Consider the following 57,537-nt stretch of genomic DNA (forward strand, 5'->3'; position numbering starts at 1 on the left):
GTGCATTAAGATTGCCGTTGAAATGACCCAACCGGCCGTTTAGCCGGAATCAGCCTAGGGGCCTTTGCACGTAGCAGGGCCCGCGTCATCAGCCTGCACTTAGGCATGTAGGGATTCTTGGCAGCGAGCATAAGCGGTTTTGCACCTGAAAATAAGGAAAGGAACGAACGCTTACGCCTCATCAATCTCGACCCACCGGTACGACCATTCCTCGATTTCGCGTAGGGCCGGTTCCAGCGCGAGCCCTTTCTCGGTCAACGAATATTCGATGCGGACCGGCGTTTCCGGGAACACTTCGCGGTTGACGATGCCTTCGCTCTCCAAATCTTTGAGCCTCTCGGACAGCAGCCTTCCGCTGATCGGCAGAGCGGTTTCGATCGTGCAGAAACGTTGGGGACCGGATAGAAGCTGGTACACGATTAGACCGGTCCAACGCTTATTCAAGATGCTCATTCCTTTCTCAAACCGGGGACATAATAATGACGGAGGCTTGTTCACACGGTATCACCCCTTCGCGATTAATTAACTTGACATAAGATAATTACTATTATACACTAACTTACGAAAAGTAACACAATTTTAAAAATCTCAATTTTAAGATTGACAAACAACGAGCAATCCCATACAATAAGATTATTGTTACTAAACGTAAGTTAATAACTAAACGTAAGTTATTTTAAGGAGGAATATGACAATGGCAAAAACAGTTTGGGCAATCGATTCTACGCACAGCAGCATCGACTTCTCGGTGAAACACATGATGATCGCGAACGTGAAAGGCACTTTCCATACTTTCGAAGCGAAGGTCGAAGCCGATCCGGCCGATTTGACTACAGCGAGCATCGAGTTCAATATCGACGTGAACAGCATCGATACCCGCAATTCGGACCGCGACAATCATTTGCGCTCGGCCGATTTCTTCGAAACCGAGAAATACCCGCAAATCCAGTTCAAGTCGACGAGCATCGCTTCCAAAGGCGACGACGAATACGACGTTACCGGAGATGTAACGATTCGCGGCGTAACTCGTTCCGAGACGTTCTCGGTCACGTTCGAAGGCGCCGGCAAAGATCCATGGGGCAATGAGAAAGCAGGCTTCAGCGGCAAAGGCAAAATCAAGCGCAGCGACTACGGTTTGACGTATAACGCCGTATTGGAAGCGGGCGGTGTCCTGATCGGAGACGAAATCAAAATTTCGCTCGAAATCGAAGGCGCCAAACAAGCGTAACAAAACAAGGAAAGACGGCGATTCGGGTCTTGGGCCCGGTTGCCGTCTTTTTGCTTAGTAAAGGAAGGGGATGGACGAATGTTCTATGCCGTCGCGCTGGCCGTAGCCGTCGTCGATCAGTTATTGAAGATCGCGGTCAGAGCTTATATGGAGGTAGGCGAATCCGCCGCACTGTGGAACGGGCGCATCCTGTTGACTTTTTACGAGAATAGCGGAGCGGCCAGAAGCTCCTTTCAAGGATACGGACGGCTGTTCATCATCGTCGGAATCGCGGTGATAGCCGGTTTGCTGATCGCGCGCCGGAAAGGCCATTTGAAAGGGTTTATGCCGGAAGCCGGCGCCGCGCTGCTGATCGGCGGAGCCGCGGGCAACACGCTGGACCGGATCTTGTTCGGGAAAGTGACCGATTACCTCGTGATGGGCGAAGGGATTTTGAACGCTGCAGATTTGGCCTTATCCGCCGGCTCGTTGCTGCTGCTGCTCCACGTCATCGTTCAGGAATGGAAAGAAAGGACCGTCTACAGCCGGTTCGATTCGCGGTAGTGCGAAGGCGGCATGCCCATCTTGGCCGAGAAAGCCCGGCTGAAATAGAAGCCGTTGTCGTACCCGCAGCGGCGGGCGATATCGTCGAGCGTCCAGTCCGTTTCCACCAGCAGTGCCCGGGCTTTGTTCAGACGCAGGGCGGCTCCGTACGCTCCGGGCGTCTTGCCGTACGCCGAGGTAAACCTTCTCGTCAGCTGGACCGGGCTTAGTCCGAGCTCTCCGGCCAGCTCCTTCATGCTGAACGGTACGTGAGCCCGCTCCCGGATCAGCAGCTCCGCCCGTTCCATCAGAGGATCTTCGCGCACGCTCGCAAAGCGGCGGTTCGCATCCGTCTCCCAGCCATACAGCCGCCATATGTCTAGCAGCAAATATTGCTTACGACTCGCATATGGCTCTTCGTCAAGCTCCCACACCGATCGCAAATAATCGAAGTCGGAGGCGAGCCGCTGCACGTCGCGGATCGTCACTTTGCCGGAAGGCAGGCCGCTTCGCCCCTTATCTCCCGCCCATACATCCGGACTTTGCCCCGCAGAGTCGTCCCGTTCTCCGGCATGCAGCGAGAAGTTGAAGACGAAGAACGTCAGAGGCTTGACGATGACGCGCCGGAACGTCGTGAACGGCGGACAGAATACAAGGTCTCCCCGCTCGGCCGTCCCTTCCTCTCCATCGATTTCGTAACGAAACGAGCCCGATTCGACGGCAAACATCATCCAGGCGTGATGCGAATCGGTTTCCATTAGAAACTGTTCCTTATGCCGCCAGTAACGAACATTATGGATGAATGGAACGAGCTGTTCGGGAGATAGCGCGTCCATCGCTCATCCTCCTTGTCGGGATGAAATAAAGTATAAATCCATGATAACTTATTGAATGTCAAAAGCAAATCGTTTCCACTATCATGAAATTAGATACAAGTTCATGATAAAGGGTGAGAGAAGTGAAGCTGGAGACAATCGTAACGGATATCACTGTCGTCGGCGGCGGATTGGCGGGGGTGTGCGCGGCCATAGCTGCGGCCCGGCAAGGCCGGACGGTGGCCCTTGTGCAGAACCGGCCGGTTCTGGGAGGCAATGCGAGCAGCGAAGTACGCGTATGGGTGAGCGGAGCTTCGGCTACGGGCACTCACCGCTTTGCGAGAGAAACCGGAATTATGGGCGAACTGTTCGTCGAGAACCAATACCGCAATCCGGACGGGAATCCGTATTACTGGGATACCGTCGTGCTGGAGACGGTGCTCGCCGAGCCGAACATCGGGCTGTTTCTGAACACCGATGTGCATGAGGTCGAGGCCGAAGGATCCGACGATAACCGGCGCATCGTATCCGTTACCGGATGGATGATGGGCTCGGAACGCAAAATCCGCTTCGAAAGCCCGGTCTTCATCGACTGCACGGGGGATGGACTCGTCGGCTTCCTGGCGGGGGCGAGCTGCCGGATCGGCCGGGAAGCGCGGGCGGAATTCGGGGAATCGTGGGCTCCCGAAGTCGCGGACGACATTACGCTCGGCAGCACGCTGCTGTTCTATACGAAGGATGTCGGCCATCCGGTCAAATATGTGCCGCCTTCGTTCGCCAAAGACATTACGAAGACGACGATTCCGGAGCGTCGCATTATCCGAACGGGCGATTCCGGGTGTCACTACTGGTGGATCGAATGGGGCGGCGAGCTCGATACGGTCCACGAGAACGAGCGGATTCGCGACGAGCTGTGGGCAGCCATATACGGGATATGGGACTATATTAAAAATTCAGGCAAGTTCGATGCCGGCAACTTGACGCTCGAGTGGGTCGGAGCGGTGCCGGGCAAAAGGGAGTTTCGCCGCTTCGTCGGAGATTACATGCTGACCCAGAACGACATCCTGCGCCAGGAGCCGTTCGCCGATCGGGTCGCCTTCGGCGGCTGGTCGATCGATCTGCATCCGCCGCAAGGGATGTATGCCGAGGCGAGCGGATCGAAGCATATGTACTCGGACGGCATCTACCATATCCCTTATCGCTCGCTGTATTCGGTCAACGTATCCAATATGCTGATGGCGGGCCGCAATATTAGCGCTTCGCACGTTGCGTTCGGCACAACGCGGGTGATGGCGACGTGCGCGATCATGGGCGAAGCGGCTGGAACGGCTGCCGCCCTATGTGCCGGGAAAGGCGTTACGCCTCGCGACGTATATATGCATCATCTGGAAGAGCTGCAGCAGACGCTGCTGCGTCAGGACGCCTCCTTGATCGGGCTCGCGAATAACGATCCGCTGGACAGGGCGCGGAATACAACGGTGTCCGCATCCAGCACATTATCCGCGCTATCGGTTGAAGAGGCGGACGAGGCTTTCCCGCTAACATCCGACGTTGCTATGTTGTTTCCCGTCGACCCAGGCATCGGGCGGCTGGAGCTGCTCGTCGACGCCCAAGCGGGGACTGTGCTTGAAGTCGAGCTGTGGGACACGGACCGGGCGGAAAACTATGTACCGCATAAGCTGATCGTGCGCGATACCGTCGCCGTCGAGCCGGGGGAGCGGCAATGGATCCCGGTTAACCTCCCATGGCGTCCGGCGGCTCCATGCAATGCATTCGTTATCGTCAGGGCGAACGAGTCCGTTTCGCTATGGTTGTCGCACCGGCCGTTGACAGGAGTGCTCTCGTTCTTCCGTGGGCGGCAGCCGATCGTCGATCCGAAGCTGGAGGAGAAGCAGCCGTCGCAGCCGGTAGTCGAATGGAGCATGCGGAAGACGGTGCGGAAGCCGTTCTGCTTCCGGGCGGTCGACAAGACGGAGGCCTATACGGCGGAGCGCGTGATTGACGGGTATACCCGTCCTTACGGCGGCCCGCGCATGTGGGTGTCCGAACCGATGGCCGAAGGCGGGGAAGAGTGGCTGGAGCTTCAATGGCCGCAAGAGGTTCCGCTTTCCGAGGTACAGTTGATCTGGAACGACGACGTCAACGAATATTTGATCAATCTGCATTATATCCGCACATCGTTCGACGTCATGCCCGAGCTCGCCGCCGATTACCGGCTGGAAGCTTGGGTCGGGGGCGAATGGAGGATGCTTCACCGGGAGACGGACAATCGCAAGCGCAAAAAAACTCACCGGTTCGATTCGGTGAGCACCGCACGGCTGCGCATCGTCGTCGAGCGGACGAACGGCTGTCCCCGCGCGGAGCTGGTGGAAATTCGCGCTTATTCTTAATCGTAACCGTATGGATCGAGGGGCCGGGCAAACGCGATTCGCGTTCGCCCGGCCCCTGTTTGGATTGACGGCGGATCAGCCGTCCGACCTATTTGGGCTGGTGGCGGACATGGTCGCAAGTGCGGACAAAGCAGCGGCAAAAGGACCGTATACAGCGTTCGTCAAGTATAGTACTATAAAGTTAGTTTCATTTATCGGGATTGGGTTTCATTAGATGGAACATCAATTGAAGGAGGATGGCGCGGTGAACGATTCGATTAAAGAACAGGTCCAGCGGCAATTTTCCAGGAACGCGCAGCATTATGTTGCGAGCCCATTGCACGCGAAAGGCGGAGATTTGTCTTATCTGGTTTCCGTATCGGAAGCGGACGGCAATATGGAGGTTCTGGATATCGCGACCGGAGGCGGCCATGTGGCGAATGCGCTTGCCCCGCTCGTCCGTCGGGTGACCGCTTGCGATTTGACCAAAGAAATGCTGGAGGCAGCGGCCGCCTTTATACGCGGCAACGGCCATTCGAACGTCGACTTTGTCGAAGGCGATGCGGAACGGCTTCCTTTTCCCGACGGCGCTTTCGATCTGGTCACTTGCCGGATAGCGGCTCATCATTTTCCCGACGTTCCGGCATTCGCGGCGGAATCGTTCCGCGTGTTGAAGCCGGGTGGCAGACTGCTGCTTATCGACAATGTCGCTCCGGAGAACGGGATGTTCGACCGGTTCTATAACGAAGTAGAGAAGCAAAGAGATCCGAGCCATGTCCGGGCCTGGACAAAGACCGAATGGATCCGCCTGCTCGAAGTATCGGGCTTCCGGGTCGATTCCATGGTGCGCTTTCCGAAAATGTTTCAGTTTCGCGACTGGTGCGGCAGAGCGGGGCTTCCGAAGGAACAGGCCGATCTGCTGGAGAGCAAGCTGCTGCAAGCCCCTGAGGAGATGCGGCGGTTTTTCTCGGTCCAAGCCGACGAATCCGGCAATCTGGTCAGCTTCGGCGGCGAATCGGCCTGCTTCCGGGCGATCCGGCCGTAAATCGCAAGCCGCGAGGCGCACACATCGGGACATTCGCTCATATGTTACGGATGTAGGTTCGATCCATAACGAAAAGGACTGAAAGTCGTGTATACTTTTTCACTAGCGCTACTTCCTTATGCAAGCCAACCGTACAATAGTTCGAGAAACCCCTATAACCTTGTTGCGGGGCAAATCATCGGTATCCCTTGCGCGCCGCCGCCAATACCGGTTGCGGACCCTTACACGTTTCCTTCTTACCGGTCATCTGGGCAGGGAGGAATCGGCCAAGCGCAATTGGATCTGATCAACGAAATGCGCACCCTGTGGGAACAGCACGTGGCGTGGACAAGGATGCTGATCATTAGCATAGCATCCGACCTGCCTGACGAGGCGCTTGTGACGAAACGGCTCCTCCGCAACCCTCCCGATATGGCTGCCGTATTCAGACGCTATTATGGGGATGAGATCGCTTCGCAGTTCAACAAGCTGTTTACGGACCATCTCGTCATTCCCGCGCGTCTTGTGAAAGCGGCCAAGGCCGGCGACCAGAAGGCCGCTGCGGAAGAGGAGAAGAAATGGTACGCCAACGCCGACGAACTGGCCGCGTTCCTCTCCGGAATCAATCCGAACTGGTCCGAGAAAGCGTTGAAAGCGATGCTGCACGAGCATCTCAAGCTGACCAAATCGGAAGCGGTGTACCGGCTTACGAAGGACTACGCCGCCGACATCGCCGTGTTCGATGAGATCGAGAAGCAAGCGTTGGCCATGGCGGACGAGTTCGCGAACGGAATCGTAAAGCAATTTCCGGATCGATTCCGGAAGTAAAAGGCTGGAGCGGTATGCTGATGCATGCCGCTCCTTTTCAAGTAGAACCGCTGTGCGGTCCTGTTTCATGGTGCCATGCCGGTCACGATGGAATAGTAGTTGGTTACTTCAGGCATTCCCGCCAAACGATTTCCCGTTTACCCTAAAAAGTAATTTTTTTTACCATTAAACGCAATACTTATTTTTCCAGTATACAGTCTGGCCTAGACTTCAGCTTAGGACGGATTTTGTCCATAATCCGAAATTGCAGCGAGCGGATGGCGTTCTCGCTTATGCCGATTCGGCGCGCGCTCTCTCTAACCGATAAACCGCGGAAAAACCGGTATTCGATCAACCGGCGGTTTACCGGAGGCAAAGCTTGTATGGCCGCGCGGGCTTCGGCGCGCATTTCCGTTTGCAGCACGATCGATTCGACCGTTTCTCCGGCCAAATAGGGCAGCACGTCCTCTAGCGCTACCGGTGCGGGGATTGTTTTATTTTTGCGGTACCGGTCGATCAGCAAGTTTCTGGAAATCGTCTTCATGAACGCCCGCATGTTGTCCGGAGGGGTATGCCGTCCACGTAACGAGGAGATCGCTCTCAGAAACGCTTCCTGGGTTAAATCTTCCGCATCGAAGCCGTTTCCAAGACTTCTATAAAAATAGGCGTAAAGCTCTTTCCGGTGCTCGTTCCATATGTTCTCCCAATCCATCGTCGTCTCCTCGGTTCCGGTTGTCGTTACGCCAATAATGGCATGCGTTCGTGACAACCGTATGAACAAGCTCAAGCGTCAAAAAAGGGCCGTCCCGGTGCGAACCGGGCGGCCCTGTATCGGCGTGCTAGGCAGAAAGCTTCCCTGTCAGGCGACAAGGAGATGGATCGCGGCCAGCACGAGACCGATGAAGAAGCCGCAAATCGCTCCGTTTACGCGGATCCATTGCAGGTCCGAGCCGATTTTGTCCTCGAGCATCGCAATGAGCGTCTCGTTGTCGTATTTGCGTATATTTTCTTCGATCAGCGTACCGATCTTGTGATGGTTGCTCTCGATCCATTCGGCCAGCTTGTCCTGTATAAACGTCTCGATGCGTTCGATCTGCGCTTCGTCCTCCCGCAGCCTCGCGATCGCTTGCTCGAGAACGGGGGCGGCCACTTCCTTCGGATAAGCTTCCGTATGGATGTAAGCCAGCAGCCGTTCGCGCGTCTGCACGAGAAAGGCATTCAAATTTTCGGACAGGTTCAGTCTTTCCACCAGATCCCGTTTCCACTGCTCCAGCGCTTGTTTCGTCTCGGGCTTGGCCAGAACCGTTTCGAGCTTTACCCGGATCGTATCGGACAGGCCGACGCGGGTCGGGTTGTTTTCCTTGCGCAGCTCCCATATTTGCGACTGCAGCAGCTGACGGATCGTCTCGCCGAGCCGTTCCTCGCTCATGAAGCCCGCGAACGCGTTCAAGGCGAACGACATCAGCCCGCTCGTCTGAATGCTGCTGATGCCTTCGGCAGCCATCGCGCCCAACTGCCGGACCGTCGACTCGCGGTTGATATACTCCTCGGCGAAGTCGAGCACGAAATCGAGCGCCTTGCCGTCCCAGTTTCTGGCGAAGCCGTATTCGACCAGACCTGTCGCGAGCGCGGCGGTATCGACCTCTTCCAGCCGGCGGCCGATTTCCCGCTCCAGTACGGGACCGAGCTGTTCCAATGGGAACGAACGGACGACAAAGCCGCTCACGCCCGTTATCGCTCTCGTCCCCTCCTCCGTGCGGATGCGGGCTTCCACGCCGTCCAGCAGCCGGGTCGCGATCGCAAACTGCTTCAGCTTGTCGCGGATGCTCTGCTTGCTGAGCAAGTCGTTCTGGACGGTAGATACGAGCGCCTTCGTTACTTTCTCGCGGTTGTTCGGCAAGATCGCGGTATGTGGAATCGGAATGCCGAGCGGGTGGCGGAACAGCGCGGTTACGGCGAACCAGTCGGCGAGTCCGCCTACGAGTCCGGCTTCGAAGCCGCTGCGGAGAAACCGGACCCAGGCAATCGAATCGAACGGAATCGTAATTAAAAATCCGGCCGCCATTACCGCGAGAGATACGGTGGCTATGTGTCTCGTATTTCGTTTCACTTCTCGTTCAACCCCTGTATGTACGAATTGGGCAGGCCGGATGAACCGGGCCGTACTACGTTTTCCTTATCATTGTACTCTATTTGCGGAAATTCCAAAAATATAAATTGGGCTGCAGAAATGAATTGACATTTCATGGGGCCGGTTATACCATATGTATTGAAAATGAGAATCGTTATCAATAATAACAGACAGGGTGATTCGATGTCTTCTCGATTGCAGCAAGCCGCCGAGCCTACGACTCCGATTCGCTCGCGGCCGTTTTTTGCAACGGTCATTTTGATCGTTGGCCTCGCGTTATTGGCGCTGGGCCTCGCTTTCTCGATATCCGTCGGCGCGGCGGATATTAAGCTGTCCACCGTATGGGAAGCGGTGTTCAAGTTTAATCCGGACTTGACCCAGCACCAAATCATCCAGGAGCTCCGCCTGCCGCGGGCGCTCGCCGGCGCTTTGGTGGGCGCGTGCTTTGCCGTGGCCGGCGCGATTATGCAAGGAATGACGCGCAATCCGCTGGCCGATTCCGGGCTGCTCGGGATCAATGCCGGAGCGGGCTTCGTGCTTGCGTTCATCTTTGCCTTTTTCCCCGGATTGCCGTTTCGCTACTTGATTTTGTATTCGTTTGCAGGAGCGGCGATCGGCATGCTTCTCGTCTATGGCATCGCGGCTCTATCGAAGGGCGGCTTGAGTCCGGTACGCCTCGCGCTGGCCGGGTCCGCGGTCGGCGCGCTGCTGGTGGCGATCAGCGAGGGCGTCTCGATCTATTTCCATATCGGACAAGATTTGGCGTTCTGGTATGCGGGCGGCGTCGCCGGAACGAAATGGCTGCAGCTGAAAATGATGTTCCCATGGGTGGCCGGCGGACTGCTCGGGGCGATCGCGCTGTCGCGCTCGATTACGCTGCTAAGCCTAGGTGACGAGGTGGCGAGCGGCCTCGGCCAACGGACGGGCTTGATCAAGCTGGCCGGATCGGTGCTCGTGCTTGTGCTGGCCGGAGCGGCTGTCGCGGCGGTCGGCTCGATCGGCTTTATCGGCCTCGTCATTCCCCACGTTGCCCGTTATCTGGTCGGCGTCAATTACCGTTGGATCATCCCTTGCTCTTCGGTGCTCGGCAGCTTGCTGACCGTTATGGCCGATACGGCCGCTCGCATGATCAATCCTCCTTATGAGACCCCGATCGGGGCGCTTATTGCACTGATCGGCGTGCCGTTCTTCCTGTATTTGGCGCGCAGAGAGGGGAGGAACCTGTAATGGACATCACCTATCTGGAGAACGAGCGGAGACGCAAGGCGATAAAATATACGACCGTTGGGACCGTCCTCGGCCTGCTTATTATAACCGCGTTTATAATCAGCATGAACACCGGCTATATGCGGCTTACGCCGTTCGAAGTGCTGAAAACGCTGTTCGGCGCGGGAACGTCCAAGCAGCATCTCGTCCTGTTCGAGTTCCGTCTGCCTCGCATCGTCATCTCCGTGCTGGTCGGCGCCGGCCTGGCCGTCTCGGGATGCATTTTGCAGGGCGTATCGCGGAATGCTCTGGCCGACCCGGGCATCCTCGGCATTAACGCGGGGGCGGGCTTGGCGGTCGTTCTGTTCATCACGTATATGAAGAAGGCCGGCATCACCTCGGTATTTTTGCTGCCGCTTCTTTCGCTGGTCGGTGCCGGATTGACGGCCGCGTTAATCTTCTCGCTCGCTTATAAGAAAAATCAAGGGCTTATGCCGATCCGCCTCATTCTGGTAGGGATCGCGGTTGCGGCCGGCATCTCGGCCGCGATGATCGTCCTGACGATCAAGCTCGACCCGCAGCAGTATCAATTCGTGCAAGTTTGGCTTGCGGGCAGCATTTGGGGAACGAATTGGAAGTACGTAACGGCACTGCTTCCCTGGATCGTCATCCTGCTGCCGTACGTGTTCTATAAATCGCGCATATTCAACGTGCTTCAGTTGGGCGACCATGCCGCGGTCGGACTCGGGACGCCCGTCGAGCGGGAGCGGCTGAAAATGCTGTCGGCGGCCGTAGCCTTGGCCGCTTCTTGCGTCGCGGTCGGCGGAGGCATCGGCTTTGTCGGCTTGATCGGACCGCACTTGGCCCGCCGTCTTGTCGGTCCAAGCTACCAGGTGCTGCTTCCGGCGTCGGCTCTTGCCGGCGGGCTGCTGCTGCTCGTTGCCGACACGCTCGGCCGCTCGGTAATGCAGCCGTCGGAAATTCCGACAGGGATCGTAGTAGCGATCATCGGCGCCCCCTATTTCCTGTACCTGCTCGCGAAATCGAAAGCTTGAGCAATACCTTATTCAGAGATCCGTATCCTGTCGGCCGGTCCGCAGGGGGCGGATCTCGTCTTTTTTGCCGGACAGCCGCATACACTGGTACGGTCAAGGATGCCAACGGATCGGGGGAACACGCTGCATGTTGAGACGCGGATGGCGGAGCCGGCCGACCAAGAAAGGGAGACGGAAAGCATTTTTCATCGCGATGCTCATTTTCTTCCTGTTCTCGCTCCAATCGTTCATCTTCATCGAGAAAAACTTGCGTCCCCCGCTCATGCACGTCGCCATGCTCCGGGTGAAGCAGGTCGCCACACAGGCGATCAATACGGCAATCACCGAGCAAATTTCGCGCGCGCAAAGCTTCGACAAGCTGATCGATTGGCGGACGGACAAGAACGGTAAAATAACCGGATTCATGCTCAACTACGGGGAGCATATGAAAATAACGTCGGAAACGGTAAGCACGGTGCAGAACGTGTTGAACGGACTGAAGGACATCCCGGAGCATATTCCGGTCGGGCAGGCGATGGACAGCGCCATTATCGCTTCGTTCGGTCCGAAAATTCCGATCAAATTCACGCCCATCGGCGCGGTCAAAGTCGACTTGAGCACGCGGCAGCAGGATGCGGGCATCAATATGATTTTGGTGGAAGTGTATATCCGGATTACGGCCGAGGTCGCGATCATCATCCCGTTCGACTCGGAACCGGAAGTGGTGGAGACGGAAATTCCGATCTCGTACGTGCTCGTAGTCGGCGACGTGCCGATGTATTATTACGACAGCAAAGGAAACCCGAGCGGGAAAACGTCGTCCGCTCCGCCCAGCATCGCGATTCCGCAGATCAATCCGGAAGGAGCCAAGACGGAGACGGAGGCGAAGACGGAAGCGGGGACAAAAGGAGGCGCCGCCAAATGAAGCGGCACCCGGATATAGAAGTTTGGCTCGCGGAGAACGTGCGGCCGGAGCGGCTAGCGGCCGGCCGCCGACGGGGCAGGGCTCCGGTTCCCTATCCAAAACAGAACCGTGCCGATCCAGGCGCAAATGGAAGCGGCTATCAGGATCAGCGGCAAAGGAACGCTGTCCGCCATAAGCGAGCTGAGAATCGGCCCCAATGTGCCGCGGATGCCGAACAGCATCAGGTGCAGTCCGAACAGCGAAGCTTCCCGTCCGGGGGATAGGCGGAAAATAAAGGCGAGGATGCCGATATCCCATATCGCTTCGCCGATGCCTTGAACGAAATTGCCGATGATGACGGCGGGATAGCTGCCCCACAGTCCATACAGCATAGGGACGACCGCATAGGCGCCGATCCCGCAGAGCAGCGTATATTTGATGGGAAACCGGTCGATCGTCCGGCCGCCGATCAAATAGGTCAGCAGCAGCCCGGCGAAATAGGCTGCCCGGGCGTAGCCGATCTCCACGTTGCGCAGCTGCAGCACCTCGACCTGAATAATTTGGTACAGCGGACCCGCCAGCATGTTGCCGAAGCCGGAAAACATCGTAGCGGCGAGGAAAATGGCGAGCGTCCGGTCGCTTGCGACCAGGCTCCATTGATCGCGCAGCGAAAATCGCGGCCGCCGGGCCGCCGGCGGCGGATCGATCTTCGGCAGCTTCACGCTGCTGAACAGCAGGATCGAAGCGGCCCCGGCGGCCGCGGCGGCGATGAGCGGACCGGACGGCCCCGACATGTCCGTCCAGCTCCCGACGACATAGGCGAGCGGGATCATGAGCAAGCCCATCGGGACCCGTACATACCCCATCAAACGGCCGCGCAGGTCGGACGGGTACAACCGGGAGATCAACATGGCGTAGGCGGGCGCGTGAATGGCCATCAGCATCTGGAAAACGATGGCGGTCGCGACATATACCGACGGGTGAGGGACGAAGGCGGGAAAAAACAGCAGCAGACGTCCGAATAAGCTCGGGAAGACGACGAACGGCTTCGGGTTGTTCGTTTTCTCGATCCAGCTCGTCCATAACGGCGAGAATAACAGCCCGATAGGGGCTGCGGCCGACAGCAGGCCGACCTGCAGGTTGGACGCCCCTTGCTGGAGCGCGAAGGCGATAAAAAACTGATTGAGCACGACATTGAACAGACTGACCAGACCGGCCGCTCCAAAGTCGATTTTGGCATTGCGCCATACGTCGGGAACCATCCGCATGCCGAATTTGTAAACGGGAGTGTCCGGTTTCATAAATTTGCGCGCACCACGATTCGTCGAATTTCTTCGATCTAATCGTTGCAAATAATCGCCGAAAGCGCAATAGCCTTTTTCCATGAATAAAGGAACTCCTTTCCGCTATTGGCCCGGCTTTCGCGCCGAGCTTGCCCATCTGGGACAGATAACGGATCTGAGTTCCTTTTCGTTAAATCCTGCGGCTCCCTGTCAGGAGCCGCTTTTCTTTGGCCCGCGCAGCCGTTCTTCGCGCTCCCACTTCTTCAAATAAGCGAACGGGTCGAACGACCATTCGGTTTTGCCATTGTCCCGATACAAGCCGAAGTGGAGATGGGGCGGGAATTTTCCTTGCGTACCCGGCTTCCCGTACCCGGAGCTGCCGACCCAGCCCAGCACTTGACCGGGCTTGACGATATCGCCTTCCTTCAATTTCTTCTCGAAGCCGGACAAGTGGGCATAGTAATGGTAGACGTTGTTCAGGTCGCGCAGCCCGACGCGCCATCCGCCATACGGGTTCCAGCCTTTGATCTCGACGATGCCGTAGCATGTGCTGCGCACGGGGACGCCGTGACCCGCAAAAATATCGGTGCCCTCGTGCATCCGGTGGCCGCCCCAGCCTCGGCTCGCCCCCCAAGTGCTGCGGTACGAATATTCGGCCCCGAGCGGCAGAGGAAAAGCGTGCTCATGCAGATCGATCCGTCCGAAGGCGGCGTATATGCGGTAAAACTGTTCGATCCGCTCCACGCTTCGCTGATTGCGGTAATAGTTCCACAGCGCGAGCTTCAATTGATCTTCGCCCTTGCCGTATGTCAACAAGTAGGAGGCCATCGCCGACAAAGCGTCCAGATCGTTCGCGCGATCGGCTACGCCGTCTCCGGAGCCGTCCTTTCCCCTGCCCCCGAACAAGGCTATCGTCGCCGGGTTGTGATCTTCCTGATTCGGATTGGCGAATCCGGCCCAGTCGTGCTCCGAATAATAAATACCGATAAGCCCCGCCTGACGCGGTCTTTTCTTCGGATTGGCAATCGTCAGCGTTCGTTCGTACTGATCGATCGCGGCCAAATAGTTCCACGGGATGCCGGTAATGTCGCTAACCTCGTCGAATAGCTGCTTGCGCTCGGCGAACACGGTTTTCATATCTTTCGTCTCGACCTTTGCGGCTTGCTCTGCCGACGCTCCCCGGGCGGAGATCACGAATGTCGCGAGCAGCAAGCTGCATAAGGCCAGGACGGACGTCCGCCATAATCGGCCTGCACGTTTCAAGTTCGCTTAAGCCTCCTTTCGCCATCATGTCCATCTTCTATGCGGTTAGGATACGCATTCCCGCTTTTTGCTATTCCGGCCGGCCGCGAATTGCCCGATCCATTCATTTACATCCGGGGGATCGGTTTGATACGATTAGAAACAAACGAAAAACGGAAAGGGAGACAATGATGTTCGATCACCGGAACGAGCATGTCGACGAGCACATGGTGCTGCTGCAGGCCAATTTGGACGATATGAACCCGGAATTCAGCTCGTATGTCATGGACCGGCTGTTCGAAGCGGGAGCCAATGACGTCTATTGGATACCGATTATTATGAAGAGAGGCCGGCCTGGAATGATGCTGAACGTCTTAGTATCGGAAGAGCGGCTCGAGCGGATGGAAGAGATCGTATTCGCCGAGACGACGACGCTCGGGCTCCGTTACTTGAAGGCCGACGTTCATCGCCTTGGCAGGCAATTTGTCCGTGTAGCGACGGAGTGGGGCCCGATCACGGTCAAGCTGGGATTCCATCGGGGCGAGCTCGTCCAGGTGGCGCCGGAATTCAAGGAATGCGAAGAGGCGGCCAAACGGCACGGAGTACCGCTCAAGCTTGTATACGAGCAAGTTCGGCGCAACTATGCGGAAGGCAAATAACGATCGGGGTGAACTGACGAACAATGGCTGTTAACGAACAACAGATCAGAGCTGCCTTGCAGCAAAACGGGATCGAAAACGCGGCCGTCTGCATCCATTCTTCATACCGGTCGCTCGGCAAAGTCGATGGAGGCCCGGATACGGTCATCGACGCTTTTCTGGCCGAAGGCAATACGGTTATGACGCCGACGTTCTCCAACTCGTTCCTCGTCGCGCCGCCGCGGAACGGGAGGCCGGAGCGCAACGGCATCGACTATGAGACGGCTGTCTATGAGGATCACGACAAGGTATTTCATCCGGACATGAATACGATCGACCGGGAGACGATGGGTGCGATCCCCGCTGCGCTTGTGAACCGTCCGGGGAGAAGAAGAGGGAACCACCCGACCCATTCCTTTACGGCTCTCGGCCCGACTGCAGACAGCTTGACCGCCACGCAATCGCGCGAGCGTATATACGGGGCGTTGGAGCGGCTGATCGAGCTCGACGGCTGGGTCGTATTGATCGGAGTAGGGTTCGACCGGATGACGCTGCTGCATTTGGCAGAGCTGCAGGCAGGGAGGCGCTCGTTCGTCCGATGGGTGAATGATGGCGTCCGGAATAAAGTAATGTCGCACGTCGGCTCGTGCTCCGCCGGCTTCACCGGGTTCGATCCGGTACTGCTTCCGCTGACCGGCCGGGTCCGGGTAGGGGAAAGTTTGTGGACGATAGGGCGCGCCCGCGAGCTGGCCGGACAAGCGCTTGAGACGATTCGCTCGGAGCCGGAGCTGACGCGCTGCAGTCCCGATTGCATCCGCTGCCGTGATGCGATCGACGGAGGGCCGATTCTGTCGTAACCGGATTCGAGAAGCCGCTCGTCATCAAGCTTTACGAGACGATCGATACGCCGAACGGCGAGGCGAACCGGCTCGTAAAGACGCTGAAGCAGTAAGGGCCGGCCTCCGACAAACGAAAAACAGGCTTTCCCCGTGCAGATTGCTCTGCGGCAGGGAAAGCCTTTTGGTTTGATGGGTAAGATTTAATGCTTATGCGTGCCCGGTCCGCTTCTATGGTCGTGATTGTGCGGGTGATCGTGATGGTGGAGATGCTCGCCCGCATGTTTAGGCTCGTGCTTCTCGTGATGATGGCCGTGCTTATGTTCGTCATGATCATGATCGTGGTCATGATGACGGTGGTCGCCGTGCTCATGATGATCATGATCATGGTGGTGATGATGGCCGTGCTCATGATGATCATGATCATCATGGTGATGGTGGCCGTGCTCGTGATGGTCATGATCATGGTGATGGTGATGAGGGTGATGCTCATGAGCATGGGTGTGCTCCGCATGTATGTGCTGATGGGTCGTTGTCCATTTCGCGATGTACGAGTCCGCCGTTCCGACGACTACGCGCAGCACGTTGGGCTGGTTCGGCAAATCCCGTGTTCCCGCGCCATAGCCGATCGTCTCGACGACCATCGGCGGAAGCCCTTTGGAGAAGTCGTTCACGACAGCGGAGACGATTCCGGCTCCGGTCGGGGTGGTCATCTCCATCGCATAGTCGGTCGGCGCGATCGGAAGACCGCGCATCATTTCCAGCGTGGCCGGGGCGGGAACCGGGTACAAGCCGTGGTCGCAGCGCACCGTTCCCGAGCCGAGCGGGACGGGGGAGCAGTAGATCGTCTCGGCCTGCAGCGAATCGAGCGCCAGCGCGACGCCGATCACGTCGACGATGGAGTCGATCGCGCCTACCTCGTGGAAGTGCACCTTAGAGAGCGGTATGCCGTGGATTTTACCTTCGGCGATTCCGATTTTTTCGAAGATGGCTAAGCTGTAGGCGGTTACCCGCTCGTTAAAGCCGGCGGCCTCGATCATCTTGACGATGTCCGAGTAATGCCTATGATGCGTCGGCGGGTTGTTCGGATCGAGCGCAACGTCCATCTTAAGCGCGGAGATTCCTTTCTTGTTGACTCTTCTCCATTGCAGCTCGAACGGCTCGATGCGGATTTTTTGCAGCTCGCTTTCGACATACGCTCGATCGGCGCCGGCGTCTACAAGCGCGGCCAGCGCCATATCGCCGCTGATGCCTGAGAAACAATCGAAATATACGACTCGCACTGGGGATTCACGACCTTTTCGACATATTTTTATTGATCATTCCCGCACTGTAGCCGGCTCCGAAGCCGTTGTCGATATTGACGACCGTAACGCCGGTCGCGCAGGAATTCAGCATCGTCAGAAGGGCGGATACGCCATGAAAGCTCGCGCCGTAGCCTATGCTTGTAGGCACGGCGATGACGGGCTTCGATACGAGGCCGCCGACGACGCTCGCCAGCGCGCCCTCCATGCCGGCTACGACGATGATGACGTTGGCGCCGCGGATAACCGGCAGACGCCGGAACAGCCTATGGATGCCGGCTACCCCGACGTCGTATACTTTCTCCACATGGCTGCCCATGCATTCGATCGTGATCGCCGCCTCTTCGGCAACGGGCAGATCGGACGTGCCCGCGCATACTACTGCAACATAGCCGTCATGCATTTGCAGAATCGGCTTCTTGAACCAGGTAAGGGCGCGGGCGGCGGCGTGGTACGTCGATCCGGGGACGGCTGCGAGAACCGCTTCCGCTTTGGCCGCGTCGACGCGGGTTGCGAGCACACGGTCGGAATGCTCGGTCAGCCGCCGGAAGATGGCGACGATCTGCTCCGCCGTCTTGCCTTCGCCGTAGATGACCTCCGGGAAGCCTGTCCGTTTCTCGCGCTCGATGTCGAGCTGGGCAAAGCCGAGGTCGTCGACTTTGCCGTTTGCTTCCGCTTGCGCGATTTCCTCGATCTGCCGCTTCGCTTCCTCGACATCGAGTTCCCCGTCCTTCAACAGCTTCAGAACTTGCTCGAGTCGGTTCATCGGGCGGCTTCTTCCTTCACCGTTACGGGCAGCTCCTTCTTCAGCACGGCATTCATGCTGCCGGTCCGGTAGCCGGCCAGGTCGAGCGTCACGTACGTAAAGCCGAGCGAGGTGAATTTTTGGTGGATTTGTTCGTTCAATTCGATCACTTTCGCAAGCTCATCCGGCATCACTTCAATCCGTGCGATTTTATCGTGATGGCGTACGCGGACTTGCCAAAATCCGAGCGCGTACAAATAGTCCTCCGCCTCGTCGAGCTGGTCGATTTTGTACTTCTCGATCTTCGTCCCGTAAGGGATGCGCGAGGAGAGACAGGCGAAAGAAGGCTTGTTCCACGTCCGCAAGCCGAGCTCCTTGGACAGCTCGCGGATTTCCGCCTTCAGGAAGCCCGCCTCCTGAAGCGGACTGCGAACGCCCTGCTCGGTCTTCGCCTGCAGGCCCGGACGGTAGTCGCCCAGATCGTCTACGTTCGAGCCGTCTACGATGAACGGGTAGCCGAGCTCCTTGGCCATCGATTGCAGATGCGAATACAATCCGGTTTTGCAATGATAGCACCGGTCCGGGTTGTTCGCTACGAAGGAGGCGTTCTCGAATTCCTTCACTTCCGTCTTATGAAGACGGACGCCCATTTCTTCGGCAAGCTGCACCGCGGCGTTGAACTCGCGCGTCGGAAACGTCTCCGATGCGGCCGTTACGGCCAATACCTGATCGCCAAGCTCCTGGTAAGCCCGCTTCAGCACGAACGTGCTGTCTACGCCGCCGGAGAACGCGATCAGGACGCGTCCCATATCTCTAAGGATGGCGCCAAGCAACTCATCCTTTTGTCGAAGCGTCATTCCGGTATCCATGAAGTCCCCTCCCGGACGCCGCTTGCGGTTATGAATCGCCGCCAGCGGTCGTGTCATACTGCGTTTGCTTGCTAGTAAACCACATTTACAAGTGTATCATATCGACGTGACTCCCGAAACCGCGCGGCGTATGAAGGAACTTCAAAATATCCGTCGGCGGCCGCCCGGTCAATCTTTGAAATAATTCGGGAACTGCCCGCGCAGCCGGGGGAACTCCGAATCCAGCTTGCCCAAGTGATGCTCGAGCAGCCGGACAACGCCTTCTTCGTCCCTGTTTTTGAGCCGATCGAACAGCTCCTCGTGCTCCTGCACCAAGCTTTTCGTCAACACAAGCTCCTTCATCGCCAAATATCTGAACCGGTTCAGGTGCCCGCGCATATGGTACACGACCTCCAGCAGCGTTTCATTGCCTGCCGATTGAAGGATGCAGCGGTGAAAAGCTTCGTCCAGCCGGAGAAATTGAAGGACATCCTGCCGCTCGGCCGCTTCGCTCTGCTCCTGCAGCAGTGCACGGATTTGCTTCTCCGCTTTCGCGTGCCGTTCGGTATCGTCCCATTGCCGGGCCGCCAGCTTGAACGCGCTGCTCTCCAGGCTGAGGCGGACGAAGCGGCTTTCCTTCACCTTCAGCTCGGATATGTAGGTTACCCGCTTGTTCCGCTGAGGGAGCACATCGACGAGCCGTTCCGACAACAGCAGATGAAACGCATCGCGAATCGGGGTTCGGCTAATTTGCAGCGATTCGGCCAGCTCATTCTCGTAAATCGTTTGTCCAGGCGCAAGCTGCAACGTAATAATCGAATCCCGGATCGTTTCGTAAGCTTGCTCGCCCAAAGATTTACCGCTCGACACTTGAGACATGAAGTTCAATTATCGTTCACCACATTTCCGAATATAGGCTCAGTATACTTGTATACAGGTATACCGGTCAACAGCTTTTCATGGGAGAAGTCGATCCGACCATGTACGGAAATTCCGGCTTTCAAGATAAAGGAAGCGCTTCATTTCATTGTCCAACCGAACAAATCGACACCTTTTCCAACAAGTTGGAGCCTACATTTCCCCGGCCGGCTTCGCTACAATGAGAGCATAAGCGGCGGTCAGGCATGGATTGTTGCCCCTTTCGTGATATAATAAGCGTAATTCAATTAGAAAGCGGGAATCAACATGTCGACCAAACCTGTGCTTCGCAAGCCGGAATGGCTCAAAATCAAGCTGCCGGCCGGCGAAGATTACGATAACGTCAAACAATTGAAGGAAACGATGCGTTCCCGGACGCTCCATACCGTCTGCGAAGAGGCGAAATGCCCGAACATCCACGAGTGCTGGGCCAATCGGACGGCTACGTTCATGATACTAGGCGATATTTGCACGCGGGCGTGCCGGTTCTGCGCGGTCAAGTCCGGCTTGCCGACCGAGCTCGATCTGCAGGAGCCGGAGCGGGTGGCGGAAGCGGCCGAACAGATGGGGCTGCGCCATTGCGTCGTCACCTCGGTGGCGAGAGACGATTTGGCCGACGGAGGCGCTTCCATATTCGCCGAGACGATCCATGCGATCCGCAGACGTCTGCCGTTCTGCTCGGTGGAGGTGCTCATCCCGGATTTTATGGGGAACGAAGATTCCTTGCGCATCGTGATGGACGCGAAGCCGGATATTTTGAACCACAACATGGAGACGGTCGAACGTATGTCGGACCGGGTTCGCTCGAAAGCGAAATACGACCGATCCCTGGAGCTTCTTGCCCGTTCCAAACGGATGAGCCCGACGATCCCGACGAAGTCCAGCATTATGGTCGGCGTAGGCGAGACGTGGGACGAAATTTTGCGCACGATGGACGATCTGCGCGCCGTCGATTGCGACATCATGACGATCGGCCAATATTTGCAGCCGACGAAGCAGCATTTGCGGGTTGTGGAATATTACACGCCGGAGCAGTTCGCCCGGCTGAAGGAGGAAGGCATGAAGCGGGGCTTCCGCCATGTCGAATCCGGACCGCTTGTGCGGAGCTCCTACCATGCGCACGAACAGGTGCAATCGGCCCATGCCCATTCATGATGATCGACATTTCCGCGAAACCGGCGCAAGGAGGGATTCCTTTGATTCATATCGGTAGCAAGACGTATGAGCTCGTGCAGGAGCACAAAAACGGATACAATTTCGAAGCGTTCCGGGACCGTTTCAGCGAGGTGCTCGAGCGTTACGATTACATCGTGGGCGACTGGGGCTACAGCCAGCTGAGGCTGAAAGGGTTTTTCAAGGAAAGCAACAAGAACGGCAGCAAGGACACGTGCGTTTCCGGCATACACGATTATTTGAACGAATATTGCAATTTCGGCTGCGCCTATTTCATTGTGCGCAAAGTGAACGGCAAGATGCAGGGAGAGCTTCCCCCGCAGCAGCCGACCGAGCAGCAACCGCAGCAGCCGAGCGCGTCGAATCAAAGGCAGACGAGCCCCGGCACGGCTCAGCAGCAGCATCCACGACAAGAACGTCATGAGCGCCAAGAGCGGCAAGCGCGCCAGGAGCGTCAGCAGCCGACGAAATAACAAGGACACGTTTCACTCGGTCGGGAGGCGACAAGGCTTGTTGAACATTGCAAAAAGACGGTGGGTTGGCTGGGTGCTGCTCGGTGCGCTGGCCGCGGTCCAAACGGGCTGTGCGTACGCGAACGCGGCTCCGCAGGAGAAGCCGGAGCTGCTTAAGCCGGTCAAGCGGCAGGAAGACGTCTATGAGGTGAAAAGCGGGACGATCGCCAAGCAAATTCGCGGCACCGGCGTGTTCGTCTCGGCTTCCAACAAGTTTTACCAATATACCGTCGGCGGCCAGCTCGACGCGATGTACGTCAAGGTCGGCGACGTGGTGAACAAGGGCGATGTGCTGCTGCAGCTCGACCCGCGCGATTTGATGATGAGAATTTCGCAGCAGAAGCTCGTGCTGGCGAAGGCCGAGGACGCGCTCGCGGAAGCGAAGCGCGCCCGCGATCCGGAGAAGCTCCGGTTATCCGGCATGAACCGCGAGGTCGAGGAGCTGAAGCTGGAAGGTCTCGAGATGAGTCTCGAGAAGACGAAGCTGATCGCCGATCGGAGCGGCGTTGTTACGTTTCTTGATTTTATCAAGCCGGGCGACACGATCGCGTCTTATAAAGACGTTGTCGGGCTGTCCGATCCGCAGAGCATGATCTTTTTGTACACCGTGTCGGTCGGCGCCGATTTGACCGCGGTCGAAAGAGATATGGAAGCGGAAGTCGCATTCAACGGAAAGGTGTACAAAGGCAAAGTCATTCAAACGCCGAGAACCGCGCCTTTCACCGAAAACCAGCAGCAGAACGACCGGAATGCGAGATCGCTGATCATCTCGCTGGACACCGTCCCTCCCGATGCGGTGCTCGGCTCGCAAGCGGACTTGACGATCGTGACCGACCGCAAGGACAACGTGCTGATCATTCCGCGAGTGGGCTTGCGCTCTTATCAGGGCCGCAGCTTCGTCCATCTGAAGGACGGAACGAGCCGGAAGGAAGTCGATGTGGAGAAAGGGCTGGAAACGGCTACCGAAGTGGAAATCCGCAAAGGCTTGAAGGCCGGTCAGCAAATTATTTTGAACAATTAGGAACTACGGTTCCTTGATAATCGTGCAATAGTACCATATAACCGGACGAAGTTTTCCCGATCGCGGGAACTTCGTCTTTTTTTGTCGAAAAGATCATACCAAATTCATCATATTTCCAGTAAAATAATTCCTTGAAAGGGTTTACTCGAATGCGCGCCCGCTTTCGGTAAACGTATAGGAGCTGCTGCGTGTTGAGTGCGTATTACGCAGTAGCTCCTAGGTCCTAATTGCTTTGATTTCAACCTGAAGGGGGATATGGAATGATTGGGAAGAAGCAGGCAGCCACGCGGAAATTCCGCCTGAATTGGGGGTGGCACCGTTCGATCGGATTCAAGCTTTTCGCCGCTTTTCTGGCCAGTATCGTGCTGACGTGCGCCGCGGCGGGCTGGATCGCGTATCGGATTTCGTCCGATGCGCTGAAGCAGAAGGTGGGCGACAACATGCAGCAAGTCGTCCAGGACGCCGCGAACAATACCGACCGGTGGTACAAAGTGATGGAAGGTACGTACAACCAGTTGGCCGTGTACGCGGACAAAAATCAGTTTACGACGAAGGACCGGCGGAACTTGGAGCCGCAGCAGGAGCCGCTTGCAAGCGAATACAAGCGATTGATCGCGCAAATTAAAGCATTCGACGACGAAATCGCCCAGAAGACCGAACAGGCGGGCAAGGTGACGGAGTCGAAGGACCGGATCAAGATCACCGAGGATATCGCCCGGGCATCCCAAGGGAAATCGGCGATCATGCCGAGGTACAACGAGTTGAACTTGCCGAAGAGCACGCTCGACGGCGCGATCAACAACTACATATCCGCCTATGCGCTCACGAACGCCGATATGATCTATTCGATCGGTCTCGTGCGGTTCAACGGGGAAAACCAGCTGACCAGCATCAACGGCAAAGCGAAGACGCCCGACCTGTACAGCTTGCCGTGGTCGGAAGAGGCACTCAAGGGGAAAGGGAGAAACGTCTACCTTCCTCCGCAGAAGGGCTCCTACGTAATGAACGACGCCGAAACTCCCGTATTTGCGATCGCCAAATCGTTCTGGAGCCCGGAAGACCAGAAGTGGGCCGACGTGCTGATCGTGGAGTATAAGCTGAAGTTTTTTGAAGATTTGCTGAGGCCGATCAACTTCGGCGGCATGGGGGACATTCATCTGATCGGCAACGCCGGCAACAGCTTGTTCACGAACCGTCAAGGGATCGGGTTCGGCGATCCCGCCGTCGTCAAGCCGGTAGAGTCGACGAGCATCGTGTCCGACGGGGGCAAAGGCAACCAGCTTGTTTCCTCGAAGCTGCTGTCCAACATCGATTGGACGATTGTGGGCGCGATTCCGGAGGACAAGCTGCTGGAAGACGCGAAGACGATCCAGAACGGGCTCGCTTTGCTGATCGTAGGCGGCGTCGTGCTGGCTCTGCTGCTCGGTTGGTGGGGATACCGGACGATCGGCCGTCCGCTCATGCTCGCGGTGAGCAAAATGCGGCAGGCGGAGAACGGCGACCTGAACGTCCGTCTGCAAATGAAGCGCCATGATGAAATCGGCTCGGTGGGCGGGAGCTTCGACAGCATGATGGAACGGATCGGCGGCATCGTGGCCCAGACGGGACAATCGGCGGATCGTCTCATGCAGGCGACGGTCAAGATCAACGAGCTGGTGCAGCGATCCAGAGCCGCTTCCGGAGAAATTGCGGTTGCGATGAACGAGGTTTCCTCCGGCGCGGACAGCTTGTCGCGCGATGCGGAGAAAAGCACGCTGCTGACCGGAGAAATGACGAACCGTCTGAACGATGTGATCGACGTAAACCGCGATATGAAGGAAATTGCGGTGCAAGTCGAGCATTCGGGCAGAAGCGGCGCCGCGGCGATCGAGGAACTGACCAAGCACAACCAGGCGGCCGAAGGAGTCGTATCGTCGCTCAGCGAAAGGATGGAGCGTCTGCAGGCCGGCACGGAATCGATATCGGTCGTGCTCGATATCGTAGGGAACATCTCCAAGCAAATCAATATTTTATCGTTGAACGCTTCGATCGTGGCCGCATCGGCTGGCGAAGCCGGCAAGCCGTTCATGGTCGTCGCCGGGGAAATCCGCAGCTTGGCGAACCAGTCCAAAGATTCGATCGCTTCCGTGGAAGCGGTTATCGCGAACATTCAGACGGAGATGACCGAGACGAGCCGCCTGGTTGCCGATTCGCTGCCGATCTTCCAGCAGCAGAGCGATATTTCCAGATCGTCTCAAGAGATTTTCCGTCATGTCGAGTCTTCGATGGGACCGTTTATGGACAGCGTGCAGAAAGTATGGACTTCGCTCCAATTTTCCGTGGAGGCTCAATCGGAGCTGTCCGGGATGATGATGCAGGTAAGCGCCGTTTCCGAGGAATCGACCGCAACGACGGAAAACGTTGCGAGCCTTGTCCGCGATCAACACGAATCCGGCGGCGAGCTGGTGCGGATGGGCGAGGAGCTCGAGCAGCTGGCGAAGGAATTGAGACAATCGTTGAAGGTGTTTCAGCGCGATTGATTAGGCGGCTGCACACCTGACCGGGCGCATGCATAGGATGGGAGCGTAAATAATGAAACGGAGGGATAGTTTCATGATGAACGCACCCATCCCACAGCAGCAATCGGTGTATCAGGCGGAGCCGGCGCTTGTCCAGTCGGTGAAGAGCGCGCGGGACCGTATTCACGAAGTGGCGCGCCATTGCATCCACCGCCCGGTCCAGGTCCAAACGATGGACGGACATGTGCACGTAGGCGTCGTCGTCCATGTGGACGACAACCATCTATACTTGCGCGTCTCGGTTCGCGACGACCAGACCCGCGGATTTTTCAATCCGCTGTACCAGGCTTCCGTGTACAATGATGTCATTTTACCACTCGTACTGTATAATTTGCTCGTCATTACGCTCCTGTACACGTAGCCATGTAAGAAGAAGAGGCGTTCCGTGATGGCGGGACGCCCTCTTCCTTCCTTGCTTGTGCGGTGGACAAGCAAGAACTTGAATAATCCTATTAACATTATAGGAAAAGTATGATATGATACCGTCAATATGACACTTGAGGTGAGAGAAATGGCTGTTGAAACTTTTAAAGCAACCGCGCATTTGCAAGAAGGAGTAGTCGTCAAAGTCCGTTCCAGAAATTTCGAGCTGACGATCGACGAACCGAAGAGCCTGGGCGGAACGGACACCGGGATGAATCCGGTCGAGGCTGTTCTCGGCGCGTTAGGCGCCTGTCAATCGATCGTGGCACGGGTATACGCGAGAAAGTTTAACGTCCGGCTCGACGATTTTTGGGTGGAGCTGGAAGGCGATCTCGATTTGGACGGCTTCTTCAACAAGTCCGACGTACGCAAAGGGTATTCCGACATCCGCTATACGTTCCATATCAAAACCGATGCGCCCCGGGAACAAGTCGAGCAATTCATTGAATTTTTGGAGCGGACATGCCCGGTAGGAGACACGATCGCCAATCCGGTCAACCTCAAGCTGAGCGGCATCGTGATCGAGAACTGATACATACTCAAACTATACGAACCGCTCGAGCGTCGTAATCGACTCGAGCGGTTTTTGTCATCAACCGTTGCTTGGCTCGGCCGCAGCAGCCGGAGTCGCCGGAACGATATCCATCAGTTGAACGCCGACGGGCTGTATTTCATTCAAATGGACAATTTCCTGCTTGTACAGCGCCAATTGGTTGGCGAGCGCTTGTCGGATCGTATTGCCGTCATTCGTCTGCACCGCCTTGTCCAGCTCCGACCAACCCTGCATGAACGGGCTCATGGGCAGATCGGCCGCAATTGCGGATACGCTTATGGCGATAGCTGCATTCTTGTCGTCAGCCGCCACGCCGACAGCGGCACCCCCGATCAATTCGACCCGCTCGGCGGCAATTTCCGCCTTGGTCAGCTTGACGGCGTCCGTCGCAAACACTTTCGAGATCGTGACGGACTTATCCAAGCTCAACGCTTCGCTCAGCACGGCCGCCGGTTCCTCTCCGGCTTCGGACGTTCCAAGCTCGACTTCGCCGATAGGTAACGCCTTGATGGTTGCCGAGATGCCGCCGGCGTTCATTTTAACTTTGGAGCGTAATGCCTCGTGATACTGCGACAGCGTCTGCTGCCAATCGGATACCGTCTCCGGGGCATACGTCTCGGCCAGCTTCACCGGGTCCAGCATGCGGGCGGCGGACATTTGGATCGCCGGCAGCACTTTGTCCGTTTCAAGGGTAGTGTCGGCAAAAGCGGACGGGCTCGCGAAGGCAGAGAGCAGCAAGGTGGACAGCGCGATTTTGTGGAACAGTCGTTTGTGGTTCATTTCGATCAACACTCCTAATCGGGTTAGATTTGTTTTACAGTTCCCAGTGTATTGCCGAACGATGGCAAACCGTGGTGCAGATTGTGGAAAAACGATGGCATTGCCCCTCATGGCCGTACGCTCTGCTACAATAGAGAAGAAGCCTAAGTATGGAGGGCGTAAGGATGAACGAATATTGCATTGCCGTCGTGGACGACGATCAACCTATACGCGAGCTTGTACAAGCTTATTTGCTGAAGGAAAATTTCCGCACGGTCGGGCTTGCCACCGCCGAGGAGGCGTGGGAGCTGTGGAGGACGGCGCCGCCGGACATGTGGGTGCTCGACATCATGCTTCCGGGCATGGACGGCTACGAGTTTTGCAAACGAATCCGCTACGAAGCGGAAGTGCCGATCATTATGATTTCCGCGCGAGACAACGAGGTCGATAAAATATTGGGCTTAGAGCTCGGCAGCGACGATTATTTGGTTAAGCCGTTCAGTCCCCGCGAGCTGGTCGCCCGGATCAAACGGCAGCTACATCGGCTGCACAGGCTGAAGACGATCGACGAGAGCAAGCAGGAAGCCGCATCCGTGCTGCAGGTCGGAGGCGGCCAGCTGCAGTTGATGCTGGAGCAAAGGCGCGTGTTCTGGTGCGGGGAAGAAGTGGACATGACGTCCAAGGAGTTCGCCCTGCTTAAAGCGTTCGCCGAACGGCCGAACCGGGCTTTTACGAGAGACGAGCTGCTGACGCTTGTATGGGGAGACGATTATTTCGGCAGCGATCGTGCGGTCGACCATTTGTTGAAGCGGCTGCGCAAAAAAATCGAGCAGCTGCCGGTAGAAGCCGTATGGGGGCACGGCTACCGGCTGCGGACGGACATGGGGGGGACCGAGGATGAAGCTGCTAGTTCAGATTAATGTCGCTTTCGGCGTGCTGCTCGTGCTGGTTTTGTCGGTGACGGCGGTTATTTTCCACTATGTGCTGCTCGATCATTTCATTAAGGCCCAGAAGAAGGATATGCAGCAGATGAGTTCGACCATATCGATGAAGATGCAGGCGCTTCCCTTATCCGAGGCCGCAAGCGCCGCTGTTCCGGCCGTATCCGAGACTCCGGTGCTGGCTTCTTCGCTTCTAGCTACTCCGATTGCCGTATCCCCGCTGCTAGGCATCGATGCGATTATTACGGATAACCAGGCCAATGTCGTGTACAGCACCCTGCCTGGCGCTTCCGCGCAAATATCCGTCGCCAGAATCGAGGAAGCCGGCGTTTCCAAACTCCAGATGCTGCGCGAAGGCAAAGATGATAGGTACCTTGTCGCGACGAACGATCTTAGCGACGGGACGCTGACGCTGTTCATGCCGATGAGCAAAATCAAGGCGATCGAGCAGGCTGTGCTCGGGCGGCTGCTCGTCGTGCTGTGCATTGGCGGGATACTCGTGTTTCTGCTCAGTCTGATCATTACGCGACGGCTGATCAAGCCTTTGATGAAATTGCGCGGCGAGCTGCGGAAGGTGGAGAACCGGCGGTTCTCGGAGGTCAAGCTGGTAGAGGCCGGAGGAGAGATCGGCGATGTGGCGCAGACGGTGTACGAAATGGCCGAGGAGCTGGAAACGTACAGCCGTATACAGAAGCAGTTCATTCAGAACGCCTCCCATGAGCTGAAAACGCCGTTAATGTCGATATCGGGTTACGCCGAAGGGATACGCGACGGAATTTTTGAAGGCGAGAGCGTACGGAAAGGGCTGGACATCATCATTAGCGAGAGCGGCCGGCTGAAAAACATCGTCACCGAAATGACGCTGCTCGCCAAGCTGGAAGGAGAAGAGCATATTTTCAAGCTTGCGGAGGTAGACATCGTCGAGCTGATAGAAGAAACGATCGAACGGATCAACCCTCTGCTGGTCCAAAAAGGATTGACGATCGAAACCGCCATTGCGGGCGAGCTGGCCGACGCATTGGTTGTTCGGGCGGATCGGGATAAGCTGCTTCAGGCTTTGTTGAACGTCGTTTCGAATGCAACGCGTTATGCACGCCATCGAATCCTCATTCGCGCAGGCATGGGCAAAAACCAGATCGAGCTATCCGTCACGGATGACGGCGGAGGCATTCCGGACGACCTGCTTCCGCAGCTGTTTCATCGTTTCGTGAAAGGGAAGGAAGGGGAAACGGGACTCGGCCTCGCCATCTCCCGGGCGATCGTGGAGCGGTGCGGCGGCACGATATCGGCGCGTAACGATGAGGCGGGAGGGGCCGATATATCGATGCGCTTCCCGGCGGCGGCATAGTCCGGCCGAAACGATAAGCCCGAACCCGATTTGTCATTGCGACGGTCGGGTTCGGGAGTACGAAGCAAATCTTCACTTCCGGGGGATTGGAATTACTTTTTCAACTCGGCCTGAATGTCTTTGCTCATCTGCTCGTCCGCCTCGCGCAGCGCCGTGTTGATATCTTTATTTTCGAACAGGACGCCGTTGATCGCTTTATTCATGCTGGCGAGGAACTGGGTCGTCATATTGCCGAAACGAACCGGAGCCGGATTTTTCAGCTTCGTGAATGCGGTTACGTTTTTCCCTTGCGTGCCCGTTATGTCGGCGCCTGTCTGACTTTGGATCGCCGTGTCCTTCAACACCGTCAGGCGCATGCCCCGGGTCATCGCCGTTTGCACCTCGTCCGACAGCAGGACGGAGAGCGCTTGAGCGGCGGCGTCCTTATTCGGGCTTTGCTTCGTGATCGTCCACCAATGGGCGTTCATTTCCGCGCCGATGCCCGGCGCTTTTGCGTTTTGCGGATAAGTCACGACGTCGAATTCCAAGTCTTTGTCGGCCAGAAGCTCTTGGAAGACAGCGGTTTGGATCGTTCTCATCCCGACGCGCTTCTCTTGCGTCCATGCCTTGTTCCAATCCGTGCTGCTCGGCGGAGAGCCGATCGACCGGTAGAAATCGCCCCAGAACTGCAGCAAATCTTTCCAGCCTTGGGCTTGGAGCAGCGGCTGATTCGTCGTAAAGTCGGCAAAAGGAAGGCTTACTTGCTTGTAAGCGTCGGTGTAGGTCCGGGCGAGGCTCAAGCCGTAATATTGGATGCCTTGCTCGGATCTTGTCAGCCTCTTGGCAAGCTCGGTCGTATCGTTCCAAGTCATGCCGTCCTTCGGAAACGGCACGCCGAACCGGTTAAATACGCTTTTGTTGTAGGCGAGCACCCAGGTCGACTGGTAGACGGGGAGGCCCGGCAAATAGCTGAGCCCGAACTGGGGCTTGGGGGCATCCAGCAATTCCTGCTGGATTCGGCCCAGCTCGATCTTGTGCTTCTTGAACAGCTCGGACGCGTCGTACACGAGCTGCAATTCCAGAAGAGGCCCCATATTCGCTTGCTGGACGGCATATATATCGGGAACTTGGTTGGCGGCGACCAAATCTTGGATGAGCTGTCCTTTGGCGGTCGTATCGATCCTCTTCAACGTAATGTGCGGATATTTTTTGCCGATAGGCTCCACGACATATTTGGCAAATTCCGCATCGGTCCATACGGCGGCCGGCCCGGCGATCGTTAGCGTCACCGGCTGGGGCGGAGCTGCCGCCGGAGCGTCCGGCGATTTGGCCGCGGGGGCTTCCTTGCCGCCGCAAGCGGATAGGGCGAATGTTGCCAGCACTGCGGCGGACAGCGCCATCCATTTGGTTCTCCTCTTGGCCGAGGGGTCGTGTCCGTGTACCATTCGTTCTTCAATCATCGTGATTCCTCCTCACAGTCTTGTTGTAATAATTTAATCAATAAGTAAAATATTTACAATTTGGAGTTGAGAGGGGGCAGACGGGCACAATACCTCACCCGACGGTGCGGTCATCGTACGCCGGCGCGCAAGAAGACAACGTTTCCTGCAGCCTGTCGCATAGCTCCTCCTCTTGAATCAAATCGGACCAATAAGCCTTCAAATGCTTGATCAGCAGCCCGAACCCGGCCACCGACAAATTCAAATCGCTGTGAAGGCGCAGCGAGAACAAAAGCTCCCGGAACATGCCGTACCGGCTCGGACTATTGATTCCGGGCATTTCATACGCGGCTTCGGCCACTTCCTTGCATGCCGGAATACTAGTCGTCGTCCGGCGGATGAACTCCTGGCCCTGCACGGAGGCGATAAAGTCGACGAGAACGGCTGCCGCTTCTTTCTTGGAGCTGTTGATATGGATGGCGATGCCGCATATGACGGCCAGCGTCCGCGGCTCCGAGATGAACGGAACGGCGGAAATATCGTAGGGCACACTCGTGTTCGCGAGTTCGTTTATGCTCATATAGTTGTTCAAGATCATCGACACTTTTCCTTCGACGAACAAGTTTTGCACGTCGTTGCTGTTTTCCGACAAATAGAGCGGGAAAACATGCCGGTTATGAATGATCTGCTTGCACAGCCGGATGCTGTCCAGCAGCCGGGTTCCTTGGATCGACTTAAGCTTGCCGTCCTCCCAATCGAACTTTTCTCCGCTTTGCAGCAAAAATACCGGCCAGCGGTTTTCCGAAGGAAGATGAAAGCATAGACCGTATCGGTCCCCTCCGCCCGACAAGGCGGTCGCCGCCTTGATCAAATGCTCCCATGTCCAGCTCCCGTCCGGCTCGGGAACGTTCCGCTCGCGGAAATGTTCCTTGTTATAGCAAAGCACGATCGGCGAAAAGATGATGGGCTGCGCATATAAGGCGCCGTCCAAGGCAAATGCCTTCGTCAGAAAAGGGTAAATCCGCTCGTTTTCCTTCAGCGTCTCGAGGTTGTGGCTCTGCTTTGTTTCGACCAGTTCTTGAAACTGAAACTGATTTAAGATCATGACGTCCGCAGGCATACTTTTCGTACACTCGTTCATGATGCTTCCGAAGGCCGTTTCTACGCGGATCCAAGGGTACCGGAGATGGAATTCGTGCAGCAGCTTCTCCAGATTGATGTCGCGCAGCATCGAGGGCGGGCACATCATGGTCAGTGTAACGCGGGTGCGCTGCGTAACGATGCGGTTGCCGACGCTCGGAATTTTCTCGATAAGGCCTTCTTTGACGAGTGTGACCAAACCGATTCTAAGCGATTTGTTGCTGATCTGGAACCGCTCCGCCAAGACGGATTCGGAAGGGAGGAAGCTGCCGACGGGGTATCGTCCGTCGAGAATTTCGTCGCGCAGCGTCTGTACGACTTCCTCCAGCCGTTCGTGAAATTGTTGCTGTGTCGGTCTGCCCTTCATGTTCCCGACTCCTCTTTGCATAATATGAAGTAAGCGCTTGCAAATACCTCCGTCCGTTCTCTAGGCGTTCTGAGTTTAAAGCCCCCTTACGCGTTGCAATGTACATACCGATGTACAGACCCATGAAATAACAGAGCGGATGTTAGTAATGGTTAGTGGAAACGATGATGTAACCGCTTAATTCAACAATAGGGAAATCGCTATGTTGTGTCAATATGGATTATGTACATCGGAACGGGAATCGGGAGCGGGGGTATGAGGGGACGAAAAAACGGACCCGCGATCGCTAATGCGAGTACGGAGTCCGCCTTCTTTCAGCCGCCGATAACGGCCGTTTCCCTAACGTTTCAGAATGTTTAAGTTCGCTAAAGTGTTAAAGCGAACAGCGACATTCTGAACCAAGAGAAACTTCCGCTAAACCGCGGTCGCTCATCCTTGAAATACGTCGATAGACGTTTTTCTTATTCCACGATATCCCCGATGAACGCTTCCCGTACCCGGTTCCAGAACGGAAACGGGCGGTACCGTACGAAAGAAACTTTCCGGTCCGCGACCATGCAGCGTATCGAGATGAGGTCCGACAGCTGCATGTTCAGATGATCGAGCGTAAGTAATATTTTTTGCCCCTTCTTCGGGTAAATGTCGCAGTGATGATGCTTCGGCAGCACGATCGAAGAGCCCAGCGAGCGGTATACCCGGTTGTTGAGCGAGGCCATCTCGGCAATTTGCACCGCTTCGAGCGATGGATGCAAAATCGCGCCGTTCAGACTCCGGTTGTAGCCGGTGCTGCCGGTCGGCGTGGAGATGCAGATGCCGTCTCCCCGGAACATTTCGAACCGTTCGTCGTTAATGCGAAGCTCGGCGACAAGCGTCCCTTCGACGCCCTTGAGCGTGCATTCGTTAAGCGCCAAATACGTTTCGGTGCCCTGTTCGGTGACGATTTGGATTTCGATGATCGGGTATTTGACAACGCGAATCGGCTCGGCGGTGTCCGCCGCCATGTGACGAATAAGCGTGTCCAGCTCTTGGGGCTTCCAATCGGCGTAAAAGCCGAGATGGCCGGTATGGATGCCGACGAAGGAGGTTTGGTCCAGCCTGTCGGCATATAGATGAAACGCGTGCAGCATCGTGCCGTCGCCGCCGATCGATACGACGATGTCGGGACATTCCGGGTCAAGCGCCATGCCGCATTGCGCAGCCAGCTCGTGAAAGCGTTCCTTCAGCCGGACGGACGTATCGTCGCCCCGGTTCACTACGTTGTACTTCACACGTTATCCTCCTCAAAGCTTTGCCGTAGGCAAAGCTTGCATCGTAAGCGTCACTGAGCTTTGCCGTAGGCAAAGCTTGCATCGTAAGCGTCACAGAACTTTGCGTAAGCAAAGTTTGCATCGTAAGCGTCACTGAGCTTTGCCGTAGGCAAAGCTTGCATCGTAAGCGTCACTCGGCACCACAAAGCTATATACTCACCATCATAATCAATATTCCGGCTCAAAACAATGGCGGAATCGGCGCGTCCGTCTCGGGCCTTACATGCGGAGGCGGCGCAGCAGCGGACGGAGGCACAAATAGGCCGCATGCAGCACGCATAGTAGCGCGATCGTTCCGATGAACAGAATACCGGAGAGCGGGAACAGGACGGGCAGTCCCGCGTATAGACCGTTCTCCGCCGAGAATGCCGGCAGGGCATCCGAGATGGCGACTTTGGCCGGAGAGAGGGGCTCCCAGAGGACGAACACGGCTACGGCTGCCAATATGCCGTGCGCGAACCGCGCGATGCCGAACGGAGCATACCGCAAATCCGTCCGGTTGAGCAGACTGACTACTTGGGCATGAACGGACATCCCGCCCCATGACAAAATGAACGCGGCGATCGCCACTTTGCTTGCGAGCGTCAAGTGCGCGCCCGCTCCGGCCGCCGATTTGGCGCCCAGCGTCACTTCGAACAAGCCGTTCACGACGGCCTGCGACAGCTCCGGAGGTACGCCCGCGCTTTGCAGAACGGTATTGACGGCCATATATAAGCCGTTCATCACTTGGGACAGCGTCAGCACTTCTAATACGACGCAAAAAAATACGACAAGACCGCCGACGACCATTATGAGTCGGAGCGACGATTGCAGCGCGTCACGAAGCATCTCGCCGAACGTGCGGCTGTCGAGCAGACGCGCACGATGCATAGCCTGCATCGCCCGCTTGAACAGAAACGCGCCGGATGATTTCGGGGCGGCCTGCTCGAGCGGTCTGCTCCCGTGATACCGCATCAGGAAGCCGATCGCAACGCTCGTCCCGTAATGGGCGGCTGCAAGCACGACGGCCAGTCCGACGTCATGGAAGAACCCTACGGAAACGGCTCCGATCAAAAAGATCGGATCCGACGTCGTCGTAAAGGCGACCAATCGTTCGCCCTCGTCCCGGCTTACGAGCCGCTGCTCCCACAATTGGGCGGTCAGACGGGCGCCGACCGGGTAGCCGGAGGCGAAGCCCATCGCCATCACGAAGCCGCCGATTCCGGGAACGCGGAACAAAGGCCGCATCATCGGATCGAGCAGCGTTCCGAAAAAATGGACGATGCCGAAGCCGAGCATCAATTCCGCGATCACGAAAAACGGTACGAGAGCGGGGAACAATATGTCCCACCAGATCGATAACCCGCGTAGAGCCGCAGTTAGCGATTGAGCGGGAAAAACGATCATCATGGCGGCGACGGCGATCAGCCCTGCGGCCGTCATTGCCGTTTTCCATACGCGGGCAGCTAACAATAGAAACACCTCGATCGTACGAGTAGTCTCTACATAGTATGTTTGAGACACCGCGGACATGCAGGAGCACCGGGCGATTGAAACCGGATACATTTTTAACGGAAAAGGCTGATATTTCTCGGCGAATATGGTAAACTAAAAAAAAGTGAAAACGGAGTGATGCTAAATGATGAGTGTAGTCACAGGGTTAATTGTATGCGCCTTCGTTTTTGTCATCCGGGAAACGCTCATGGGTTCCTCCGAGGAAGATATCGAAAATTGACGAATCCGGTCTTTTTTCCGGTTAACAAGCATACGCGTGACGCCGCTCCTGAAAAAAGTTGGCGTCATTTTGTTGTTGTGTTGTATAATGTGGGTGACATAACTAGGACAGGTGACGGATATGAACGAACAGAAGAATAGTGCTAATTCCCTATACGAAGCGATCGGCGGCGCGGAGACGATTACGAGGCTCGTTCAAGCTTTTTACCCGAAAGTACAGGCAGATCCGCATATAGGTCCCCTCTTCCCGGACGATATCGATCCGGTCATGGAGAAGCAAAGGTTGTTTCTCACTCAATTTTTCGGAGGGCCCCCGCTTTACTCGGACATGTACGGTCATCCGATGATGCGTGCAAGGCATTTGCCGTTTCCGATCACTCCCGAGCGGGCCGATGCGTGGCTTTCCTGCATGAAACGGGCGCTTGCGGAAGCGGGTATCGATCCCGAACTGCAGGCCGTCGTGTTGGAGCGCCTGAAGGGGCCGGCCTATCATTTTGTCAATACGAACGAATAACCGGCGGATGAGCAGCCATGTTGCGGAAAGGAAGACAGACCATTGACGGAATTGGAACCCCTCTATTTGATCAAAGTAACGTGCATGTGCTGCGAGCAGTCGTTTCAAACGTCCCGGGTCCGCACGAGCTTCAAGAAAACGGCCAAGACGGATAGCGATTTCTGCATTCATTACAAAACGGTAAATCCCGACTTCTACGTCGTCAGGGTTTGTCCGTTCTGCGGTTTCTCGTTTACGGAAAACTTTTCCGACCGGCTTACCCCGAAGCATAAGCATCTGTATTTGGATAAGCTCGGGAAAAATTGGAACGGGCTGGATTTGACCGGGGAACGGGACTGGAATGAAGCGATGCAGTCCTACAAGCTGGCGCTGCTGTGCGCCCAGATCAAGGAAGAGAAGGACCGCGTCATCGCGGGGCTGCTGCATCATATCGCCTGGCTGTACCGGTACAAGGACAATAAGGAGCAGGAGAAGCGTTTTCTCGAATTCGCCCTGGAGTCGTATGTGAAGGTGTTCGAAACCGAAGGCGAAGATGTGAACAATGCACGCCTCATGTATTTGATCGGCGAGCTTCACCGCAGACTCGGCAACTACCAGAAGGCGGTGCTCTGGTTCGGGCGGGTCATCAACGACAAGAAAATTATGGATTCCGCGATGATCCGGGCGTGCCGGGAGCAATGGGTGCAAACCCGCGAGGATATGCTCGCCGCCAAGCTGGATCTTCCCGACGAAATGAAGGAAGGCGGTTCGTAAAGCCGTCCGCAACGTTTGATTCATGATTCGAGACGAAAGCTCCACGGTTGTGGGGCTTTTTGTTGTTCCACACGAAACACCCCATCCGGTTGTCCGAAGGGGGCTAGAAGAATGCGATCGCGGAATCGGCGCGTTCATGAAACGTGTAGCGGTTTTTGCCGCTGCGCTTGGAGTCGTACAGCGCTTGGTCGGCTTCCGCCATTAAGCGGTACAAGTCGTCTTCCGGATGATTGGCGGACGAGATTCCGATCGAGATGGAAATCGCTTTGCCCGGCTGGACTTCCCGTCCGGCGAACGGATGGGCGGCCACCGTGTTGCACAGCTTGTGAGCCAGGAAAGAAAGCAAGTTGCGGTCGACCGTATCGCACATGACAATAAATTCTTCCCCGCCGTAACGGGCGATATAGTCTTTCTCGCCGATCGCAGTGCGAAGCAGCTGACCGACCTCGCGAAGAAGATGGTCGCCCTGCAAATGGCCGAGCGTATCGTTGAAGTTTTTAAAATTGTCGATATCGATCATGAGAATGCTGATACGGCGCTTCTTGAGCGTATTGTCGGCGATTTCCAGGAAGCTGCGTATGTTCGGCAATCCCGTAAGCCGGTCCTGGTTCGCTTCCAGCTCCAGCTGGCGCTGAAGCAGCCAGTTTTTGTTCTCGTCGTTGTGCATGGCGATGAGCACGAGCAAGCAAAGCAATGTAATCGCAAGCATATAGACGTTCATCAGCAAATATTCGGACCATGGTGCGGGAATGATGAAATAGCCGGCCGCGGCCTTCACGGAGAACAATAGGGATGCGATTAGGAGTCCATCGGTCAATCGGATCGGATCGAAGCCCGTACGGTATTCCTTATGATGCACAAGCGAGCTGATCAGAGCGGGGAAGAGCAGTCCGTGCAGCAGCTCATAGAGCATGTATGGCTGATTCAGCCACATGCCGAAGGCCGCCGGCGGAATAACCGACAACAGCGCCACGGGCAGACCGAGCCTCAGTCCCGCCATAATGATCGGAATAAAGCGGAGATCCTGTTCGATCAGGTCGGTCGGAATCGGCAGCAGCATCATCAGAATGGAAGCAAGTCCGGTAAACAAAGGGACGAGCACCATTTCATTTACACTGCCCGTAACGCGGTTCTGCAGCTTCAATGCGATATAGCTTAAAGTAACCAGGGTGCAGGAGTTTGTTACCGGAATGAGGTATTCGTTCATTGCTATTCGCTCCTGAAAGGACTGCGTGCAGTTCCGTCGAAAAGTGTAGTATTCGATATCGGCTACGGAAAATCCTCTTTTTTTCCGTCCGGATGATTCGATACCGTTCAGCGCCGCCGGATCGGGCGGTCGCCGAGCAAGTAGTCGCGGTCCGCATCGACGGCCGTCATTTTCTCGCGGCAGCAAGGAAATACGATCAGCCGCTTGCGGCCTTCGCGAATCGGAGTCAAGTCGGCCGTGCGAAGCGGCAGCAGGACGTTCCTTTCGCCGCAATAGGGACATTCGATCAAATAGACGTCTTTCCCGATCGTTTCGTATGGCAGCGTATTTTCGAATGGAATCATGGGCGGGCTTACTCTTTCCGTTCCGTGGACGGGTCCGGGTTTCCGCTCGTCTCGGACTTGGCCATCTCGGCCAGCTTCTGGATCAAAATGTGCTGGGGCATATGCATGAGCCGCTCGATCGGCACTTTCAGCGCTTCGGCCAGCTTGATTGCGGTTTCAGGCGATATTTGCAACGGTCTCATCAGTTCGTTCCTCCGTGTTCTCATAAATAGCGCAAACATGAGGCGCTTTACCCATTATACATCAGAATGGCCGCCGCACGAATAATGTCCGTTTCATAATTTGACCGAAATATGGTTTAATGTTCCTATAACCATGTACAGGAGGGTGAGAACGCCATGCCACAGCCATACAGTGTCGTTTGGGATCTGGACGTCTTCTTTCCGGGGGGCAGCTCGTCCGCCGAGTTCGGACAATTTCTCGAGCGGATCGAACAGGAGGTCGAGCAGCTTCGCGGGTCCGTGCAGGCCGTATCCGGGCAAAGCGAGTCTCCCGGTATCGAAACGCTGTCCGAGCTGGTCGGACGGATGCAGAGCATTACGCTCATGCTGCGCGAAGCGGATTCGTTCGCGGGCTGCCTGGCCGCAGAAAACCAGCACGACAAAAAAGCGGTGCAGTTGAACGGGCAAATCGCCTCGATCGGCGCGGCTTTCTCTTCCGTTCTGACCCGGTTCGATCAGCTGCTCCGACTGATTCCGGACCCGGCCTGGTCCGCGCTGCTTGAATCGGATACGTTCCGCTCGATCGCCTTTCCGCTCGACGAACGCCGCAAGCTCGCTTTGGAGAAGCTTTCGCCGGAGCAGGAATCGTTGATCGGGGATTTGGCCGTGGACGGCTATCATGGATGGGGCGAGGCTTATAACACCGCGGTCGGCAAGTTCAGCATCGCGTTCGAGGACAATGGCGAAACCGTCCATTTATCGGCCGGGCAGGCGGCCAACAAGCTGCACAGCCCGAACCGGGATGTTCGGACCCGCCTATTCGCGGAATGGGAGAAGGCATGGGGAGAATCCGCCGATTATGCCGCCGACGCCCTGAACCGGCTTGCGGGCTTCCGTATCCAAGTTTACAAACACCGGGGCTGGGACCGGATATTGAAGGAACCGCTCGATATCAACCGGATGTCCGAGAAGACGCTCCAAGTGATGTGGGAAGTAATCGACCGGAACAAGGCACCGTTCGTCGCCTATTTGCAGCGCAAAGCGAAGATGCTCGGTCTCGAATCGCTCTCTTGGCACGACGTGGACGCACCGGTCGGTCAAGCGGCCAAAGAAGTGTCGTTCGACGAGGCGGCCGGCATGATCGTGGAACAGTTCCGCAAGTTCAGCCCGAAGATGGCCGAATTCGCCGAGATGGCGTTCGACAACCGCTGGATCGAAGCGGAAGACCGTCCGGGCAAACGTCCGGGAGGATTTTGCACGTCGTTCCCGATCAAAGGGCAGACCCGCATCTTCATGACGTACGCCAATACCGCTTCCAATGTCGCTACTTTGGCGCATGAGCTCGGGCACGCCTACCATCAGCATGTGATGAACGATATGCCGGCTCTGGCGCAGGAATACGCAATGAACGTCGCCGAGACGGCGTCCACGTTCGCGGAGATGATCGTTGCCGATGCCGCGGTCAAGCAGGCTGCCTCCGACGAGGAGCGGCTGACGCTGATCGAGGACAAAATTCAACGGTCCGTCGCCTTCTTCATGAACATCCATGCGCGCTTCTTGTTCGAAACGGAGTTCTACGAGCGGCGCAAAAAAGGACTGGTCGGCACGGACGAGCTGAACGAGCTGATGACCGATGCCCAAAGACGCGCTTACAAGGACGCTCTGGGCGAGTACCATCCGCATTTCTGGGCGTCGAAGCTGCATTTCTACATAACGGGCGTTCCGTTCTATAATTTCCCGTATACGTTCGGCTATTTGTTCAGCTCGGGCATCTATGCGGTTGCGCAGCAGGAAGGCTCCGGCTTCGAGGACAAATATATCGCCTTGCTCCGCGACACGGGGAGCATGACGGTCGAGGAGCTTGCCCGCAAACATCTCGGGGTCGATTTGACCAAGCCGGATTTTTGGCAAAGCGCGGTCGACTTGGCCGTCGAAGACGTAACGCAATTTCTGGCTATGACCGAATAAATTTTTTCGATTCCCCTCTTTCCCCCTTCGCCAAGGGGGAGGACTTGGGGTTGCACCCCAAGACCCCGCATGTTTACGTGTCAGTTACGGGGCCGTCTTCGGAACATCGTTAGTTTTTGGATCGCTTTTCGTCGAAGGAAGGAGGATCGTCGATCCACCTTCCTTCGACCCGCTTCATGCAGTGCTCTTCCTATACGTTGCGCCCTCTATTCGTTCCTTCTACTTTGTACGCGTAATTCAAACAATCGTTTGTAGAGGCGCCTCATGACTCTGTCATGAAGCTCTCTTTCGAGATCAAGTTCACTAAAAAGCGGCCATGCGGGCTTACGCCGGCACAACCGCTCTCTTTCCTTCCTTATAATCGAAAAATCTGGATCGTCCGCTGAAGCTGGCCGGCCGTTTGCATCATCTGCTCCGATTGCTGGACCAGCGCGTCAACGACGGCGATCTGCTCGTTCATGGACGCCGACACTTCCTCCGTACCGGCGGCGGACTGCTGCGTAATCGCGGCGATATTTTCCATCGTGGATGAAATCATCGTGGCGCTTTCGAGCATCAGATCGCTTTCTTTAGCGAACTGGGTAATCGTCTCGGCGATAAATTCGATGCTGCCCACGATCTGCGCAAAAATCGCTTCCGTCTCGCGGATAAGCGTCGTTTGCGTCTGCACGATTTCCTGGTTGGCGGCCATCTGGTGCAGGGCAAGCACGATCCCCTGCTCGATGCTGCGCACGAGGCCGAATACTTCCTTCGTGGAGGAGGTCGATTCCTCCGCAAGCTTCCGCACTTCCTGTGCGACGACCGCAAAGCCTTTGCCGTGCTCGCCCGCTCTTGCGGCCTCGATGGAAGCGTTCAGTGACAGCAGGTTCGTCTGCTCGGCGATTTCCGATATCGTCTTCGTAATGCGGGAGATGCCCTTGGCCTGCTCCGCGAGCTGGTCGATCGATTCGGAGACGGTCGTGGTCGCTTCGACGTTGCGCTTCATGCCTTCGTTTTGGCTGAAAACCGCTTTCTGCCCTTGCTCGACGAGCCGGATCATCACTTCCGACTTGTCGTTCATTTCTTTGGTGGAATGCGCGTAAGAGGTCACCTTCTGATCGATGTCTTTAATCGCCGCGGCAATGCTCGTAATTTCCTCGGTAATTTTGACCGATCCTGCGGCAAGCTCGCCCGCCGAGTGCGTCACTTGACTCATGACTTCCTTCAACAGCCGGTTTTTGTCGCTTCCTTCGCGGCTCGTATCGACAACGGAGCGGGTAATCGTCGTCGTTTCGTTCAAGATGCCGCGAAGTTTGTCGATCATCTGGTTGAACGTCTTGCCGAGCTCGCCGAGCGCGTCGTTCGAATCGACTTGCGCCTTCATGGAGAAATCGCCCCTCGCGATGTTGAGCGCGATGCGGGACATGTTCTCGATCGGCGCTGTAAGCGCTCTCTCCAGCCAGCCGACGAAAGGGATGCTCGCGCCCGCGAGGATGAGCACGGTCAGCAGCGAGCCGACGAACGAAGCGTCCGAAATCCAGGCCATGAACAGGATAACTAAAGAAAAGACCGCCACGATCGTATAGCAGCCGATCTGCAGCTTCTTTTTGAACGATAAAGCCTGGAGTTTGTCCATCATCAACTTGAACCCTCTTCCATATTTTGATAAGTACGATTATATCATGTCGAACTTTATCGGTCTATCGACTTATGTCAATACAGTGTCAAAACTTAGTCCCAATTACCCTAGAGGATGTCGTTCCGCATGCTTATAATAGTCGTACAGGCACCCCCATAAATCGGCAGGCCGTCCACGAATATGTGTGTGAGCAACGGATGGGAGAAATGAGGGATACGAATGTCACTGGCCAACTGCAAACATTGCGGGCAGCTGTACGTGCAGCAGAGATCGTCTTACTGCGCGAAATGCCAGGAGCTGCATGACGGTTATTACTTGACTATGCGCAACTACTTGAAGACGAATCCGCGGAGCACGGTTCTCGACATCCACGAACATACCGGCATTCCGATATCGAAAGTATTGGAAATACGCAATGAAACTTACGTTCCGTTCGGTCAGTAAGTTGCTGCAGCGCGTGAACTACACTTAGCGGCCCCCAAGCAGTGGGGTTGAATACAGACAAGCTTGTTCCGAGCGGGGGACAGGCTTGTTTTGCTGCGCTAACAAGAGAATATGGAGCTTGGCTGCAGAAATATGGCGAAAAAAGGGGAAATAGGTCCATCATCCTATAAAAGTGGTTGATTTTGTAAATTGTTGTTGAAAAATGTGTGAATTGTCAGTATAATGTGACTTAAGCACCACGAATTTACACCATAAATTCCAAATTTTGATAATGGAAGGAGGGAATTCATGATCGTCGATCAGCTGTCTTTGTCCCGGCAGCTGGACATGGTATTCAAAGAACTGCAACTAGAGCTGTCCGAGCTGTGTTCCGGGACCATTTTCGTTCAAATCCGCAACAATCTCATTGGAAAATTCGGGGTGCGCCATCTTCCTCTAGAAGGAATGGACGGCCAAGTCGAACCAAAGGCATCGGGATTGACAGACATTCAGCAGCGCGCCCTGCGCAAAATGGCACTCGATGCTCTCAAGTACAAGACGAACTGGACTCACGGCGAGATCAATTTCGATTTCACCGTACGTCAAAGCAAGCTATGCACGAGCGTTCAGTTCGAGTCGAACTATAATATGTCGAATTTGCTCGTGCGCAAATCGAACTAATCCATCCTCTTATCCCTTATTCCTACAATTCAATCGAAAAAAATCCGGCCTGACGCTTAGCGTCAGGCCTTTATGCTTGGGTCAATCGTGGGAGGAGCCCGTCTTCGCAGCGCCACGGCCGGTAGTTATCGGCAGTACGGACACTTGCTCGCACAGCTCCTTCTCGTCGATCAGTCCGGACCAATACTTTTTGAGCAGCTGCCTCAAGCCGTTGAAGGCGGACGTATTCAGGTTCAGCTCCCGGTGAAGCCGGTACGACGCCATGATTTCGCGGAACAAATAATAGCGGGACGGCCGGTTCATGCCTTCCTCCGGGTTACCCTTTCCTTCCGCCGTTGCCTTATGGGCGGGAAGGCTGAGCGTCCGTTCGCGGATGATCCGGTGAGCCCTGGCGGAGGCGAGATAATCGGACAGCAGCCGGGCTGCGTCCGCCTGCTTGGAGCTGGCGGAGACGGCGACGCCGATGACGTTCAGCAGCGCCCGCGGCTCGTACATATACGGAAGCGGAGAGATATCGTATTCGAGATCCGTGTCTTTGAAATCGTTGATCGTCATGTAGTTGGTCATAATCATCGACACTTTGCCCTGCTTGAACAACTCGTTCACATCGTCGCTGTTCTCGGATAAATAGCTCGGAAAAATGGCGCGGTCGGAAATGATCCTTTTGCACAGCCTTATGCTCGTCAGCATCCGGCTGTCGGCCAGCCGGAATGTGCCGTCGACGCCGGGCTCGAACCGCTCGCCGCTCTGCAGCAGGAAGGCCGGCCAGCGGTTGTCGGACAGCGTATAGAAATAAAGTCCGTGGCGAAGCCCGGGCTCCGTCAAAGCCGCAGCGTGAAGCATTGCGTCCTCCCATGTCCAGCTGCCGTCCGGCTCCGGTACCCCGGAATCGCGGAAATGGGCGCGGTTGTAGGCGAGAATAATCGGCGAGAAGACGAGAGGCCTGGCGTAACATTTCCCCTCGTGCACGAACGCCTCCTGGGAAGAGCGGTACAGGTGCGGATCGGCAGGAAGCGGCTGAAGCACGGATACGTCTCCATCGTCGATGATGCTCTGGAAATCGAGGTTGTTGAGCGTGAAGACGTCGATCAATCCGTTCTCCATATATTCTTTGACCGCGCTTAAATAGTTCGAGGCGGATTTCACCTGCAGCGGTTTGACGCGGATCGAAGGGTACAGCTTATGGAAATCGTCGAGCAGGGCGGAAAGGGCGATATCCCGTTCGATGGACGAGGTAAGCCCGAGCGTGAGCGCGATCGACGATCCCGGAGCGGAATCCGTCACTCGGCTGCCCACGCGGTCGAGCTTGACGATCAAGCCTTCCGCGATTAACGTTTCCAGCCCTTTGCGGACCGATTTGTTGCTCAGACTGAACTGTTCCGTCAATGCTTTCTCCGAAGGAAGATAATCGCCGGGGCCGTATGTGCCGTTCATGATGTCCGCACGGAGAATGTCGATCATGCGCTTCAGCCGGGAGTCGAACGATTTGCGGCTCGGTTTGTCGGTGTCATTCATGGGGAGCAACCTTTCCGGATGAGTGTGATGATAGTATCATATCGAATCCTGTCCGAAATGTACAGCAATCTGATGTATAAGATCGGCAGCGCGGAGCGGCCCAAATATAAATTAAATAATGATTGACAGTCGTTCCATGTCGTATGTATGATAAAAGCGAAAAATGTACATCAAGTTATACAGCAATTAGGTAATTATTTTAGAATCTTCGCAAGATGTACAGCAGTTTATCGAAGCTGCACGATTATTCCGGACAACGGAAGGGAGCCAAACACGATGAGTACAATTAAAGTGGGGATTATCGGCTGCGGAAACTTGGGTAAAACGCATGCCAAATGCATAGCCGAGCTGGAGGGAATGGAAATCGCGGCGTACTGCGACGTGTTCGAGCAAAGCGCACAGGCGATGCTTGAGCAATTCGGGGGACAATATGCGACTTCGGATACGGATCGCTTCTTTAACGACCCGTCGCTGGATGCGATTTACGTAACGACCCAACACGACACGCACGCGGAATATTGTATCCGGGCTCTGAATGCGGGCAAGCACGTTCTGGTCGAAAAACCGCTCGCCATGACCAAGGAAGATTGCCTCCTCATCGGGGAAGCCGTAATCCGCAGCGGCAAGAAGCTGTTCACGGCGTTCAAAATGAGATACTATGAGCTGCTCTGGAAAGCGAAGGAGCTGATCCCGCAGCCGGTCGTCGTGACGATGCAGATGATGGACAACCGCTGGGGCAACACGGCATGGCCGAACGACCCGGTCAGAGGCGGCGGCAACGTGCTCAGCCAAGGATGCCATTCCGCCGATATTTTGCGTTTCGTAGCCGGTGGAGAGCCGGTTGAGGTTTACGCCGCAGGAGGCAACTATTACCAGCCGACCGGAGTCGTCGACAATATGGTAGCCGTATTCCGGTTCGACAATGGAGCGGCCGGCAATTTGGTGCAGGGCGATTGCAATTGTCCGCCGTTTACGAGCAAATTTTTCATGCAGCTGTTCGCCGAGAACAAGGCGATTACAATCAACGACCGGCTGACGACGCTGACTTATACGGAAGCCGGTAAGGAGACTCAAGTGTTCAAAGGAACCGAATCCGGATTTCTGGAGGAGAACAAAGCGTTCCTTCGCTGTCTGCAGGAGGATACGCCTCCGCCGATCGACCACGTGGACGGCTTGTATGCGACTCTGATGGTGCTGCAGGCGTTCGAATCGTTGCGCAGCGGCAAGCCGGAGCCGATCAAATCGGTCGTGGAGCAGGCCGTATCCTCCATTCCGGGCAAGGTACAGGCATGATCCGGGTCGCGAAGACGAAGCATACGGTGCAAAACGAGCCGCTCCTTTCCCCGTTCGGGTTCAAAGGCGCGTACTTGTCCGAGCTGTGGCAGTCGGTCACCCTGCTCACGGGCGCCGACGGATCGGTCGGGATGGGCGTCGGCGTCCAAAGCGTGCTTTGGTCGGACGCCCGGGTATTCGTCCGGTACGGGGAAGTCGCAGGCAACGAGCTGATGGCCAATATGACCCGCAGTGCGCTTGCGGGTTTGGAGAAGGCCGAATTTGAGACTCCGTTCGAGCTCTTGGAGCAGCTTTTCCCTCAGGTGCTCGCCTATGGCAAGAAATCGATCGGCCTGCCCGATCTGAGAAGCACTTTCGCGCTGAACTCGCTCGTCACCGTCGATCATGCCGCATGGGGATTGTTTGCGAAGAACAAAGGGCTCCGTTTCGGAGAGCTCGTCCCGGAAGCTTACCGGTCGGCTCTGTCCGAGAAGCAGACGCGGCTCGGCAGCATCCCGCTTATTCCGTACGGCATGTCCGAGGACGATATCGCGAAAGTGCTGGACGACGGATATTTTTTATTGAAAATAAAAGTCGGCGCCGATCCGGATCAGGACGGCAGCCAGAGCAAAATGCTGGAATGGGATTGCCGCAGGCTGTCGCAAATTCACGAGATCGCCTCGCGGTACGAAACGGAGCATACGTCGAGCGGGAAAATCGCGTACTATTTGGACGCGAACGGCCGGTACGACGGGAAAGACCGCTTGCTCCGCCTGCTTGAGCATGCCGACAAGATCGGCGCGCTCGAGCGGATCGTCCTGTTCGAGGAGCCGTTCCCGGAAGAGGTGAAGACGGACGTATCGGACGTTCCGGTACGTCTCGCCGCCGACGAGAGCGTGCATGATACGCACGACGCGCTGGAAAGAATCGAGCTCGGCTACGGGGCACTGGCGCTCAAGCCGGTAGCCAAGACGATGAGCATGAGCCTGAAAGTAGCGAAGATCGCCCGGGATAAAGGCATCCCATGCTTCTGCGCCGACTTGACGGCGAATCCGGTTCTCGTCGACTGGAACAAAAACTTGGCGGCCCGGCTTGATCCGATTCCCGGCCTGAAGGTCGGCGTCATCGAGACGAACGGACACCAAAACTACCGCAACTGGGAGCGGATGAAAAGCTGGCACCCCCGCGCCGGTGCAGACTGGATCGAGGCGGACAAAGGGATTTTCCGGCTGAACGGCGGCTTCTACGAAACGGACGGAGGCGCTCTGGAAACAGGGGCCCACTATGAGGCATTATGCGAAGGAGGACAACCCGGATGACAAGTTTGCGCATCGGTCTCGTAGACCTTGATACGTCTCACCCGGTCAGTTTTATCCCGGTTTTGCGGGAAATGGGGCATGAAGTAGCGGCCGTGTATGACGGAGGCGTCATTAACCCTGAAGGCTTCGCGGAGAAATTCGCGAAGGATCACGGCATTCCGAAAGTATGCGCGACTGTGGAGGACATGGTCGGGCTCGTCGATGTGGCTCTTATTCACAGCTGCGATTGGGATCTGCACATCGAGCGCGCCAGGCCGTTCGTCGAGGCGGGCAAAGCGGTCTTTATCGACAAGCCGCTGGCCGGCAACGTCCGCGATTTGAAGCAAATCGTGAAGTGGGTCCAAGAAGGCGCCCGCATTACGGGCGGATCTTCATTGCACTGCTGCGTCGAGGTGCGGGAATATAACGCGCTTGGCATTCCGAAGGAAGAATGGGTGTACGCGCTCGCCGGCTGCGCCGTTGACGAGTTCAACTACGGCATCCACGCTTATTCGATGCTGCACGGCATAATGGGTCCCGGCGTCCGGCATGCCCGTTACCTCGGTACGGGAGGCGGCCAGCGCCAGATGGAGCTGACTTGGGATGACGGCAGACGCGGTATCGTAAGCGTAGGGAAAACGGCCGGATATTTGCCGTTCTATGCGAACGTCGTGACGCAGAAGCGCGTCGATTATATCAAGGTCGACAACGGGAAGCTGTATCGGGCGCTTTTGGAGACGATACTGCCTTATTTGGCGGGCGAAGCACCGGCTCCGATTGCGATCGAGCAGCTGGTCGAGGTGGAGCTGTCCGCAATCGCGGCAAAATTATCGTACGAGCAGGAAGGCGCCGCCGTCGCGTTGAATGAAATACCCGACGATTACGCCGGGTATGACGGTGCGGCCTTTGCCGTATCGTATAAGGAATTGAAGTACCCTAAGGCGAAATAATCGGAGAAACTGGGGGTACGCGTATGGATTTGGTTACGTACTATCTTGATCGTCCGATCGTGCTGAAACGAGCGGTCGATATCGCGCGTCCGGCCGGCGCCGCTAAGGATACGGCGCTATTCTACGTCCACGGGGGCGGCTGGCATGCGGGTGCGCGAGATGCGTTCCATCATCATCTGGAGCATTATTCGGCTCAAGGGTATTGGTGCGCGAGTGCGGGGTATAGGCTCGCTCCGCAGGCCAAATGGAACGTGCAGCTTGCCGATGTCATGGAGAGCTATGACCTTTTCGTTCATCAGCTCGCGGAGCAGGGGGCGGATATACGCCGCATCGTCGTTATCGGCAGCTCGGCCGGCGCGCATTTGGCTTCGCTGCTCGCCTTGATGGAGCCGGAGGAAGTTGGGGTGCCGGTACGTTTGTCGGGCGAGTGGAGGAAGCCGGATGGTTGCGTCTCCATCAACGGGCCGGCAACGCTGGAGGAATGGCCGGATATGGACGCGGCGATCCGGGTCGACATCGAGAAGGTGATCGGGGTTCCGTACGGGGAACCGACCGACCAGTTCGCCAAAGCGTCTCCGGACCGGTATGTGAAGCCGTCGGGACCGTCCTTTTTATTTTTCGTCGTCGAGCATGAGAAGTTTTTCCCGCACGAGTATATTTACCGGATGAGCGACAGCATCAAGTCGGCCGGATGCTCGTCGGAGGTCGTATACTGCGATGACGCGCAGCACGGCTTTTTCTACGGGGTGGCGGGTCCGCTGCAGAAGAAGGCGATGGTCAAACTGGAAGAATTCCTCTCGCGCCTATGATGCGGCCATACGATTTGCTGCTGCCGCCCGTCCTTTACGCCGTCGTTGGGCATGAAATGAATTTGTATTTCGACAACCTGATCGCGGGGGAAAGCTCGCGCTACGATTTCGACGTGCACGCCGGGATCGGCCGCCACCGCAACGATCGTTGGACGTGCGTGCCGGAACAGCCGGGCGACTACCCGCTGACCGTGGAAGTTTACTCGGAAGAGGGAGACCTATTGGCCGCGGCTCATACCGTCATCCGCGTAAAAGCGGCGGGCTCCGCCCCGGGGGGCGGCAGGCGCGTGCTGTTTATCGGTGACAGCACGACGGCGGCCGGACAGTATACGGGCGAATTGCTTAGGCTGTTCGCTACGGATGGCTCCGGGGTTACGCTGTTCGGGACGAAAGGTACGGCTCCCAATTCTTTTGAGGGCCGCGGCGGCTGGAAAGTCGACGATTATTTCCAGAAGGCGGAAAGCCCGTTCGTGTTCGAAGACAAATACGATTTCGCCCGCTACATGGCGGAGAACGGGTATGCCGGGCTTGACGACGTCTGCATTCATCTAGGTATCAACGATGCGTTCAACGAAACGGAAGACGTCGGCGTGGAAGGGCTGCTGGCCCGGAAAATGCCGATGCTGGAGCAAATGATCGAGGATATCCATCGTTTCGATGCCGGTATCCGCATCGGGATGATGCTCGTCATTCCGCCGTCTAGGACGCAGGACAGCTTCGGCAAAAACTACGGCGCCGGACAAAGCCGCAGACGGTACAGGCGCAATTGGTATTTATGGAATCGCGAGCTGATGAGCCGCTTCTCCGGCCGTTCCGGCATCGAGCTTATTCCGCTTCACGTCAATCTCGATACGGCGCGCAATATGCATACGGAAGTGACGGCGGCGAATGCCCGCAACGCGCGGCTGGAAGAATGCCAGAGCAACGGCGTGCATCCTGCCGTCGAAGGCTACAAGCAGATGGCTGACGTCTTGTTCGCTTGGCTGAAGGAGTAGAAAGGGTAAGAGCCGTTCCGTCATCATGATCGGATGATGCGGAACGGCTCTTCGCGTTCTTTCGCGATTAACCGCGATCTTCCCGATCGAACAGCAGGCCGCACAGCTCCAGGCTTTTGTCCACGAAGAGAGGACCGGCCTCGGTATCCAGAAAGCTGCTGTACAGCGTTCTTCTGACCTCATACCCGCCTTCCCGAAAAGCTTCCGGTGTCGGGATATAGCCGGCGTAGCCGTTCGTCAGCGTGCACATGCATGTGCCCTTGGCGCCGAACGGGGACTTGCTTTTGACGTCCAGCCCAAGCCGGACAAACAGCTCTCCGGGATTGCTGATCCAGACCGTGTCTCCTATGCGAAATGCGCTTATGTCGTAAGTATGGGTGTCCCACTCCGTATGCCCTTGCAGACGATCCCGAATTCCCGCATAAAATCCGTCAAACGCCGTCCCTGATCCTCCGAAGCACCCGTCATCGGTATGGTCGATCGGTTGAAGCGGGCGCTCGGCGATGGAGACTTCCGTATGAACGCAAGCCAGCGGGAGATCATCCCGCATCGTTATCGCTTCGCTCATACGCACCAGACGCTCCCCCAGCACGTCCGCGATTCGCCTAGCTTCCTCGAGACCGGACGTTTGCTTCGCATTCCGGTAATCCAGCCAATTCACATCGCCGCTCGCGCCGGCAAGAAACAGCACCGGGCACTCCGCCCCCAGTCCGGATTGCATGACCTCTTCCAGAAAGCCCGAAATATCGGAATGAAGCTGTCTTCCGCCTCCGGCGTTGTTATGAAGCGGAAAGTTGACGACAAGCCCAACCGTTTTGCCCGACAAATCTTCAGCCCGAATGAGAAACACATCCGGATCTACCGGTCCGTCCGAACGGCAGTCGCTCAAGCTGGCTTTGCCTATAAAATTCATGACGATTCTCCCGTCCGGCCGTTTCAGCCGACGGTTGAACACGAGGCTGGGCTCTTCGCCGACCGCTACGCCGATGCGTGCGGGAACGCGCGTTTCATCCGCCTCGACGATCGAGGCGACCAGCTGATCCTCCATAAATGGAATGTAACCGCTCCCCGCCGGCACGGATTCATCGTTCAGCGGAGTCACGACCGGCCCGTTATGCGTATGGGTCGCGCCGATCATGACAGCCTCCGCCGGTATCCCGAGCCGCTCCTGTACGCGGGTGCGAACGCTGCGGGCCGTTTCATTCGGGATTACGGCCACATCGACCGCGCAGAAAACAAGCTTTCGGCCCGCCGATTCGAGCACGATCGACCTCGCCATCAGCCGGGCCGCTATGCCGGTAGAGACAACCCGGACGATCGATCCGGCCAAATCGCTCCCCGAAGGGGGCGTGATGTCCCGTACGCCCGTTCCTGCAAAAGTGCCTGTTTGTCTATGACTGCCATCCATCCGTGCAACTCCTGCCTTTCTCCGCCTAATTTGATTTCTCTCCCGAACCAGGAGGGGTTCTCTGCGTCTACTTCTTAGCATAAGGGGTAATCGGACCATGCGCTTTGCACGGAAAGCCATATTTTTTGTCATTGCGATCGGCCGTACCAAAAGTACAACTTTCTTGTCGGATAGTCCAAAGATTTTCTCCGCCCGTCGCGTATATGATAAGGTTGGGATACTAATGTTTACGAGTGGGGAGTGGAGCGGTATGCTGCAATGCGGAGTGAGCGAGTTGGATATTACCCCGTCGCTCGGAAGTACGATGCCCGGTTATTTCAATGACCGGAAATCGACGGGGGTGATCGATAGGCTGTATGCGAAGGCGCTCGTCGTCGACCAAGATGGAAGCGCTGTCGCGTTTGTCGTGCTCGATACGATTCTGGTGCCGAGACGGGTAGTCGAGGACGTTCGCGAGAGAGTCGGGCGGCTTACCGCCATCCCGCCGGAGAGGGTCATGATTTCGGCGACGCATACCCATACCGGACCTGCGGTCGCGACCACGACTTTCTTGAATGCGGACGAGGCTTATTTGGACTGGCTCGCCGTGAAAGCGGCGGATGCCGTCGTACTCGCTTACAGGAGCAGGAGGGAAGCCCGCATCGGCTTCGGAGCGGGGCATGAGGCGGACATCGCCTTTCATCGCCGTTTCTTCATGAAGGATGGAACACTGCGGACAAATCCCGGAATCGGCAATCCGGATATCGACCGCCCCGCCGGACCGATCGATCCCGAGGTCGGGGTCATCCGGATCGACGATGCGGAAGGTCGTCCGATGGGCGTAGTTACCAACTATGCGGTACATACCGATACGGTCGGCGGGACGGAATATTGCGCCGATTTTCCCGGAGAACTATCGGCCTATTTGAAGAAAGCGCTCGGCGAGCAGACGGTCAGCCTGTTCATGATGGGGGCAAGCGGGAACATTAACCACTACAACGTGCTGAGCGGACGAAAGGAAGATTACGCGAAGCCGTCCCGCCACTATATCAAGATGGGTCGGATTCTCGCGGGCGAAGTGTTGAAGGTCAGGGAGAAGATCCGTACGTCCGATGAAGCGAAGGTAGAGGAACGGAATGCCTCGGTTACGCTGCGCTACCGTCAGCCTACCGAGGAGCAGATTGAGACGGCCCGCGCCAATCTTGCCAATTTGCCGGAAGGAAATGTGGAGCGCAATTTCGCCAAAGAACTGCTTGAGGCAGCTAGACGCGGAGAAGGGACGACGGAAGCCGAAATTCAGACGATTACGGTCGGCGACGTGGCCGTCGTCGGGATACCGGCGGAACTGTTCGTTGAGTTCGGGCTGGACATCAAGGCGCGTTCGCCGTACGGCTTAACGCTGATCAACGAGCTGTGCAACGGCATCGTAGGGACGTATGTATGCACCATGGAGTCTTATAGGCTGGGCGGATACGAGCCGCGGATTACAGCGGGCAACCGGCTGCAGGAGGAGACGGGCGACATGTTCGTGGAATGCGCGCTGAAGCTGCTCGGGGAGCTGAAAGCCGGCGAAGGAATGTGAGGCGTGCGGTAAGCCGCCAGGGCGGGCGGAAATAGATGACGGAAAAGAGGAACAGGCGATGTCTTCCGGGTGGGAGACCCGCCTGTTTCTCTTCTTTTCCGAAGTGCGGGCGTGTCATGGTATAATGAAACGCGCGGACATATGAAAACCCGGCAACGCTGGATGTTCCAGCGCAGCCGGGTTTTGGTTAAGTATAGTTTAGCGGGTGAATTGGCTTCCACTCAGTTGTTGTTCAGCGATTTGAACAAGGCGACGAGTGATGTGCCCTCCGATCGCGCCGGTGTCACGGGTAGCCATGTAGCCCATGTAACCGTCTTGAGGGATTTGAATGCCGAGCTCTTGAGCTACCTCGTATTTCATTTGGTCCAAGGCTGCGTTTGCTTGAGGTACTACGAGCTGATTGCTGGAACGACTTTGTCCTGCTGCCATATTTATCACCTCCGTTGATACGTATTATAAACAGAAAATGAAAAAATACTCGTAAAAAAATTGGAAATTTGGACCAATTCGAAAATGGGATTGACTGCAGAAAAAAAAGGGAGGGGGGGAGCTCATGTTCGACTTGCAAGTGAACCGGCTGTCGTTCGATAAAGGACTGCAAATCGTACAGGCCGACGTACGCCTCGTCATTGACGGAGAGGCCGTAATCGAGGAGCCGATGTGCGTCGATGTAGGGCTGCCCGCGCTTCTGCTGAGCGGCTTGGAAAATATCACGCCTTACCGGTGGGCCGGGGCCGGGGAGTGGGGGAGAATGCCCTTCTTCGTATGCGGCTGCGGCGATCCCGAATGCCGGGCTTATTCGTTCCGGGTCAAGCATGTTAACGGGGAAGAGGCGGAATGGACGCTGGTGGAGGAAGCGGAGGACGGATCGTATCGCGAACACGAATCGTATGCCGTATCGCTGGCCGAGTGCAGGCGGCAGTTGATCGGACTCGGCGATACGTTTCTCGACTTCGTCGCTCCGCTCGACTACAGGCCGTACTTTGCCGATACGGTTCCGGTCGTGCGGGAGCTTGTGGAGCGGCTGAAGCGCGCAGATTCAAGGGAATAGGCGTATGGCGCCCGCTCGTAAGGCACAAGGCCGGTCCCGAAGTTCGGGGCCGGCCTTGAGTATAAGGATTATAATTTCGGTGTCCCCGTAAAGTACTTGGAATAAGCATCGGAGCAAGTTTCCGCTATACGGGGTTATCTTAAGGGTTTAGCAGCTTTCGAATCGTTTCGTCCGTCTGCAGCAAAGTGTCCAGCTTCTGACAGTTGTTTTCCGGCGATTCGATCGTCCAGCCGGCCACCTTCGTGCCGCATACGACGGCGTCTTTCAGCGGAAGGCCGTGCATGAGCCCCATCGACGTGCCCGAGAAGAAGGCGTCGCCCGCACCGCTCGTATCTTGTACGACTACGGGGAATACGGTCTGCGAGCCGAACTCGCCCGTCTCGGCATTAGCGTATAAGGAGCCTTGAGCTCCCAGCGTAACCACGAGAGCGGATAGGCCGTTTTGCCGCATATAGGTAAGCATCGCTTCTTTCTGTCCGGCTTCGTCCAGCTCGTGAACCGGCACTCCGATCAGCCGCTCCGCCTCTACGTGGTTGCAAATGAAGCAGGTAAGCGAGCTCATCAGCTCGGGATAGTTCAAGATGACGTCCAGGTTGCCGGGAATGCCGTAGACCGGCTTCCCGTAACGGCGAGCGAGCTCCAGCACCGTCTTGGAAATGTTCGCGTTCAGATCGAGCTCCAGCAAAATATGCGACGAGGACCGAACGATTTCGTCCCCATGCTCGTTGATCGTGCGTTCCATCGTGGAGAGGTCCGGCATTTGCGAGATCGAGCCCGCCAATTCCCCCGTCTGATCGAGCACGGCGAGCCACATGCCCATCCCTGCTTGTTCGGCCGAAGCGACGTACCGGGTATCCGCATTCGTCCGGTTCAGCCTGTCCACCACTTCTTGTCCGAGTCCGGTCGCATCGACCGAAGAGACGAAATGGGTAGGAACGCCCATTCTCGCCAAATTTTCCGCTACGTTCCGTCCGACGCCGCCGTGCACGAACTGGATTTTCCCCAAGTTTCGCCCTGTCGGGATATAAGCGTCTCTGGCAAAGCCTTTGCAATCGATAAAGATGGTTCCGATGACCGCTGCCGCTAAACTCATTGTCGGTTTTCTCTCCCTTTAGTTTCTTTCAATATCGAGCGCTATCGTAAGCTCCAGCTCGTCTCCCGGCTCGATCGCGCGCATGCCGGTCAAGGAGGAGGGCGATTCCAGATTCGGTGCGTCGGGCGTCCATGTCAGCGGCTCCACGCAGATTGTATCGTCCGCTTCGCCTTTCGTGTATACGACCCATTGGGTAAAAGGCTCGCTGCCGCGATACCGGATCGTATATCCCGGCTTGGACAATACGGCTTCCACAGGGCGATCGCCGATCCGGAACGCCATATCCATGTTCTGCCCTTTCAGGATAACGCCCTCGTTCAGCTTCTCGTACTTGCCGAGCGGCAGTCGGTTTCCTGTTGCCAGCAGCTCGTCGTTCAGCTCCCAAATGTCTTCGACCGGGAGCTTCAGCGTCCACGATTCGGGTTCGCCGTCGAGCATGAACCACGTATGCAGGCCGAAGCCGAACGGGGCCGGCTCCGCGCTGCCGTTGCGAAACGTAAACGTCTGGATGAGCGACGCCTCGCGAATTTCGGTGCGCAGCCGAACCGTCAAATCGTGCGGATACTGGTCTGCAAGCTCGGGAAAGTCGGCGGTGCGGAACTCCGTCGTAATCGAAGCGGAGTCGCCTTCCGCCGCCGTGTCGGTCACCCGCCAAGGTCTATGGCGCGCGAAGCCGTGAATATGATGCTGGCCGTCGGCCGTGTTTTTCTCGAATCGGTAAGTCCTGCCGTTGAACGGAAACGATCCGTTCCGGATCCGGCTCGGCGGAATAAGGACCGGGATGCCGTAATGGACCGATTTTTGACGCAGGGCTTCCACGCTGTCCGGTGCGCGAAGGACGTCGCGTCCGGCGACTTTATCCCACAGCCGGTACACGTTGCTGCCGATTTCGGGTATGACCGATAAAGTATAATTGCTATTCTCCAATGTATAGACGGCGGTGCCGTCCCACTGTTGCTGACGGATTGTTGCCATGGCGCGCTCGCTCCTTTTTCGGATCGGAATTCACGCCTTCCATTGTAGCAAACGGATAAGGGGCTGTCATTTATCAAATTTGCCGCACCGTCGCGAGCGCTGCCTCATCACGCACCGAAATCGTAATTCGGGTACACGTATTGTTCTTTCGGCGGCTGGATTTTTACGATTTGCTCCGCTTTGACAACCATAATCTCCGAGCCGTCGAACTTCGTCGTGCCGATCGTGCCGGTGATCTCGACCCACTGGTCGCCGGCGTATAGTCCCGCGCGGTCCGATTCGACCAGCACGCCGAACGGGGCGGCGTCGGCGGAGCAGCATTGGACGGAAAAACGTCCGATCACGAATTGGCGGGCATTCATCGTTTCGTCCCGGTAGACAAAGCCGCTCAGCTTGACTTTTTTGCCGGTAAATTGGCGGGCGTACAGATCGAGTGTCGTCAATGTTTCGATATACAGCTCTTCGGGAACCGCAACGACGTCCTGCTTATACAGCTTGCGGGCGTGCTTGGCGAATGCTTCGGTATAAGCATCGGACGGGAACAGCAATTCCAGCCGGGCGTCGGAAGCTGCGGCAGCGAATGTAGGGGACGGCGGCGAAGATGAAGGTCCGGACAGAGGAGATGACGTTTTGACGGCTGCCGCACTGTTCAGATTCATTCCTTTTTTGGCTGCAAGCGCGCTGCCTAGCGACGTATCCGGCATCAGAAACCCGAGCAGCAGAGGACATGCGAACAATCCGTATACGAGTGTGCTTTTCCAGATCGGGCCGGAATGGGAATGATCGTGTCCGCAGTCGCAGCTTTGGCGTTTTCCCGAGAAGGCCGATACGGCGGTATACAGCTGGTAAGCTCCGGCGGCGTACAGCCCGAGGGCGGACAGCTTGACGTAGAGCACCATCCGCGGGGAGATGTAATACAGAATCCGATCGGATTTGACCAGATAGGCGATGTAGACGGCGAAGCCGAACAATAGCAGCGCTTTGATCGAGGGATGAACCCAAGCTCCGTGATTGCTCATACGGCGGTTTTCAACTCCAATCGGCGAAGGGGGTATGGGTGGAACGAAGCCGGGCGGTTACAGGAAAGTCAGCTCGATTACTCGCGAGCCGACCAGAACGGCGATGGCAAGAACGGCAGTCAGCGTCAAGATGAACTTGACCCGGAATACGGACAGCAGCATGAGCGTGTTTTTCAGATCGATCATCGGACCGAATACGAGGAAGGTGAGCAGCGATCCGGATGTAAACGTGGTGGCGAACGATGAAGCGACGAAGGCGTCGGACGTCGAGCAGAGCGAGAGGATGTAAGCGAAGCCCATCATGAACAGGTGGGAGCTGATCTCCCCTTGCCCGATCGCGACGAGGCTTTCCCGGGTGACGACCGCCTGGATGATGCCCGTGAGCATGGCGCCGAAAATCAAATATTTGCCCATCTCGAAAAATTCGTCGGAAGCGTGGCTTAGCGTCGATAGCAGCTTGTTCGGATTGCCTGCCGTATGAATATGGCCGCCATGTTCATACGAATGACCTTGACTAGCCGGGAGCTCCGGACGAAGCGGATTGCGTTTCACGAAAGCGTACACGAGCAAACCGAGTGCGGCCGCAACGAGGAAGGCGAGTCCCATTCGCGAGTAAGCCATCTCCGGCCGGGAACGGAATGCCATATAGGTGGAGGCGTATACGACCGGATTGAGCACGGGACCGGCCAGGATGAACGTCACGGCGATGTAGACGGGCATTCCTTTGCGCATCAGCCTGCGTACGATCGGAATCATGCCGCATTCGCACAACGGGAAGAGGACGCCGAGCGAACAGGCGAACAAAACGCCGAGTACCGGATTCCGGGGCGTCCAT

The 57,537-nt window shown here is 56.5% G+C and carries 56 protein-coding genes (1 of these 56 cut by a window edge); 30 read left to right on the plus strand and 26 right to left on the minus strand.

What is annotated here, in order from left to right:
- Positions 1-171 precede the first annotated feature (171 nt).
- The gene (locus tag FE783_RS26060; RefSeq protein ID WP_138882367.1) at positions 172-453 is read right to left on the minus strand and encodes a winged helix-turn-helix transcriptional regulator; all 282 of its coding nucleotides are present in this window, start codon (positions 451-453) and stop codon (positions 172-174) included.
- A 241-nt stretch (positions 454-694) separates the two neighbouring features.
- Between FE783_RS26060 and FE783_RS26065 the strand changes: the two genes are divergently transcribed.
- Both FE783_RS26065 and FE783_RS26070 read left to right on the plus strand, forming a co-directional pair.
- Entirely contained in the window at positions 695-1,228 is a 534-nt protein-coding gene (locus tag FE783_RS26065; RefSeq protein ID WP_138882302.1) for a YceI family protein, read from the plus strand.
- 78 nt (positions 1,229-1,306) lie between these two features.
- A complete protein-coding gene (locus tag FE783_RS26070) occupies positions 1,307-1,771 on the plus strand; it encodes a signal peptidase II (RefSeq protein ID WP_138882303.1) in 465 nt (154 codons plus the stop codon).
- On the opposite strand, the gene FE783_RS26075 is transcribed toward FE783_RS26070, so the two are convergent.
- Positions 1,747-2,586, minus strand: coding sequence for a helix-turn-helix domain-containing protein (locus FE783_RS26075; RefSeq protein ID WP_138882304.1), 840 nt, complete (start codon positions 2,584-2,586; stop codon positions 1,747-1,749). The two genes, FE783_RS26070 and FE783_RS26075, sit on opposite strands and share 25 nt — an antisense overlap.
- A 122-nt stretch (positions 2,587-2,708) precedes the next feature.
- Between FE783_RS26075 and FE783_RS26080 the strand changes: the two genes are divergently transcribed.
- The 3 genes from FE783_RS26080 to FE783_RS26090 all read left to right on the plus strand — a co-directional run bounded on the left by FE783_RS26080 (position 2,709) and on the right by FE783_RS26090 (position 6,786).
- On the plus strand, positions 2,709-4,955 hold the full coding sequence (locus FE783_RS26080; protein ID WP_138882305.1) for an FAD-dependent oxidoreductase: 2,247 nt from the start codon (positions 2,709-2,711) through the stop codon (positions 4,953-4,955).
- 244 nt (positions 4,956-5,199) lie between these two features.
- On the plus strand, positions 5,200-5,979 hold the full coding sequence (locus tag FE783_RS26085; RefSeq protein ID WP_138882306.1) for a class I SAM-dependent methyltransferase: 780 nt from the start codon (positions 5,200-5,202) through the stop codon (positions 5,977-5,979).
- Between the two features lie 276 nt (positions 5,980-6,255).
- Positions 6,256-6,786, plus strand: coding sequence for an acetylglutamate kinase (locus tag FE783_RS26090; protein ID WP_138882307.1), 531 nt, complete (start codon positions 6,256-6,258; stop codon positions 6,784-6,786).
- Between the two features lie 178 nt (positions 6,787-6,964).
- Here FE783_RS26090 and FE783_RS26095 read toward each other — a convergent pair whose 3' ends face one another.
- Positions 6,965-7,477, minus strand: a complete 513-nt coding sequence (locus tag FE783_RS26095; protein ID WP_138882308.1) for an RNA polymerase sigma factor — start codon at positions 7,475-7,477, stop codon at positions 6,965-6,967.
- A gap of 147 nt (positions 7,478-7,624) precedes the next feature.
- Positions 7,625-8,875, minus strand: a complete 1,251-nt coding sequence (locus FE783_RS26100; protein ID WP_138882309.1) for a DUF445 domain-containing protein — start codon at positions 8,873-8,875, stop codon at positions 7,625-7,627.
- A 204-nt stretch (positions 8,876-9,079) separates the two neighbouring features.
- Between FE783_RS26100 and FE783_RS26105 the strand changes: the two genes are divergently transcribed.
- The 3 genes from FE783_RS26105 to yunB all read left to right on the plus strand — a co-directional run bounded on the left by FE783_RS26105 (position 9,080) and on the right by yunB (position 12,061).
- Positions 9,080-10,123, plus strand: coding sequence for a FecCD family ABC transporter permease (locus FE783_RS26105; protein WP_138882310.1), 1,044 nt, complete (start codon positions 9,080-9,082; stop codon positions 10,121-10,123).
- The gene (locus tag FE783_RS26110) at positions 10,123-11,157 is read left to right on the plus strand and encodes a FecCD family ABC transporter permease (RefSeq protein ID WP_138882311.1); all 1,035 of its coding nucleotides are present in this window, start codon (positions 10,123-10,125) and stop codon (positions 11,155-11,157) included. Before FE783_RS26105 ends, FE783_RS26110 begins: the two co-directional genes overlap by 1 nt.
- A gap of 127 nt (positions 11,158-11,284) precedes the next feature.
- Entirely contained in the window at positions 11,285-12,061 is a 777-nt protein-coding gene (gene yunB, locus FE783_RS26115) for a sporulation protein YunB (protein WP_138882312.1), read from the plus strand.
- A gap of 53 nt (positions 12,062-12,114) precedes the next feature.
- Here yunB and FE783_RS26120 read toward each other — a convergent pair whose 3' ends face one another.
- On the minus strand, positions 12,115-13,425 hold the full coding sequence (locus FE783_RS26120; RefSeq protein WP_238403261.1) for an MFS transporter: 1,311 nt from the start codon (positions 13,423-13,425) through the stop codon (positions 12,115-12,117).
- A gap of 108 nt (positions 13,426-13,533) precedes the next feature.
- Positions 13,534-14,586 carry a M23 family metallopeptidase gene (locus FE783_RS26125; protein ID WP_420799770.1) on the minus strand — a complete coding sequence of 351 codons (1,053 nt, stop codon included), beginning with the start codon at positions 14,584-14,586 and terminating at the stop codon, positions 13,534-13,536.
- A 167-nt stretch (positions 14,587-14,753) separates the two neighbouring features.
- On the opposite strand from FE783_RS26125, the gene larC2 reads away from it, so the two are divergent.
- Together larC2 and FE783_RS26135 are read left to right on the plus strand one after the other, a co-directional pair.
- Positions 14,754-15,224: a nickel pincer cofactor biosynthesis protein LarC2 gene (gene larC2 / locus FE783_RS26130; RefSeq protein WP_138882313.1), complete on the plus strand. Its 471-nt coding sequence runs from the start codon at positions 14,754-14,756 to the stop codon at positions 15,222-15,224.
- A gap of 23 nt (positions 15,225-15,247) precedes the next feature.
- Positions 15,248-16,060, plus strand: coding sequence for an AAC(3) family N-acetyltransferase (locus FE783_RS26135; RefSeq protein ID WP_138882314.1), 813 nt, complete (start codon positions 15,248-15,250; stop codon positions 16,058-16,060).
- Positions 16,061-16,242: 182 nt separating this feature from the next.
- Here the strand turns inward: FE783_RS26135 and larC are convergent, their stop codons facing one another.
- The 4 genes from larC to FE783_RS26155 all read right to left on the minus strand — a co-directional run bounded on the left by larC (position 16,243) and on the right by FE783_RS26155 (position 19,815).
- On the minus strand, positions 16,243-17,322 hold the full coding sequence (gene larC / locus FE783_RS26140) for a nickel pincer cofactor biosynthesis protein LarC (protein ID WP_138882315.1): 1,080 nt from the start codon (positions 17,320-17,322) through the stop codon (positions 16,243-16,245).
- A 7-nt stretch (positions 17,323-17,329) separates the two neighbouring features.
- Complete coding sequence (gene larB / locus FE783_RS26145; RefSeq protein WP_138882316.1) at positions 17,330-18,109, minus strand: nickel pincer cofactor biosynthesis protein LarB; 780 nt, start codon at positions 18,107-18,109, stop codon at positions 17,330-17,332.
- Positions 18,106-18,957, minus strand: coding sequence for an ATP-dependent sacrificial sulfur transferase LarE (gene larE / locus FE783_RS26150; protein ID WP_138882317.1), 852 nt, complete (start codon positions 18,955-18,957; stop codon positions 18,106-18,108). The genes larB and larE overlap by 4 nt, the downstream gene beginning before the upstream one ends.
- Positions 18,958-19,125: 168 nt before the next feature.
- Positions 19,126-19,815, minus strand: a complete 690-nt coding sequence (locus tag FE783_RS26155) for a GntR family transcriptional regulator (RefSeq protein ID WP_138882370.1) — start codon at positions 19,813-19,815, stop codon at positions 19,126-19,128.
- A 306-nt stretch (positions 19,816-20,121) separates the two neighbouring features.
- Here FE783_RS26155 and lipA point away from each other — a divergent pair, with 306 nt between their 5' ends.
- From lipA to FE783_RS26185, 6 genes are all read left to right on the plus strand, one after another.
- A complete protein-coding gene (gene lipA / locus FE783_RS26160; protein WP_138882318.1) occupies positions 20,122-21,009 on the plus strand; it encodes a lipoyl synthase in 888 nt (295 codons plus the stop codon).
- 41 nt (positions 21,010-21,050) lie between these two features.
- Positions 21,051-21,500: a YutD family protein gene (locus tag FE783_RS26165; RefSeq protein WP_138882319.1), complete on the plus strand. Its 450-nt coding sequence runs from the start codon at positions 21,051-21,053 to the stop codon at positions 21,498-21,500.
- A gap of 37 nt (positions 21,501-21,537) precedes the next feature.
- Positions 21,538-22,560 carry an efflux RND transporter periplasmic adaptor subunit gene (locus tag FE783_RS26170; RefSeq protein WP_158302033.1) on the plus strand — a complete coding sequence of 341 codons (1,023 nt, stop codon included), beginning with the start codon at positions 21,538-21,540 and terminating at the stop codon, positions 22,558-22,560.
- 260 nt (positions 22,561-22,820) lie between these two features.
- On the plus strand, positions 22,821-25,079 hold the full coding sequence (locus FE783_RS26175; protein ID WP_138882321.1) for a methyl-accepting chemotaxis protein: 2,259 nt from the start codon (positions 22,821-22,823) through the stop codon (positions 25,077-25,079).
- 73 nt (positions 25,080-25,152) lie between these two features.
- Positions 25,153-25,479, plus strand: a complete 327-nt coding sequence (locus tag FE783_RS26180) for an acetyl-CoA acetyltransferase (RefSeq protein WP_138882322.1) — start codon at positions 25,153-25,155, stop codon at positions 25,477-25,479.
- Positions 25,480-25,629: 150 nt separating this feature from the next.
- Positions 25,630-26,073 carry an OsmC family protein gene (locus FE783_RS26185; RefSeq protein WP_138882323.1) on the plus strand — a complete coding sequence of 148 codons (444 nt, stop codon included), beginning with the start codon at positions 25,630-25,632 and terminating at the stop codon, positions 26,071-26,073.
- A 60-nt stretch (positions 26,074-26,133) separates the two neighbouring features.
- Here FE783_RS26185 and FE783_RS26190 read toward each other — a convergent pair whose 3' ends face one another.
- A complete protein-coding gene (locus tag FE783_RS26190; RefSeq protein ID WP_138882324.1) occupies positions 26,134-26,874 on the minus strand; it encodes a hypothetical protein in 741 nt (246 codons plus the stop codon).
- 164 nt (positions 26,875-27,038) lie between these two features.
- Between FE783_RS26190 and FE783_RS26195 the strand changes: the two genes are divergently transcribed.
- Positions 27,039-27,773, plus strand: coding sequence for a response regulator transcription factor (locus FE783_RS26195; protein ID WP_138882325.1), 735 nt, complete (start codon positions 27,039-27,041; stop codon positions 27,771-27,773).
- A complete protein-coding gene (locus FE783_RS26200; protein WP_138882326.1) occupies positions 27,751-29,142 on the plus strand; it encodes a sensor histidine kinase in 1,392 nt (463 codons plus the stop codon). Before FE783_RS26195 ends, FE783_RS26200 begins: the two co-directional genes overlap by 23 nt.
- Positions 29,143-29,234: 92 nt before the next feature.
- Here the strand turns inward: FE783_RS26200 and FE783_RS26205 are convergent, their stop codons facing one another.
- The 4 genes from FE783_RS26205 to ylbJ all read right to left on the minus strand — a co-directional run bounded on the left by FE783_RS26205 (position 29,235) and on the right by ylbJ (position 34,796).
- Entirely contained in the window at positions 29,235-30,581 is a 1,347-nt protein-coding gene (locus FE783_RS26205; protein ID WP_138882327.1) for an ABC transporter substrate-binding protein, read from the minus strand.
- A gap of 94 nt (positions 30,582-30,675) precedes the next feature.
- A complete protein-coding gene (locus FE783_RS26210; protein WP_158302034.1) occupies positions 30,676-32,067 on the minus strand; it encodes an extracellular solute-binding protein in 1,392 nt (463 codons plus the stop codon).
- A gap of 461 nt (positions 32,068-32,528) precedes the next feature.
- Positions 32,529-33,335: an NAD kinase gene (locus FE783_RS26215; RefSeq protein ID WP_138882329.1), complete on the minus strand. Its 807-nt coding sequence runs from the start codon at positions 33,333-33,335 to the stop codon at positions 32,529-32,531.
- Positions 33,336-33,593: 258 nt separating this feature from the next.
- Positions 33,594-34,796, minus strand: coding sequence for a sporulation integral membrane protein YlbJ (gene ylbJ / locus FE783_RS26220; RefSeq protein ID WP_138882371.1), 1,203 nt, complete (start codon positions 34,794-34,796; stop codon positions 33,594-33,596).
- Positions 34,797-35,208: 412 nt separating this feature from the next.
- Between ylbJ and FE783_RS26225 the strand changes: the two genes are divergently transcribed.
- Entirely contained in the window at positions 35,209-35,601 is a 393-nt protein-coding gene (locus FE783_RS26225; RefSeq protein ID WP_138882330.1) for a globin domain-containing protein, read from the plus strand.
- A 42-nt stretch (positions 35,602-35,643) separates the two neighbouring features.
- On the plus strand, positions 35,644-36,354 hold the full coding sequence (locus tag FE783_RS26230) for a DUF2225 domain-containing protein (protein WP_274381461.1): 711 nt from the start codon (positions 35,644-35,646) through the stop codon (positions 36,352-36,354).
- A 103-nt stretch (positions 36,355-36,457) separates the two neighbouring features.
- Here the strand turns inward: FE783_RS26230 and FE783_RS26235 are convergent, their stop codons facing one another.
- From FE783_RS26235 to FE783_RS26245, 3 genes are all read right to left on the minus strand, one after another.
- Entirely contained in the window at positions 36,458-37,561 is a 1,104-nt protein-coding gene (locus tag FE783_RS26235) for a GGDEF domain-containing protein (protein WP_138882331.1), read from the minus strand.
- A 107-nt stretch (positions 37,562-37,668) separates the two neighbouring features.
- Positions 37,669-37,905: a hypothetical protein gene (locus tag FE783_RS26240; protein WP_138882332.1), complete on the minus strand. Its 237-nt coding sequence runs from the start codon at positions 37,903-37,905 to the stop codon at positions 37,669-37,671.
- An 8-nt stretch (positions 37,906-37,913) separates the two neighbouring features.
- Positions 37,914-38,087: a YycC family protein gene (locus FE783_RS26245; protein WP_138882333.1), complete on the minus strand. Its 174-nt coding sequence runs from the start codon at positions 38,085-38,087 to the stop codon at positions 37,914-37,916.
- A gap of 156 nt (positions 38,088-38,243) precedes the next feature.
- On the opposite strand from FE783_RS26245, the gene FE783_RS26250 reads away from it, so the two are divergent.
- A complete protein-coding gene (locus FE783_RS26250) occupies positions 38,244-40,034 on the plus strand; it encodes a M3 family oligoendopeptidase (protein ID WP_138882334.1) in 1,791 nt (596 codons plus the stop codon).
- Between the two features lie 355 nt (positions 40,035-40,389).
- On the opposite strand, the gene FE783_RS26255 is transcribed toward FE783_RS26250, so the two are convergent.
- Positions 40,390-41,652, minus strand: coding sequence for a methyl-accepting chemotaxis protein (locus FE783_RS26255; RefSeq protein ID WP_338015906.1), 1,263 nt, complete (start codon positions 41,650-41,652; stop codon positions 40,390-40,392).
- Between the two features lie 219 nt (positions 41,653-41,871).
- On the opposite strand from FE783_RS26255, the gene FE783_RS26260 reads away from it, so the two are divergent.
- Entirely contained in the window at positions 41,872-42,096 is a 225-nt protein-coding gene (locus FE783_RS26260) for a hypothetical protein (protein ID WP_138882335.1), read from the plus strand.
- A gap of 288 nt (positions 42,097-42,384) precedes the next feature.
- Positions 42,385-42,756 (plus strand): O-methyltransferase, encoded by a 372-nt coding sequence (locus tag FE783_RS26265; RefSeq protein ID WP_138882336.1) that lies wholly within the window; start codon positions 42,385-42,387, stop codon positions 42,754-42,756.
- Positions 42,757-42,837: 81 nt separating this feature from the next.
- Here the strand turns inward: FE783_RS26265 and FE783_RS26270 are convergent, their stop codons facing one another.
- Positions 42,838-44,271 (minus strand): extracellular solute-binding protein, encoded by a 1,434-nt coding sequence (locus FE783_RS26270; RefSeq protein WP_138882337.1) that lies wholly within the window; start codon positions 44,269-44,271, stop codon positions 42,838-42,840.
- A 276-nt stretch (positions 44,272-44,547) separates the two neighbouring features.
- On the opposite strand from FE783_RS26270, the gene FE783_RS26275 reads away from it, so the two are divergent.
- The 5 genes from FE783_RS26275 to FE783_RS26295 are packed head-to-tail and all read left to right on the plus strand — an operon-like array spanning position 44,548 to position 49,595.
- Positions 44,548-45,564, plus strand: a complete 1,017-nt coding sequence (locus FE783_RS26275) for a Gfo/Idh/MocA family protein (protein ID WP_158302035.1) — start codon at positions 44,548-44,550, stop codon at positions 45,562-45,564.
- Complete coding sequence (locus tag FE783_RS26280; RefSeq protein WP_138882339.1) at positions 45,561-46,862, plus strand: enolase C-terminal domain-like protein; 1,302 nt, start codon at positions 45,561-45,563, stop codon at positions 46,860-46,862. The genes FE783_RS26275 and FE783_RS26280 overlap by 4 nt, the downstream gene beginning before the upstream one ends.
- Positions 46,859-47,791: a Gfo/Idh/MocA family oxidoreductase gene (locus FE783_RS26285; protein WP_138882340.1), complete on the plus strand. Its 933-nt coding sequence runs from the start codon at positions 46,859-46,861 to the stop codon at positions 47,789-47,791. The genes FE783_RS26280 and FE783_RS26285 overlap by 4 nt, the downstream gene beginning before the upstream one ends.
- 23 nt (positions 47,792-47,814) lie before the next feature.
- A complete protein-coding gene (locus FE783_RS26290; RefSeq protein WP_138882341.1) occupies positions 47,815-48,600 on the plus strand; it encodes an alpha/beta hydrolase in 786 nt (261 codons plus the stop codon).
- Positions 48,597-49,595, plus strand: a complete 999-nt coding sequence (locus FE783_RS26295) for an SGNH/GDSL hydrolase family protein (RefSeq protein ID WP_138882342.1) — start codon at positions 48,597-48,599, stop codon at positions 49,593-49,595. Before FE783_RS26290 ends, FE783_RS26295 begins: the two co-directional genes overlap by 4 nt.
- Positions 49,596-49,662: 67 nt before the next feature.
- Here the strand turns inward: FE783_RS26295 and FE783_RS26300 are convergent, their stop codons facing one another.
- Positions 49,663-51,003, minus strand: a complete 1,341-nt coding sequence (locus FE783_RS26300; protein ID WP_158302036.1) for a neutral/alkaline non-lysosomal ceramidase N-terminal domain-containing protein — start codon at positions 51,001-51,003, stop codon at positions 49,663-49,665.
- A 250-nt stretch (positions 51,004-51,253) separates the two neighbouring features.
- Between FE783_RS26300 and FE783_RS26305 the strand changes: the two genes are divergently transcribed.
- Positions 51,254-52,564: a neutral/alkaline non-lysosomal ceramidase N-terminal domain-containing protein gene (locus FE783_RS26305; RefSeq protein ID WP_158302037.1), complete on the plus strand. Its 1,311-nt coding sequence runs from the start codon at positions 51,254-51,256 to the stop codon at positions 52,562-52,564.
- A gap of 198 nt (positions 52,565-52,762) precedes the next feature.
- Here the strand turns inward: FE783_RS26305 and FE783_RS26310 are convergent, their stop codons facing one another.
- Complete coding sequence (locus FE783_RS26310) at positions 52,763-52,993, minus strand: alpha/beta-type small acid-soluble spore protein (RefSeq protein ID WP_138882345.1); 231 nt, start codon at positions 52,991-52,993, stop codon at positions 52,763-52,765.
- A gap of 124 nt (positions 52,994-53,117) precedes the next feature.
- Here FE783_RS26310 and FE783_RS26315 point away from each other — a divergent pair, with 124 nt between their 5' ends.
- Entirely contained in the window at positions 53,118-53,615 is a 498-nt protein-coding gene (locus tag FE783_RS26315) for a hypothetical protein (protein ID WP_138882346.1), read from the plus strand.
- A gap of 139 nt (positions 53,616-53,754) precedes the next feature.
- On the opposite strand, the gene FE783_RS26320 is transcribed toward FE783_RS26315, so the two are convergent.
- From FE783_RS26320 to FE783_RS26335, 4 genes are all read right to left on the minus strand, one after another.
- Complete coding sequence (locus tag FE783_RS26320; protein ID WP_138882347.1) at positions 53,755-54,708, minus strand: carbohydrate kinase family protein; 954 nt, start codon at positions 54,706-54,708, stop codon at positions 53,755-53,757.
- An 18-nt stretch (positions 54,709-54,726) separates the two neighbouring features.
- Entirely contained in the window at positions 54,727-55,683 is a 957-nt protein-coding gene (locus FE783_RS26325; protein WP_138882348.1) for an aldose 1-epimerase, read from the minus strand.
- A gap of 107 nt (positions 55,684-55,790) precedes the next feature.
- Positions 55,791-56,702 (minus strand): TIGR03943 family putative permease subunit, encoded by a 912-nt coding sequence (locus tag FE783_RS26330; RefSeq protein ID WP_138882349.1) that lies wholly within the window; start codon positions 56,700-56,702, stop codon positions 55,791-55,793.
- Positions 56,703-56,759: 57 nt separating this feature from the next.
- Positions 56,760-57,537, minus strand: the 3' portion of a protein-coding gene (locus FE783_RS26335; RefSeq protein WP_138882374.1) for a permease. Its footprint extends 155 nt past the window's final position; 778 of the gene's 933 nt are visible here — the last part of the coding sequence; the start codon falls outside the window, past its right edge; the stop codon is at positions 56,760-56,762.

The organism is Paenibacillus mesophilus, assembly GCF_005938385.1.
Taxonomy (GTDB): Bacteria; Bacillota; Bacilli; order Paenibacillales; family NBRC-103111; genus Paenibacillus_AB; species Paenibacillus_AB mesophilus.

Coding starts and splice junctions, on each gene's coding strand:
- FE783_RS26060 (WP_138882367.1), bottom strand. CDS start 453: ATGAGCATCTTGAATAAGCGTTGGACCGGTCTAATCGTGTACCAGCTT.
- FE783_RS26065 (WP_138882302.1), top strand. CDS start 695: ATGGCAAAAACAGTTTGGGCAATCGATTCTACGCACAGCAGCATCGAC.
- FE783_RS26070 (WP_138882303.1), top strand. CDS start 1,307: ATGTTCTATGCCGTCGCGCTGGCCGTAGCCGTCGTCGATCAGTTATTG.
- FE783_RS26075 (WP_138882304.1), bottom strand. CDS start 2,586: ATGGACGCGCTATCTCCCGAACAGCTCGTTCCATTCATCCATAATGTT.
- FE783_RS26095 (WP_138882308.1), bottom strand. CDS start 7,477: ATGGATTGGGAGAACATATGGAACGAGCACCGGAAAGAGCTTTACGCC.
- FE783_RS26105 (WP_138882310.1), top strand. CDS start 9,080: ATGTCTTCTCGATTGCAGCAAGCCGCCGAGCCTACGACTCCGATTCGC.
- FE783_RS26110 (WP_138882311.1), top strand. CDS start 10,123: ATGGACATCACCTATCTGGAGAACGAGCGGAGACGCAAGGCGATAAAA.
- yunB (WP_138882312.1), top strand. CDS start 11,285: ATGTTGAGACGCGGATGGCGGAGCCGGCCGACCAAGAAAGGGAGACGG.
- FE783_RS26120 (WP_238403261.1), bottom strand. CDS start 13,425: ATGGAAAAAGGCTATTGCGCTTTCGGCGATTATTTGCAACGATTAGAT.
- larC2 (WP_138882313.1), top strand. CDS start 14,754: ATGATGTTCGATCACCGGAACGAGCATGTCGACGAGCACATGGTGCTG.
- FE783_RS26135 (WP_138882314.1), top strand. CDS start 15,248: ATGGCTGTTAACGAACAACAGATCAGAGCTGCCTTGCAGCAAAACGGG.
- larB (WP_138882316.1), bottom strand. CDS start 18,109: ATGAACCGACTCGAGCAAGTTCTGAAGCTGTTGAAGGACGGGGAACTC.
- larE (WP_138882317.1), bottom strand. CDS start 18,957: ATGGATACCGGAATGACGCTTCGACAAAAGGATGAGTTGCTTGGCGCC.
- FE783_RS26155 (WP_138882370.1), bottom strand. CDS start 19,815: ATGTCTCAAGTGTCGAGCGGTAAATCTTTGGGCGAGCAAGCTTACGAA.
- lipA (WP_138882318.1), top strand. CDS start 20,122: ATGTCGACCAAACCTGTGCTTCGCAAGCCGGAATGGCTCAAAATCAAG.
- FE783_RS26175 (WP_138882321.1), top strand. CDS start 22,821: ATGATTGGGAAGAAGCAGGCAGCCACGCGGAAATTCCGCCTGAATTGG.
- FE783_RS26180 (WP_138882322.1), top strand. CDS start 25,153: ATGATGAACGCACCCATCCCACAGCAGCAATCGGTGTATCAGGCGGAG.
- FE783_RS26185 (WP_138882323.1), top strand. CDS start 25,630: ATGGCTGTTGAAACTTTTAAAGCAACCGCGCATTTGCAAGAAGGAGTA.
- FE783_RS26190 (WP_138882324.1), bottom strand. CDS start 26,874: ATGAACCACAAACGACTGTTCCACAAAATCGCGCTGTCCACCTTGCTG.
- FE783_RS26195 (WP_138882325.1), top strand. CDS start 27,039: ATGAACGAATATTGCATTGCCGTCGTGGACGACGATCAACCTATACGC.
- FE783_RS26200 (WP_138882326.1), top strand. CDS start 27,751: ATGAAGCTGCTAGTTCAGATTAATGTCGCTTTCGGCGTGCTGCTCGTG.
- FE783_RS26205 (WP_138882327.1), bottom strand. CDS start 30,581: ATGATTGAAGAACGAATGGTACACGGACACGACCCCTCGGCCAAGAGG.
- FE783_RS26210 (WP_158302034.1), bottom strand. CDS start 32,067: ATGAAGGGCAGACCGACACAGCAACAATTTCACGAACGGCTGGAGGAA.
- ylbJ (WP_138882371.1), bottom strand. CDS start 34,796: ATGACGGCCGCAGGGCTGATCGCCGTCGCCGCCATGATGATCGTTTTT.
- FE783_RS26225 (WP_138882330.1), top strand. CDS start 35,209: ATGAACGAACAGAAGAATAGTGCTAATTCCCTATACGAAGCGATCGGC.
- FE783_RS26235 (WP_138882331.1), bottom strand. CDS start 37,561: ATGAACGAATACCTCATTCCGGTAACAAACTCCTGCACCCTGGTTACT.
- FE783_RS26240 (WP_138882332.1), bottom strand. CDS start 37,905: ATGATTCCATTCGAAAATACGCTGCCATACGAAACGATCGGGAAAGAC.
- FE783_RS26245 (WP_138882333.1), bottom strand. CDS start 38,087: ATGAGACCGTTGCAAATATCGCCTGAAACCGCAATCAAGCTGGCCGAA.
- FE783_RS26250 (WP_138882334.1), top strand. CDS start 38,244: ATGCCACAGCCATACAGTGTCGTTTGGGATCTGGACGTCTTCTTTCCG.
- FE783_RS26255 (WP_338015906.1), bottom strand. CDS start 41,652: ATGATGGACAAACTCCAGGCTTTATCGTTCAAAAAGAAGCTGCAGATC.
- FE783_RS26260 (WP_138882335.1), top strand. CDS start 41,872: ATGTCACTGGCCAACTGCAAACATTGCGGGCAGCTGTACGTGCAGCAG.
- FE783_RS26265 (WP_138882336.1), top strand. CDS start 42,385: ATGATCGTCGATCAGCTGTCTTTGTCCCGGCAGCTGGACATGGTATTC.
- FE783_RS26270 (WP_138882337.1), bottom strand. CDS start 44,271: ATGAATGACACCGACAAACCGAGCCGCAAATCGTTCGACTCCCGGCTG.
- FE783_RS26275 (WP_158302035.1), top strand. CDS start 44,548: ATGAGTACAATTAAAGTGGGGATTATCGGCTGCGGAAACTTGGGTAAA.
- FE783_RS26280 (WP_138882339.1), top strand. CDS start 45,561: ATGATCCGGGTCGCGAAGACGAAGCATACGGTGCAAAACGAGCCGCTC.
- FE783_RS26285 (WP_138882340.1), top strand. CDS start 46,859: ATGACAAGTTTGCGCATCGGTCTCGTAGACCTTGATACGTCTCACCCG.
- FE783_RS26290 (WP_138882341.1), top strand. CDS start 47,815: ATGGATTTGGTTACGTACTATCTTGATCGTCCGATCGTGCTGAAACGA.
- FE783_RS26295 (WP_138882342.1), top strand. CDS start 48,597: ATGATGCGGCCATACGATTTGCTGCTGCCGCCCGTCCTTTACGCCGTC.
- FE783_RS26300 (WP_158302036.1), bottom strand. CDS start 51,003: ATGGATGGCAGTCATAGACAAACAGGCACTTTTGCAGGAACGGGCGTA.
- FE783_RS26305 (WP_158302037.1), top strand. CDS start 51,254: ATGCTGCAATGCGGAGTGAGCGAGTTGGATATTACCCCGTCGCTCGGA.
- FE783_RS26310 (WP_138882345.1), bottom strand. CDS start 52,993: ATGGCAGCAGGACAAAGTCGTTCCAGCAATCAGCTCGTAGTACCTCAA.
- FE783_RS26315 (WP_138882346.1), top strand. CDS start 53,118: ATGTTCGACTTGCAAGTGAACCGGCTGTCGTTCGATAAAGGACTGCAA.
- FE783_RS26320 (WP_138882347.1), bottom strand. CDS start 54,708: ATGAGTTTAGCGGCAGCGGTCATCGGAACCATCTTTATCGATTGCAAA.
- FE783_RS26325 (WP_138882348.1), bottom strand. CDS start 55,683: ATGGCAACAATCCGTCAGCAACAGTGGGACGGCACCGCCGTCTATACA.
- FE783_RS26330 (WP_138882349.1), bottom strand. CDS start 56,702: ATGAGCAATCACGGAGCTTGGGTTCATCCCTCGATCAAAGCGCTGCTA.